Genomic DNA, 56,927 nt, shown 5'->3' with positions numbered 1-56,927 from the left:
CTGTCCCGCAGGCAGAGACCCATCGGACTCGACGACTGACGGCTTCATGGCTCCCTCCCGCCCTTCCACCGCCCAAACCTGCCGCGGTACCGGGATGGCCGTACTCTCACGATGAATGGTTAACGAATCATTACCTTCAACCAACGGTTAAGGTTGTCGCCCGACTACGCGTCGGCGCCCTGCAGGAGCCGCGCCGCGGCCGCCCGGGCCTCGTCGGTGACGGTGGCGCCCGCCAGCATCCGGGCGATCTCCTCCCGGCGCTCGGCGACCGGCAGGCTCGCCACGCGCGTGGCGACGCGGCTGGCCCCTTTCACCGGCGCCTTGGCGATCAGGAAATGCGTCTCGGCCCGCGCGGCGACCTGGGGGGCGTGGGTCACCGCCACCACCTGCACGGTGGCCGCCAGCCGCGCGAGCCGCATCCCGATGGCGTCCGCCACCGCGCCGCCCACGCCGGTATCGATCTCGTCGAAGATGAGCGTCGGGGCCGAGCCCTTGTCGGCCAGCACGACCTTCAGCGCCAGCATGAAGCGCGACAGCTCGCCGCCCGAGGCGACCTTCATCATCGGGCCGGGCTTGGTCCCGGGATTGGTCTGAGCCCAGAACTCGACCCGGTCGGTTCCCGCCGGATCGCGGGAGTCCGGGTCCGTGGCGATCTCGGTGATGAAGCGGGCCCGCTCCAGCTTGAGCGGCGGCAGCTCGGCCTTCACGGCCGCGTCGAGCTGCTTGGCCGCCCGGCGCCGGCCGGCGCTGAGCTTCTCGGCCGCCTCGGTATAGGCGGCCTCCGCCGTCGCGAGCGCCTGCTCCAGTCCGGCCAGCGCCGCCTCGCCGGCATCGATCGCCGCCACGTCGCCGGCGTAGCGCTCCGCCAGGGCCGCGAGGTCGTCGGCCGGGACATCGTACTTGCGCGACGCGGCGCGCAGGGCGAAGAGCCGCTCCTCGACGCGCTCCAGGTCGCGGGGGTCGAACTCCGTCTCGGCCACCGCCGCCTCGAGGACCGCGCGGGCCTCGTCGAGGGCGACCATGGCGGCGTCGAGGGCGTTCACGCACGGGTCGACCAGGGCCGGCAGCTGCGCGGCGCGCCGCTCCAGCTTGCGCAAAGCGGCTGAGAGGTGCGGCACGCCGGAATGGGGGCCGCCGACGGCCTCGAGCGCCTCGTTGAGTTCGCGCGCGACCTTCTCGGATTGCTGCATGATCGTGCGGCGCTCGGCGAGCTGGGCCTCCTCGCCCGCGAGCGGCGCGAGGGCGGCGAGCTCCTCCACGGCGTGGCGCAGGAAGTCGGATTCCTTGCGGGCGGCCTCCACGCGGGCGCGGTGCTCGGCGAGCTCGGTGCGGGCCGTCCGCACGGCCCGCGACGCGGCCGCGACCTTGGCGAGCTGGCTCTGAAGCCCGCCGAAGGCATCGAGGATCGCCCGGTGCGAGGCGGGGTCGGCCAGCGCCCGGTCGTCGTGCTGCCCGTGGATCTCCACCAGGGCCGCGCCGATCGCCCGCAGGACCTGCACGCCCACGGGCTGGTCGTTGACGAAGGCGCGGGTCCGGCCGTCCGCCATCTGGGTCCGGCGCAGGATCAGGTCACCCTCGGTGTCGATCTCGGCCTCGGCCGCGATCCGGCGCGCCGGATGATCGAGGGGCAGATCGAACACGGCCGTGACCGCGCCCTGCGCCTCGCCGTGGCGGACCAGACGGCCGTCGCCGCGGCCGCCGAGCGCCAGGGCGAAGGCGTCGAGCAGGATCGATTTGCCCGCGCCCGTCTCTCCGGTCAGGACGCTGAGCCCCGATCGGAAATTCAGTTCGAGCCTGTCGATCAGGACGATGTCGCGGATCGCGAGCTGCGCCAGCATGCGGCGACGGGGATTCCTCAGGATGGGACCGCAGACATAAGGCCGCCGCGGCTCGGATTCACCCCATAAATGCGTCGCACCGCGCGGATGGTGCAACGCGCCGGGGGCCGCAATGGGAAAGGCCCGGAGCGGCGGCTCCGGGCCTCGATCTCTCGCGTCCCGGCCCCGGGCGGGCCGGGCGGCCTACTCGGCCGAGGCGGTCTTGCCGGTGACGGTGCGGAAGATCTTCGAGAGGAACGAGCTCTTCTCCTCGCGGGGCTCGACCCCGTTCTGGGCCAGGAGCGCGTGCGCGTCCTTGTACCAGGGGCTCTCCGGGAAGTTGTGGCCGAGCACCGCGGCGGCGTTCTGCGCCTCCTGGGTGATGCCGAGCGCCCAGTAGGCCTCGGTCAGGCGCTCGAGAGCCTCCTCGGCGTGCCGCGTGGTCTGATACTTGGCGACCACGTCGCGGAAGCGGTTGATCGCCGCCGGGAAATTGCGCTTCTCGAGGTAGAAGCGGCCGATCTCCATCTCCTTGCCGGCGAGCTGGTCGCGGGTGATCTGGATCTTCGCCTTCGCGTCCGCGGCGTATTCCGACGTCGGGTACTTCTGGACCAGCTCCTGCAGCGCGACGAGCGCCTTCTCGGAGCGTTCCTGGTCGCGGGTGACGTCCGGGATCTGCTTGTAGTTCGACATCGCCATCAGATACTGCGCGTAGGCGGCATCTTTGCTGGCCGGGTGGCGCTGCAGGTAGCGCTTCGAGGCGCTGATCGCGTCGTCGTACTTCTGGCCCTCGTAATTGGCGTAGGCCGTCATCAGCAGCGCCTTCCGGGACCACTCGGAATACTGGTACTGCTTGTCCAGATTGTCGAATTTCTTGACTGCGCCCTCGTAGTCGCTGTCCTCGAGCTTCGCCAGACCGTCGCTGTACAGCTTGTCGGCCGGGACGTCCGGCACGACCTCGGGCTTGTACTTCTCGGCGAAGATGCTGGTCGGGTCGAAGTCGCAGCCGCCGAGGCCCAGGCCGAGGACGGCCACGAAGGGCACCGCGAAGGCCGCTGCCCGGCGATGACGAATGGTGACAGGCATCTGGCGCTCTTTCCCGGAACCGGCGCCGTTTCGCGCCGTCATGCCATCGCGTGGGTGGATCCGGCCCGCCCCGGGCCGTGCCCGCCGTTCACGGACCGTTAAACCCTGCCGTTCGATTCGGGCACGAAAGCGGCAAGGCTGCGGCGGCCAGGATCGGTGGCGGGCTGTGTCCCGCCGGTCACAGGGGCTACAGGTCGCCCGCGAAGGCGGCGATGCCGAGGCCGACGCCGAGCTCGGACAGCACCGTCTCGCGGCGCGAGCCCTGCGCCTCGACGACGGCGTAGTTCGCCCGGTCGGCGAAGAGGGCGGACAGCACCCCGACATTCATCCGGTGGCCGCCGCAATAGGAGCGGTAGGCGCCCTGGATCGGCAGGCCGGCCAGGGCGAGGTCGCCGATGGCGTCGAGGATCTTGTGGCGGACGAACTCGTCCTGGAAGCGCAGGCCCTCGGGATTGACCACCGCGGTCTCGCCGACCGCCACGGTGTTCTCCAGCGAGGCGCCGAGGGCGAAGCCGGCCTTCCAGTAGCGCTCCACGTCCCGCATCATCCCGAAGGTGCGGGCGCCGGCGATCTCGCGGCGATAGGTGGCGGGCGACAGGTCCATCGCCTTGCGGGAGCGGCCGATCACCGGGCTCTCGAAATCGATCTCGACGTCGAGGCGGAAACCGCGATCGATCGGGCGCAGCTCCGCGAAGGAGGTCCCGGCCTCGATGCGGACGTGTCGGAGGATCTTGAGCCAGCGGCGCGGCGTGTCGCAGGTGGCGATCCCGATCTGGTCGATCGCCTGGACGAAGGGGAGCGCGGATCCGTCGAGGATCGGCATCTCGGGGCCGTCGATCTCGATCAGAGCATTGTCGACGCCCAGGCCGTAGAGGGCGGACATCAGGTGCTCGACGGTGGCGACGGCGCCGGTCTCGACGTCGCCCAGGACAGTGCAGAGTTCGGTGGCGGAGACGAGGGCGTGATGCGCCTTGATCAGGCGATCGTTGCCGTGGGTGGTACCGGTGCGGAGGAAGGCGATGCCGTGATTGGCCGGAGCGGGTCGGATGGTGATCTCGGCGGGGTTGCCGGAGTGAACTCCGATCCCCGAGAGAGTCGCCGGCCCTTTGAGGGTCGTCTGTTTATGCGTTCGCATTCCTTAGCCCCCGGGCGCGACCAGATCCCGACACCCCGACTGGAGGTGAGGAGAAACTGACTGATCCGTCCGCTGCTTGATGCCCTAGCCCACGCGATCAGGTTGTGTCCTGCCGCGTGTCGTCTCGATCACATGGTTTCTATAGCTGCGCCGCACAGGGCAGCCAAATCACGGATTCTTACGGTCTGTTACAGACACGCTTAGCGGTCCGTCGCCGCAAAGCGCTGCTCCACCAATGGCTTAAAGGTTGGTTAACATGTGACTAACCCGCGGCCGTTCTGTGGCGCGGATGCACCATGCGCCCCGGCTCGGGAGGCGCGGTGCACAGCCTTGTCGAAGTCACCATACCAGTGCAACAACCATGAGTTGCTTTGCTGCAGCGCGAAGGGGCCGGCGGTTTCCCGCCAGCCCCAGGCCGTGTTGGAGACCCGGACCGGTCAGTTCGCTTGGCGGCGGAGGAAGGCCGGGATCTCGAGCTGATCGTCGTCCATCATCCGCGGCTGAGGCGCGACCCGGCCCTGCGCGTCGAGGTTGCCCTGGGCCGGGCGGTACTGCGGGACCGCGGGCGCGGCCGGAGCGCGCGGGGCCGGCGGCACGTGAGGCTGAGCCATTTGCGGCTGACCCATGTGCGGCTGAGCCATGTGCGGCTGACCCATGTGCGGCTGCGGGGCGACGGCCGAGGCCGGACGGGCCGCCGGGGCGCCGTCCATGTCCTCGCGGCGGCCGCCGAAGCCCACGGTCGCGAGCCGGCGCAGCAGCGAGGTCCGCTTGGATTCCGGGGCAGCCTCCTCGGCAGCGCGGTTCGCCATGATCTGCGTCTGGGCGATCGGCGGCAGCTCGTGGATCTGCGGCATGCGCGGGGCGCGGGCGAGCGGCGTGCCCGTCGGGGCGGCCGGACGCGGCGGCACGAACGGGCCGGCCTCGACGGCGGGCGCCGCCTCGACGCGCTGCGGTGCGGGGGCCGGGACGAACGGCGCCGCGGCGCGGGCCTGGACCGGGGCGAGCACGACGTCGTCGCGGGTCACCGGGGCGGCGGCCTCGATGCGGGTCTCCATCCGCGACTCGGGGCGCATCTCGGGGGCCGAGAGCGGCGCGGGGGCCGGGACGGAGCTCGGCGCCGGGGCGACCGACTCGGTGCGGATGCTCGGCACCGGCGAGGCGGCGCGCGAGCGGGCCTCGGCGCGCAGGCGCTCGGCAACCTCGGCGATGCGCTGCTCGGTCTCGGCGATGGCCGGGTTGTTCGGCGAGTTCGCCGAGATCAGGGCCGGCTCGATGCCGGTGGCGACCACCGACACGCGGATGATGCCGTCCAGGCTCTCGTCGAAGGTGGCGCCCAGGATGATGTTGGCGTCCTGATCGACCTCCTCGCGGATGCGGGTGGCGGCCTCGTCGAGCTCGTACAGGGTCAGGTCCGAGCCGCCGGTGATCGAGATCAGCAGGCCGCGGGCGCCCTTCATCGACACGTCGTCGAGGAGCGGGTTGGCGATGGCGGCCTCGGCGGCGCGGTTGGCGCGCTTCTCGCCGGAGGCCTCGCCGGTGCCCATCATGGCCTTGCCCATGCCGCGCATGATCGCCCGCACGTCGGCGAAGTCGAGGTTGATGAGGCCCTCCTTCACCATCAGGTCGGTGATGCAGGCGACGCCCGAGTAGAGCACCTGGTCGGCCATCGCGAAGGCGTCGGCGAAGGTGGTCTTCTCGTTGGCGACCCGGAACAGGTTCTGGTTCGGGATCACGATCAGGGTGTCGACCGCGGCCTGCAGCTCCTGGATGCCGGACTCGGCGGTGCGCATGCGGCGCATGCCCTCGAACTGGAACGGCTTCGTCACGACGCCGACCGTCAGGATGCCCATGTCGCGGGCCGCGCGGGCGATGACCGGGGCGGCGCCGGTGCCGGTGCCGCCGCCCATGCCGGCGGTGATGAAGCACATGTGGGCGCCGGAGAGCTGGTCGCGGATCTCGTCGATCACCTCGTCGGCGGCGGCCGAGCCGACCTCCGGGTGCGAGCCGGCGCCGAGGCCCTGGGTCACGCCCAGGCCCATCTGGATCACCCGCTCGGCCTTCGAGGAGGTGAGCGCCTGCGCGTCGGTGTTGGCCACGACGAACTCGCAGCCCAGCAGGCCCGACTCGATCATGTTGTTGACGGCGTTGCCGCCGGCGCCACCGACGCCGAAGACGGTGATGCGGGGCTTGAGTTCCCGGATGTCCGGCGCCTGGAGGGTGATGGCCATGGTGTCGAGCCTCTCGCTAACTGTGCTGTCCGTGCGACGCCTGGGCGCCGGATTCCCTTCGATCCCCCCGCGCGAGCGGGCGGGCGTGAAACCTAGAAGCTGTCCCGGAGCCAGCGGCCGACCCGGTTCAGGTAGTTGTCGGTCCCGGTCGCCGCGAAGGCGCCGTGCCCGCGCGGCTCGAAATGCTCGGCATGGGCCACCTGCGGGTAGACGAGCAGGCCGACCGCCGCCGAGAAGGCCGGACCCTTGGCGGCCTCCGGCAGGCCCCGGATGCCGAGGGGCCGTCCGATCCGCACCTGACCCTGGAGGACGCGGCGGGCGACCTCGGGCAGGCCGACGAGCTGGCTGGCGCCGCCGGTGAGGACCACCCGCCGCCCGGCTTGGGCGGCGAAGCCCGCGTCGCGCAGGCGGTCCCGCACCAGCTCGACCACCTCCTCGACGCGCGGCTTGATGATCCGCACGAGCTGCGAGCGCGGGATGTGGGCCGGCGCCTCGCCCTCGTCCTCGCCGACGCCGTGCACGGCGATCATGTCGCGGTCGTCGGAGGGGGTGGAGAGGGCCGAGCCGTAGAGGGTCTTCAGCCGCTCGGCCGCCGCCATGCGGGTGGAGAGGCCGCGGGCGATGTCCATGGTGACGTGGTGGCCGCCGACCGCCAGGGCGTCCACGTGCACGAGGTGGCCGCCGGAGAACACGCCGACGCTGGTGGTGCCGCCGCCCATGTCGACGACGCAGACGCCCATCTCGGCCTCGTCGTCGACCAGCGCCGAGAGGCCGGCCGCGTAGGGCGTGGCGATCACCGCCTCGACGCCGAGGTGGCAGTGCTCCACCGCCAGCATGACGTTGCGGGCGGCCGCGAGCTCGCTGGTGACGACGTGCAGGTCGACGCTGAGCGCCTCGCCGATCATGCCCGACGGGTCGATGACGGCGCCCTGCCCGTCCAGGGCGTAGCCGGTGGGCAGGGCGTGCAGCACGGCCCGGCCGGGGCTGACGCCGTGGGCGCTCGCGGTCTCGAGCACCCGCTCAACGTCGCTGCCCGTGACGGTGCCCGAGCGGACGTTCACCCGCGCCTGGAAATGCTGCGAGGCGAGCCGGCCGCCCGACATGTTGACGATGACCGACTGGACCTCGACCTTGGCCATCCGCTCGGCGGCGTGCACCGCCTGGCGGATCGCGCTCTCGGCCGCGGCGAGATCGACGATGGCGCCGCCCTTCAGGCCCAGGGAGCGCTGGTGGCCGATGCCGATGATGCGGGCGAGGTGCGTGCGGCCGCGGAGCGTCGTGAGCGCCTCGGCGGGCTGCAGCTCGGCGATGAGGCAGACCACCTTGCTCGTGCCGATGTCGAGCACCGAGAGGGTGGTCGAGCGCCGGGCGGAGAGCGGCTTCAAGCGCGGCGTGAGGCCGTGTTGGCTGTGCATTGACGCTACCGGGCGCGGGATGCGGGACGAGCGGAGATCGACAGGAAGGGCATCAGCTGGCCGCGCCCTTCTTCTTCGCCTTCTGGGCTTCCGCGCGGGCCGCGGCGGCCTCCTCGGTCAGGCGCACCACCAGGCGGTCCGGCATGCGCAGGTCCACCGCGATGATGTCCTTCTCGAGCAAGTGGGCCTCGCGCTCGAACCGCACGAGGCGGGCGAGCGCCGCGGCCGGGTCGGCCTCGGGCAGGCGCACGTCGATGCCGTCGAACTTGAGGGTCCAGCGCCGGCCGGACACGTAGGTGCCGGCCTTGATCCGCTCGGCGAGCGGCCCGGCGGCGGCGATGAGGGCGAGATATTCCGGAAGCTTGGTGTTGGCGTCCTCGCCGACCACCAGGGGCAGGCTCGCGTAACGGTCGTCGCGCATGGCGTCGATGACGGTGCCGTCGGCGGCGATCACGTTGATCTCGCCGTTCTTCTGCCAGAGGGCCGCGGGCTCGCGCTCCACCTGGGTGATGGCGATCTCGTTGGGGTAGATCTTCCGGACCGAGGCCTGCGCGATCAGCGGCACGCGGAGCAGCCGCTCGCGCACGTCGTTGACGTCGAGGAAGGGAACGGAGGAGCGCCAGTCGATCCCGGCGGCCGCCAGGACCTCGCGCTCGTACATGCGGGAGATGCCCGAGATGGTGACGCGCTCGACGCCGAAGCCGGCGACGCGCGCGGCGATGTCGAGGGGGCGGCCCTGCTCGGCCACGAACGCGTCGTAGCGGCCGCTCGCCACGAAGCCGGCGAGCGCCACGGCGGCGGCGGACACGGAGACCGCCACGATTCCGGCGCCGCGGGGCAGGCGCTCGCTCAGCCGCTGACTCGGGCGGGCCCGACGAACCGAGAGCGACCGGGACGTGGCGCGGCCGGCGAGCCGGCCCAGGATCGCGCCGGCGAGGCGCGCGGGACCGCTCCGGCCGGCGGCGTCGCCGCTCAGCGATTCAGGGAAGCGTCCTCCACCATCCATCGGACGAGCTCACCGAAACTCAGGCCCGCATGGGCCGCCATCTCCGGCACAAGGCTCGTCTGGGTCATGCCGGGTTGCGTGTTGACCTCCAGCACCACGAGCAGACCGGTTCCCCCCGGTGTGTCGTCGTAGCGAAGGTCGGCACGGCTGACGCCCCGACAGCCCAGTGCTTGATGCGCCGTTAACGACAGTTCTTGGACACGCTGGTAAACATTTGGTTTAAGTTCGGCCGGGAGCACGTGAACCGAGCCCCCCGGAGCGTACTTGGCGTCGTAATCGTACCAATCGCCCGTGGCGGCCTTCACCTCGATCACCCCGAGGGCCTTGTCGCCCATCACGCCGCAGGTGAGTTCGCGGCCAGCAATGTAAGGTTCTGCAAGGACTTGCTCGCCGAACGTCCATTCCTCGGAGGCGAGGATCTGGGGCGGGTGCGAGCGGCCGTCGCGCACGATGATCACACCCACCGATGAGCCTTCGGCGATCGGTTTCACCACGTAGGGTGGCGGCAGGGGGTGTGTCCTGGCGGCCTCACGACGGTTAACGATCCGGCCCTCCGGCACGTCGACGCCGGCGGCGCGCATGACGGTCTTGGCCCGCTCCTTGTTCATGGCCAGCGCCGAGGCGAGGACGCCGGAATGGGTGTAGGGGATCTTGAGGATCTCCAGCAGGCCCTGGATCGTGCCGTCCTCGCCGTCAGGTCCGTGGAGCGCGTTGAACGCCACGTCCGGCCGGAGCGCCGTCAGCACGGAGGCGATGTCGGGGCCGACATCGACCCGGGTGACCCGGTAGCCCTCCCCTTCGAGCGCGTCGGCGCAGGCCTTGCCGGAATTGAGGGAGACCTCGCGCTCGGCGGAGGTGCCGCCCAGGAGGACGGCGACGTGCTTGGACATCAGGGCACCTCGAAAAGGTCGGCTTCAATCAGGATCTGAACGCACCCGAACGGTCGCTGCGCCGGCCGAGCATCGTATCTCGGCCGCGTCGGCGCGTCCGGAAGACCGCTCTCACTCGGCGCCGGTGGGCCGGCCGATGCGCCGGATCTCCCAGCGCAGCTCGACCCCGCTGGTGTCGCGGACGCGGCGGCGAACCTCCTCGCCCAGCCCCTCGATGTCGGCCGCGGTCGCGTCACCGGTATTGATCAGGAAGTTGCAGTGCATCTCGCTGACCTGGGCGCCGCCCCGCCTCAGCCCGCGGCAGCCGGCGGCGTCGATCAGCTGCCACGCCTTGCCGCCGTCCGGGTTGGCGAAGGTCGAGCCGCCGGTCCGCTCGCGGATCGGCTGCGCGGCCTCCCGGGCGGCCGTGACCCGTTCCATCTCGGCCTCGATCGCCCTGCGGTCGCCGGTCCGGCCGCGGAAGACGGCGCGCGTGAAGATCACGTCCTCTGGGGCGTCCGAATGCCGGTAGGAGAAGCCCATGTCGGCGTGGCTGAAGGTGCGCAGCGCGCCCCCGCGGTCGATCCCGCGGGCTTCCACCAGCACGTCGGTGGTCTCGCCGCCATGCGCGCCCGCGTTCATGCGGAGCGCGCCGCCGATCGACCCGGGGATGCCGCGATAGAAGGCGAGCCCGTCGAGCCCGGCCTCGGCGGCCGCCTTGGCGAGGCGCATGTCCGGGACCGCGGTGCCGACGGTCAGCGCGTCGCCGTCGATCGCGATGCTGCCGAAGGCCTTGCCGCCGAGGCGGACCACGACGCCCGGCACGCCGCCGTCCCGCACGATCAGGTTCGAGCCGAGCCCGATCACCGTGACCGGCACGTCCGGATCGAGGGTCGCGAGAAGGCGGGCGAGATCCTCCTCGTCGGCCGGGGTGAACAGGACCTCGGCCGGTCCGCCGACCCTAAACCACGTGAGGTCGGCGAGCGGCTGGTCGGCGAGCAGGCGCCCGCGGAGGTCGGGCGCAGCGGCCCGGATGCGATCGTGCAGAGAGGCGGTCATCTGTGTGTCTCCCCTCGCCCCGCCCGCGGGGAGAGGGATGCGGCGATCCTGGTGTCGTCGCATCGGGGTGGCAGCGGACGCTGCGAGGCCGGGGTCCGGAGAGTCACCGCCGGGTTCATCCTCAGAGCGCAGCCCAGTGTGGACGGCCGACGGCGTGGCCGACCCGAGACGCCTCCCGGGGCGGGCTCACGCATCGCGCCTACCGTCCCCGCGCGGCGAGTTCGTCCGGCAGGGCGTAGGCCCACTGCGTGATCGTGCCGGCGCCGAGGCAGACCACGTAATCGCCGGGCTTGGCGAGGTCCGCGATGATCCCGGCCAGTTCCTCCGGCCGCTCCAGGGCCCGGGCGTCCCGATGGCCGCGGGAGCGCAGGCCGGCCACGAGGCTGTCTCGGTCGAAACCCTCGATCGGCTGCTCGCCGGCCGCGTAGACCGGCGCGACGATGACCGTGTCGGCATCGTTGAAGCAGGTGCAGAAATCGTCGAAGAGCGACTGCAGCCGGGTGTAGCGGTGCGGCTGCACCACCGCGATGACGCCGTGCTCGGTCGAGGCACGGGCGGCCTTGAGCACCGCCTTGATCTCCACCGGGTGGTGTCCGTAATCGTCGAAGATCGTCGCGCCGTTCCACTCGCCGGTGCGGGTGAAGCGCCGCTTCACGCCGCCGAAGCCCGCGAGTGCCTGGCGGATCGCGTCCGGCTTCACGCCGAGCTCGTGCGCGACGGCGAGCGCCGCGGTGGCGTTGAGCGCGTTGTGCTTGCCGGGCATCGGCAGGACGAGATCCTCCATCTCCATCCGGTAGCCGGGGCGACGGTCGCGGATCATCACCCGGAAGCGGCTCTGGCCGCCGCGCAGGTCCACGTCGATGAGGCGCACATCGGCCTGCGGGTTCTCACCGTAGGTGATGATCCGCCGGTCCTCGATATGGCCGACGAGATCCTGCACCACCGGGTGGTCGATGCACATCACCGCGAAGCCGTAGAACGGGATGTTGTCGATGAAGCGCCGGAACGCGTCCTTGATCGCGTCGAACGAGCCGAAATGGTCGAGGTGCTCGGGGTCGATGTTGGTGACGATCGCGACGTCGGCCGGCAGCTTCAGGAAGGTGCCGTCGGACTCGTCGGCCTCCACCACCATCCACTCGCCCGCGCCCATGCGGGCGTTGGTGCCGTAGGCGTTGATGATGCCGCCGTTGATCACGGTCGGGTCGAGGTTGCCGGCGTCGAGCAGGGTGGCGACGAGCGACGTGGTCGTGGTCTTCCCGTGCGTGCCGGCGATCGCCACGCAGGACTTGAAGCGCATCAGCTCGGCCAGCATCTCGGCCCGTCGCACCACGGGCAGGCGTCGCTCGCGGGCGGCCTGCAGCTCGGGGTTGTCGCGCCGGATCGCGGTCGAGACGACGACGAGGGCGGCCTCCTCGACGTTCTTGGCGTCGTGGCCCACGAAGGTGCGCATGCCCTTCTCGGCGAGACGGCGGACATTGGCGTTGTCGGACGCGTCCGAGCCCTGCACCGTGTAGCCGAGGTTGTGCATCACCTCGGCGATGCCGGACATGCCGATGCCGCCGATGCCGATGAAGTGGATGGGGCCGAGCTTGTCGGGCAGCTTCATGGGTCGAACCGTCTGGTGGCGGGACCGCCGGTGCGGAATCCCTTGAGGATCAGGTGCGGGCGGCCGTCTCGACGACGACCTCGGCCAGCCGCTCGGCGGCGTCGTGGATGCCCGCGCTTCTGGCCGCATCGGCTGCCGCGGTCAATTTTGCCGGCGTCGCGAAGCAGGCGGTCAGCTCCGCGGCGAGGCGCTCCGGCGTGAAATCCGGCTGCTTCACGGCCAGCGCCGCGCCGATCGCGTCGAGGGTCGCGGCGTTGGCGGCCTGGTCCTGGTCGAGGGAGCCGGGCAGCGGCACGAGGATCGCCGGGCGGCCGATCGCCGCCAGTTCCGAGACCGTCGAGGCGCCCGAGCGCGAGACCACGAGGTGGCTCGCGGCCATCCGTGCCGGCAGGTCCTTGAAGAACGGCGCCGCCTCGATCCCGGCGAGCCCCATGGCGAGGTAGCGGTTCTGCACCGCCGTCAGGTCCTCGGGGCGGACCTGCTGGACGAGGTGCAGCCGGGCGCGCAGTGCGTCGGGCAGGCGGGCGATCGCCTCGGGCACGACCTCGCCCATCACGCGGGCGCCCTGGCTGCCGCCGAACACCAGGAGCCGCAGGGCGTCGTCCGGTCCGAAAGCGGGATACGGGACCTTCGCCGCCTCGATCACCGCCGGGCGGAGCGGGTTGCCGGTGTGGATCCGCGGGGCTCTCGCCTTGTCGGGCACGCCGCGCACGACCTTGAAGCCGGTGGCGATGGTGCGGGCGCCCCGCGCCAGGAAAGCGTTGGCCCGGCCCATCACGGCGTTCTGCTCGTGCAGGATCGTCGGCACGCGCAGGATCTGGCCGGCCAGCACCGGCGGAACGGTCGGGTAGCCGCCGAAACCCACGATGGCGGCCGGGTTGATCCGGCGGATCTCCTTGGCGGCGACACCGAAGCCGCGACCGAGCGTGAGCACGGCGCCGGCCCGCTTGAGCGGCGAGCGGCCGGACGGCGTCGCCGACGCGATGGTCACCACCTCGGAGGCCGGGAACTCGGACGCGATGGAATCGACCCGGGCGTCGGTGGCGAGGGCCACCCGGATGCCGCGGGCCCGCAGCGCGTGGGCGAGACTCTCGGCGGGGAAGAGATGGCCGCCGGTGCCGCCGGCACAGAGCAGGATCGTGGGCGTGAAGACCGTCACCGCATCACTCCGGCGACGGTGGCGGGCGCGGTGCCGGGGGGCTTCTGGCTGAGCATCACGGTGCGGGGGCGCTTGCGGGTCAGGGCGACGAGGAAGCCGGTGCCGAGCGCCAGCGAGATCAGCGAGGAGCCGCCGTAGGAGACGAACGGCAGGGTCATGCCCTTGGCGGGCATCAGCTGGGTGTTCACCGCCATGTTGATGCAGGCCTGGAGGCCGAACAGCGTGGTCAGCCCGGTGATCGCCAGCCGCGAGAAGGTGTCGTCCGTGCGCCGCGCGAGCTTGAGGCCGCGCAGCACGATGAAGGCGAAGAGGGCCACGAGGCACAGGCAGACGATCACGCCGAACTCCTCGCCGGTGACCGAGAAGATGAAGTCGGTATGCGCGTCCGGCAGGTGGCGCTTGGCCACGCCCTCGCCCGGCCCGGTTCCGAACCAGCCGCCCGAGCGGAACGACTCGCGCGACCAGAAGTCCTGGAAGCCGCCGCCGGAATCCCGGTCGAGGAACTTGTTGAAGCGCTCGCGGACGTGGTGGAAGAACAGGTAGGCAGCGAACACACCTCCGAGGCCCAGCACGCCCAGGACGGCCACCCAGATCAGGTGGAGGCCGGCCACGAAGAACAGCGCGCACCACACCATGGTAATCAGCATGGTCTGGCCGAAATCGGGCTGGAGCAGCAGCGGCACGATGGTGATCGGCAGGAGCAGCAGCGCCAGGATGCCGCCGGGCATGTCGCGGCGCTGGGCGCCCTCCGAGAAGGCCCAGGCGGCGACGACCACGAAGGCCGGCTTCACGAACTCCGAGGGCTGCAGGCCGAAGGAGCCGAACTGGATCCAGCGGTGCGCGCCCTTGATCTCGGGCCCGAACTTGCCGGCGAGCAGGCACAGGACGACGCCCAGGATCCACGTGACGAGCGCGAGCCGCCGGATGCCGCGCAGCGACAGGAACGAGACCGCGCAGATCAGCAGGATGGTCGGCGCGAGGTACATCGCCTGTCGGTTGAGGAAGTAGAAGGTCGGCAGGCCGATCCGCTCGGCGACGGGCGGGCCGCCGCCCATCAGGAAGACGAGGCCCGCGACCATCAGCGCGAACAGCGCCGCGAGCAGGCCGCGGTCCACCGTCCACCACCAGTCCGTCAGGGGGGTGCGTTCCGCGCGTGACATCATGCCGGGCAACGACTCCAGGCCGCGCGGATGCCGATCCGCGCGGGTCGGCCCGGATCCTCGGCAGGAATGGTAAACGGAGCCTTATGGCCGACGCATCCGTGCGCGCCGGCCGCGTCACCGGCGACTGCGGGAATGCTGTATTAGGCCGGCGAGATACTAGTAAAAAGATACTCTATGTTAATCTTCCTACTGCAACTTCCGGATGTATCCCCCCGGCGGGTCCCGGTGCGCCGCGCCCGATCCGCCCAGCGGAAGCCGATGCGCCATGTTCTCTTCCCTGAACGTCCGTGAAGCGAATGCCAAGCTCGCGGCCCTCGACCGGGTTCAGGGCGTGATCGAGTTCGATCTCGCGGGGCGGATCCTGTCGGCGAACCAGAATTTCCTCGACGCGGTCGGGTACACGCTGCCGGAGATCGTCGGCCAGCACCACAGCATGTTCGTGGAGCCGGCCGAGCGGGACGCCCCGGACTACCGGGCCTTCTGGGAGCGCCTGCGCTCCGGCGCGTTCGAATCGGGCCAGTTCCAGCGGGTCGGCCGGGGTGGCCGGCAGATCTGGATCCAGGCCTCCTACAACCCGATGCTCGACGTCCGCGGGCGGCCCTACAAGGTCGTGAAATTCGCCACCGACATCACGCAGCAGCGCACCGAGGAGGCCGAGCGCGCCGGGCAGATCGCCGCGATCGACAAGGTGCAGGCGGTCATCGCCTTCGACCTCGACGGCACGGTGATCGCGGTGAACGACAATTTCCTCGCCGCGATGGGCTACAGCCGCGCCGAGGTGATCGGGCAGCATCACAGCCTGTTCGTGGAGCCCGCCTACCGGGAGAGCGAGGCCTACCGGGCCTTCTGGGCCGCCCTGCGGAACGGCACCTATCAGGCGGCCCAGTTCCGGCGGATCGGCAAGGACGGGCGCGAGGTCTGGATCCAGGCCTCCTACAACCCGATCCTCGACGCCGCCGGCCGGCCCTACAAGGTCGTGAAATTCGCCACCGACATCAGCGATCAGGTCCGGCTGTTCGCCAACCTGCGGACGCTCATCGACCGGAATTTCGGCGAGATCGAGCAGGCGGTGACGCACTCGACCAAGGCGGCCGCTCTGGCCTCCTCGGCGGCGGACTCGACCTCCGGCAACGTCCAGACCGTGGCGGCGGCGGCCGAGGAGCTGGCGGCCTCGGTGGCCGAGATGTCCCAGAGCATCGTGCGCTCCCAGAGCGCCACCGACACCGCCTATGCCTGCGTCCAGGACGCGGACGGCCACACCAAGCGGCTCGCCGAGACCGCCACCGCCATGACCGGCATCGTCGGCCTGATCCAGGACATCGCCGGCCAGATCAACCTGCTGGCGCTGAACGCCACGATCGAGGCCGCCCGCGCGGGCGCGGCGGGCCGCGGCTTCGCGGTCGTCGCCTCGGAGGTGAAGGCTCTGGCCGACCAGGCGGCGCGCGCCACCGGCCAGATCAACGGCGAGATCGCCAGCGTGCAGCGCGTCTCGCAGGAGGTCGTGCAGGCTCTCAGCTCGATCGGGTCGTCGGTCGCGGTGATGCGCGAGACCGTGGTGGCGACCGCCGCCGCCATCGAGGAGCAGAGCGCAGTGACCCGGGACCTCGCCGAGAGCATGCAGAGCGCCGCGGGCGCCGTCACGGCGATCACCGGGAATATCGGGTCGATCGTCCAGTCGGTGGCCAACGTCTCGCAGGCGGTCGACACCACCCGCGACGCCGCCAAGGTTCTGGCGCGCTGAGGCCGGCGCTGCCTCAGGGCAGCGCCTGCACCAGCTCGCGGAAGCGGTTGCCGCGGATCTCGAAGTTCCGGAACTGATCGTAGGACGCGCAGGCCGGCGACAGCAGCACCACCGGCTCCGGCGCGCCCGAGGCGGCGGCGTTCTCGGCGGCCTTCGGGACGGCGTTCTCGAGGGTCTCGCAGCGGGTATAGGGCACGGCGCCCTCCAGGGTCGCCGCGAAGGCGTCCGAGGCCGCGCCGATCAGGTAGGCGTGGGCGACCCGCTCGAAATACGGCACCAGCGGGAAGATGCCGCCCTCCTTGGCCTTGCCGCCGAGGATCCAGTGGATGTCGCGGAAGGCGGTGAGGGCCTTCTCGGTTGAGTCCGCGTTCGTCGCCTTGGAGTCGTTGACGAACAGCACGTGGCCGCGCCGTCCGACCTCCTCCATGCGGTGCGGCAGGCCCGGGAACGAGGTCAGGCCGGCCTGGATCTGCTCCGGCGACAGGCCGAGGGCCCGCGCGACGGCCACCGCTACCGCCGCGTTCTGCCAGTTGTGAGCTCCCCGGAGCGATCCGATCCCGTTGACGTCGGCGAGCGCCGTGCCGTCCGGCTCCCGGACGATCCCGTCGCGCACCGTCAGCGCGTCGGTGCGGAGCACGTCGCCGTGGGGCACGTGGACGCGCACGAGGTCGGCGCCGCGGCGGTCCGCGATGGCGCGGCTCGGGGCGTCGTCGATGCCGACCACCGCGAGGCCCGCGCCCTGGATCAGGCGCTCCTTGATGGCCGCGTACTGCTCCATCGTGCCGTGCCGGTCGAGATGGTCCGGCGTGATGTTCATCAGCACGCCGACGCTCGGGTCGAGGCTCGGCGTCAGGTCGATCTGGAACGACGACATCTCGATCACGTGGACGCGGTCGGCGGCCGGCGGCTCCAGCGACAGGATCGCCGTGCCGATGTTGCCACCCATCTGCACGTCGCGGCCCCCCTGCGCGAGCACGTGGGCGATCAGCGCCGTGGTGGTCGACTTGCCGTTCGTGCCGGTGATCGCCACGAACGGCGCCCCCGGCGCCTGCGCCCGCCGCTCCCGGCAGAACAGCTCGATGTCGCCGATGATCGCGACGCCGGCGTCCCGGGCGAGCCGGACGCTCCAGTGCGGCTCGGGATGGGTCAGCGGCACGCCCGGGCTCAGCACGAAGGCGGCGAAGCCGGACCAGTCGGCCTCCCGGAGGTCCCGCGTCTCGATGCCGGCCTCCCGCGCGCGCGCGAGGCTGTCGGCATTGTCGTCCCAGGCCTGCACGGCCGCGCCACCTGCCTTCAGCGCCAGCGCCGTGGCGAGCCCCGAGCCGCCGAGTCCGAACAGGGCGACGGTCTTGTCCTGGAAGACGGTGACGGGGGTCATGCGGAACTCTGGATGCGGCGGCCGAACCCGGCCGATCCGAACCGGACCGTCATCCCGAGGTGACCGCGTCGGCGGACCCCGAAGGCGGGCTCCAGGGATCGCGCGGCCGGCCCGGAGCCTCCTTCGAGGCCCGCGCTCCGCGGCCGCACCTCAGGGTGAGGGCGAGGGTCGGATCGACCTCTCAGGTCGCCCCTCTAGCACAGATTCTCAGCGCAGCTTCAGCGTCGCCAGACCGGCCATCGCCAGGATCACCGCGATGATCCAGAAGCGGATCACGACCTGCGGCTCCTTCCAGCCCTTCTGCTCGAAATGGTGGTGGATCGGCGCCATGCGGAAGACGCGCTTGCCCGTCAGCTTGAACGACGCGACCTGGATGATCACCGACATCATCTCCAGCACGAACAGGCCGCCGACGATCGCCAGGACGATCTCGTGCTTCGTCGCAACCGCGATGGAGCCCAGCAGGCCGCCCAGCGCCAGCGAGCCGGTGTCGCCCATGAAGATCTGGGCCGGCGGCGCGTTGAACCAGAGGAAGCCGAGCCCGGCGCCGATGACCGCGCCGCAGACCACAGCGAGCTCGCCCGTGTCGCGGACGTAGTTCACCTGCAGATAGCTGGCGGTGAACGAGTTGCCGACGAGGTAGGCGATGAAGCCGAACGTGCCGCAGGCGATCATCACCGGCACGATCGCGAGGCCGTCGAGGCCGTCGGTCATATTCACGGAATTGCCCGCCCCGACGATCACGAAGGCGCCGAACAGCGGGTAGAACCAGCCCAGATTGAGGAGCGCGTCCTTGAACACCGGGAAGGCGAGCTGGTTCTGGAGCGCGGCGGGCGAGTAGACCGCGATGGTCACGCAGGCCGCCATGGCGATCACCGCCTCGAGGGCGAGGCGGAACTTGCCCGAGAAGCCCTTGTGCGACTGCTTCGTGACCTTGAGGTAATCGTCGTAGAAGCCGATCGCGCCGAAGCCGAGGGTGACGGTCAGCGTCACCCAGACATAGTGGTTGCGCGGGTTGGCCCAGAGCAGGATCGCCACCACGGCACCGGCCAGGATCATCAGGCCGCCCATGGTCGGCGTGCCGCGCTTGGTCAGCAGATGGGTCTGCGGCCCGTCCTCGCGGATCGGCTGGCCCTTGCCCTGGCGGATCCGCAGCAGCGAGATGATCCAGGGTCCGAACCAGAACACGAACAGGCCCGCCGTGAACAGCGCGCCGCCGGTGCGGAAGGTGATGTAGCGGAACACGTTGAGCGGCGTGAAGCTGCTGCTCAGGTCCGAGAGAAGGTACAGCATCCGGGCGCTCGGCCCCCTTGTTCAGGCTCAGGTTTCGGGGGACGGCGCCGAACGCGCAGGCGTGCCGGTCACGGGGCGGCCTGGGTCCGCCGGGCCGGATCGACCGCGTAGCGGGCTTTCAGCGCCTCGACAATCCGGCCCATGCGGCTGCCGTTCGATCCCTTCACCATGACGGCGTCGCCGGACCGCAGGGTCCGGGCGAGCGGCTCGAGCAGGTCGGCCGCGGTGTCGGCCACCGCGCCGCGGCGGCTCACCGGAAGGGCCTCGAACAGGTGGCGCATGAGCGGACCGGCCGTGAAGACCAGGTCGACCCGGGCCGCCTCGATCGCCTCCGCCAGGCCGCGATGCAGGTCGGGCGCGGCGGCGCCGAGCTCCAGCATGTCGCCCAGCACCGCGATCCGGCGGCCGCGGGGCCCGGTCTCGATTCCCGCCAGGGTCGCCAGCGCCGCGCGGACCGCGACGGGATTGGCGTTGTAGCTCTCGTCCACGAGGTAGGCGGTGCCGCCGCCGATCTCGAGGGCGGTGCGCTCGCCGCGCCCCGCCGGCGGTGTCAGCCCGCCGAGCGACAGGGCCGCGCGGGCGAGGTCGGCCCCGAGGCTGTGGACCACCGCCATGACGCCCAGCGAGTTCAGCGCCGCGTGCCGGCCGGCCGTGCCGAGCTTGTAGGTGACGGGCTGGCCCATCACCGCCGCGTCGATCACCGACAGGTCGGGCCGGAGCACGATCTTCAGGGCGCGGACATCGGCATCCGGGTGCTCGCCGAAGGTCACCACCCGGCCCGCCCGGGAGGCCTGGGCGTGGGCGGCCAGCCGGTCGAAATGCGGGGCGTCGCGGTTCAGGATCGCCACCCCGCCGGGCCGGAGGCCGGAGAAGATCTCGCCCTTGGCGTCCGCGATCGCGGCGAGCGAGGCGAAGTGCTCGATATGGGCGGGCGCGATCGTGGTGATCAGCGCGATGTCCGGCCGGACCTGGGCGGTCAGCGGCACGATCTCGGCGCCGTGGTTCATGCCGATCTCGAACACGCCGTAGCGCGCGGAGCGCGGCATCCGCGTCAGGGTCAGGGGCACGCCCCAGTGGTTGTTGTAGGAGGCCGCCGAGGCGTGAGTCTCGCCCTGCTCGGACAGGACGTGGCGCAACGCTTCCTTGGTCCCGGTCTTGCCGACCGAGCCGGTGACCGCCACGACCTGCGCGGACGTCCGGGCCCGGGCGGCGGCGCCGAGCCGCACCATGGCGGTCAGGACCGGGTCGGCGCCCCCCTCGGGCACCGCCAGGACGGGGCCGTGGGCGGCGAGCGCCTCGGCGCGCGCGGCGCTCACCACCGCGGCACCGGCCCCGCGCCCCAGGGCGTCGGGGACGAAGTCGTGGCCGTCGCGGGCATCGCCGCGGATCGCGAAGAACAGGTCGCCGGGCTGGAGCGTGCGGGTGTCGATCGAGGCGCCCGAGATGGCGCGCTCGGCGCCGGTCAGGCAGCCGCCCGTCGCGGATTCCAGCTCCTCCCGCGTCCAGAGTGCGGTCATCGTCGGTCCCCCGTCGTCCTCAGGCCGCCGCGGCGATCGCGGCGCGCAGGACCGCGTGGTCCGAGAACGGCAGCGTGCGATCTCCCACGATCTGGCCGGTTTCATGACCCTTGCCGGCCACGACCAGCACGTCGCCCGGTCCGAGCCGGCCGACGGCGCTGTGAATCGCCTCCGACCGGTCGCCGATCTCCTCCGCGCCCGGCGCCGCGTCCAGGATGGCCCGGCGGATGGCGGCCGCGTCCTCTGTGCGCGGGTTGTCGTCCGTGACGATCACGACGTCGGCGAGCCGCTGCGCGATGGCGCCCATCAGGGGCCGCTTGCCCCGGTCGCGGTCGCCGCCGCAGCCGAACACCGCGACCAGCCGGCCGGTCGCGAAGGGCCGCAGGGCGGTCAGGACGCTCTCCAGGGCCTCGGGCTTGTGCGCGTAGTCGACGAGACAGAGTCCGCCCCGCGCCTCGCCGATCCGCTCCATGCGGCCGGGGACGCCCGTGAGGTGGTCGAGGGCCGCGAAGACCCCGTCGGGATCGGCCGCCCCCGCCGGGGTGGCCAGCGCGAGGCCGGCCGCCACCAGGGCGTTCTCGACCTGGAACTCGCCGACGAGCGGCAGGCGCAGGTCCCGAGCCCGGCCCGCGAACAGGACGCGGGCGGCCTGCGCGAACCCCTCCGTGCGGACCGCCTCGACGCGCAGGTCCCGGCCGCCGCGCCCGACCGTGCGGACCGGCCGGCCGGCGGCCCCGGCCGCGGCGATCACCCGCTCGGCATAGGCGCCGTCGGCGTTGACGATGGCGGGGCGTCCCGGCGGCAGCAGGTCGGTGAACAGGCGCAGCTTGGCCGCGAGGTACTCCTCGATGCTCGCGTGATAGTCGAGATGATCGCGGCCGAGATTGGTGAAGCCGGCCGCGTCCAGCCGCACGCCGTCGAGCCGGCGCTGCTCGATCCCGTGGGAGGACGCCTCCATGGCGAGGTCGGTGACGCCTTCCGCGGCGAGCCGCGCCAGCGTCCGGTGCAGCGTCACCGGGTCCGGGGTGGTGAGGGAGCCGTACTGCGCGCCGCGACCGGTGACGATGCCGACGGTGCCGAGGCTCGCGGCGTCGCGGCCGAGGCGCGCCAGGATCTGGCGGACGAAGTCCGCCACCGAGCTCTTCCCGGCGGTGCCGGTCACCGCCACGACGGTCTCGGGCTGCGGACCCGCGAGACGGGCCGCGGCCAGGGCGAGCGCCCGGCGCGCGTCGGCGACGGGGATCCAGGCGACCGCGTCCGGCAGGTCGGCGGGACGGGTCCCCTCCCCGGCCACCGCGGCGGCGCCGCGCTGGGCGGCCTGCGCGGCGAAGCGGCGGCCGTCGGCCTTCGTCCCCGGCACGGCGACGAACACCGTGCCGGTCGCGACCTGCCGGCTGTCGGCCGTGAGGTCCGAGACGGTCAGGTCCGCGGCGGGGCCGGCGGCCTCGGGGAAGAGGTCGGCGAGCCGCGCGCTCATCGATCCACCCTCATCGATCCACCCTCATCGATCCAATCTCACGGGCCGCCGAGCTGGTTGACGTGGTAGGCGTTGAGCTTGACCATCTGCGGGAACGGCCTCACCGGCGGCTCGAATTGCGGCGGCAGGCCGAGGATCGGCGCCACGCGCTCGATCACCTTGCCGGTCACCACGCCGGAATTCCAGGCCGCCGTGGCGTAGCCGCCCGATTCCGGCAGGCCCTGCGGCTCGTCCATGATCGTGACGAACAGGTACTTCGGATCGTTCATCGGCGCGGCCGCCATGAAGGTCGTGAACAGGCGGTTGTGGATGTAGCGGCCGCCGATGACCTTCTCGGCGGTGCCGGTCTTGCCGCCGACGAAGTAGTACGGGATCGCCGCCTTCTTGGCCGACCCCTCGGAGGCGTTGAGCCGCATGATGTAGCGCATCGCCTCGGAGGTCTGGCCGGAGAGCACGTGCGCGGCGCGGGCCTTCGCCGCCTCGGGCGTCGTCTTGAGGAAGGTCGGCGTCATCAGGTCGCCGCCGTTGGCGATGGCCGCCACCGCGGCCGCCGCCTGGATCGGCGCCACCGCGATGCCGTGGCCGAACGCGATGGTGATGGTGTTGATCTCGGTCCAGCGCGACGGGACGATCGGCGCCGCGCTCTCGGGCAGCTCGGTGCGCAGCCGGTCGAGCAGGCCCATCTTCTTCAGGAAGGCCTTGTGGCCGGGCACGCCCACGCCGAGCGCCATCTTGGCGGAGCCGATGTTGGAGGAGTGCGTGAAGACCTCCGGCATGGTGATGACGCGGTTGGTGCCGTGGTACTCGTGGATCTTCTGCCGGCCCCAGTTCAGCACGCCGCCCCGGGTGTCGAAGGTCGAGTTGACGTTGTACTTGCCCGAATCGAGCGCCATGGCGAGGGTCATCGCCTTGAAGGTCGAGCCCATCTCGTAGACGCCGACATTCATCCGGTTGATCCGGTCGGGCGAGAGCGCGTCCTTCGGATCGTTCGGGTCGAAATCCGGCATGGAGACGAGGGCGATGACTTCGCCGGTCTTCACGTCGAGGATCATCGAGGCGCCGGCCTTGGCCTTGAAGTGGTCGATGCCCCAGGCCAGCTCGTCGCGCACGGCGAACTGCGCCCGCAGGTCGATCGACAGCTGCACCGGCTTCAGGTCGGCCTGCTTGTTGATCAGCCCGAAGCTGTTGAGGGCCTGCAGGCCGGTGGAGTCGATGTACTTCTCCATGCCGGCGATGCCGACGCCGTCGAGGTTCGTCGCGCCCAGGATGTGGGCGGCGGCGACGCCGTTCGGGTAGACCCGCTTGTGGTCGGGCAGGAAGCCGATGCCCGGGATGCCGAGCCGGTGAACCTCGGCCTGCTGCTTCGGCGTGAGCTCGCGCTTCACCCAGACGAAGCCCGCGCCCTTCTTGTCCTTGCGTTGCGTCAGCTTCGCGCGCAGCTCGGACGCGTTGAGTTCCGGCAGGACGGCGGTGAGCAGCTCGACCGCCTCGTCCTTGTCGTAGATGTTGCCCGGCTCGGCGAAGACCGAGACCGTACGGATGTCGGTGGCCAGGATCTCGCCGTTGCGGTCGATGATGTCGGGCCGGAAGGCGGTCGAGGACGCCGCCGCGACCCGGTGCTCCTGGCTGGGCGGCTCCCCGAAGATCGCCATCATCAGGAGTTTGGCCGAGATCGTCCCGAACACGCCGACGAAGACCAACCCGACCATCGCGACGCGCATGTGCGAGCGCTCGATCGCCAGCCGGAACATGCTGCGCAGGAGCGCCTTGGCGCGCTCGGCGCGCGGCTCGGGCACGCGCGCCTCCTCTTCCAGGGGGCGTGGCGCGCCGGCGGCATGCGCCAGCGCGGCGGCTTCGAGCAGCGCCGCCTCGTGGTCCGACACGGCGGGCTCGACCGCCGGGTCTAGGGTCTGGTCGGCGTCATCGGACACGGGGATTTACCTCGAAGCCGTCGTCGGGGTGCGGGTCGTGGTGACGGTGCGGGTGATCGAACCGGTCGTGCGCGGCTCGATCGCACCCTTGTCCTTGGGCGTCGCCGTGGCGGCGAGCAGGCGGCCGATCTCGTCCCCGCGCTCCGGCCGTGCGGGCAGGTCCGAGAGGCGCGCCAAGTGGCTGGTGCCGATCGGCTCCAGGGCGAGGTGCTTGTCGACGGCCGCCTGGAGGCGATCCGGCCGCGTCAGGAGCTGCCACTCGGCGCGCAGCACGGCGATCGCCTGCCGCTCCTTGTGCAGGGCCGTCTGCAGCTTCGAGACCTGGCCGCCCTGGTAGAGCGTGTCGTACTTGATCGAGTAGGCGTAGATCGCCGAGGCGACGAGGCCGGCCACCGCCAGCAGGTTCAGGAGGCGGATCATCGGCGATGGCCTCGGGCCGCGTCGGGCAGGCTCGCCAGCGCGGTCAGCGCGGCCAGCGGTTCGGGAACGTCGGATTCGGTGCGCTCCGCGGCCCGGAGCTTGGCCGAGCGGGCGCGCGGGTTCCGGGCAGTCTCGGCCTCGCCCGGCAGGACCGGACCCTTGGTGACGGGGCGGAAGCTGCGGACGGTCTCGACGGGGCCGCCGGGCAGATGGCGCGAGCCCTGCGCTGAGCGGCCGCTGCGCGCCGCGAAGAACTGCTTGACGATCCGATCCTCGAGCGAGTGGAACGTCACGACGGCGAGCCGGCCGCCGGGCCTGAGCACGCGCTCGGCCGCGTGCAGGGCACGGACCAGCTCGCCGAGCTCGTCGTTGACGGCGATCCGCAGGCCCTGGAAGGTCCGCGTCGCCGGGTGGATGTGGCTGCCGGGCTCGGTCCGCACCACGCCGGCGACGAGCTCGGCCAGCTGCGCGGTGGTCTCGATCCGCCCCCGGCGGCGCGCCTCGAGGATCGTCCGCGCGACCGCCCGCGAGCGCCGCTCCTCGCCGAAATGGTAGATGATGTCGGCCAGAACGGTCTCGTCGGCCTCGTTCACGAGGTCGGCGGCGCTCGGCCCGTCGCAGGCCATGCGCATGTCGAGGGGGCCGTCGCTGCGGAACGAGAAGCCCCGCTCCGGCGCGTCGAGCTGCATCGACGAGACCCCGATATCGAGGACGACCCGGTCGACCTGCGCGATACCGGCCTCCGCGAGGAGGCCGTCGAGGTCGCCGAAGCGGCCGGGCAGGAGGCGCAGGCGCCCGCCGGACTCGGCGACGAGCGCCTGCCCGCCCGCGATCGCCGTGGGGTCGCGATCGATCGCGACGACCTGCAGGGCCGGATCGGCCGCGAGCAGCGCGCGGGTGTAGCCGCCGGCACCGAACGTGCCGTCGACCGCGGTCCCGCCCTCGGTGCCGAGCGCCTCGACGACCTCCGCGAGGAGGACGGGCACGTGCGGCTCGGGCGGCGCATCGGCGCCGTCGTGACGGGGCGAACTCTCGGGAGCGGGGCGGCGCCGGCTCATGACCGCCTCGGGGGCGCGGCGCGGCGCGGCGCGCGAGGACGGGCGGATTGTCGGCGCGTCCCGGAAATCCGGGCGCGGATGCGGCTCGTGCGTCTCATGGTGCCCTGTGCCGGGCCGCGCGAGCGCGGCGCGCGTGACGGGAACGGCACCGGATGCTGAGCGCGCAACACGCCGCGCACGGACGGGACCTGCGCGATGGCAGGGTGCGCCCGGCGATCCGATACACGCCGTTGACGGGAGGATGCCGGGTATCATGGGCCTCGGAGGATCGTCAACGCACAAGCTTGGCGCTGCCGCGCGGACCGATCTGAACCCGGCAAGGTTAACCGAAGGTTTTTGCCGCACCGGAATTTTCGGCGCGCGCCCGGCGGCCGCGGACGGGCGCCGGATCGATAAGGCGTTGAAGAAGCAGGTCTTATCGGGCGGTGGATCAGCCGGCCTGTAAGCCGGGTTCTGTAGGGCCGGAGCGCTCGCGCGCGCCGACGTGGCAGCCATTCCTCTGGGACGATCGTTGCCGACCGCCTCGAGCAACCAACCCGGGCGACTGGCCTGGAGAGCCGGCCTGCCCTTCTCGCGAAGGGCGCGCCGCCCCTATTCGGTCTTGCTCCCGGTGGGGTTTGCCGTGCCGTCCGCGTTGCCGCGTCCGCGGTGCGCTCTTACCGCACCCTTTCACCCTGACCCCGGACGGATCCGGGGCGGTCTGCTCTCTGTGGCACTGTCCCTGGGGTCGCCCCCGCCGGAGGTTATCCGGCACCGTCTCTCCATGGAGCCCGGACTTTCCTCCCCGAACGCTCGCGCGTCCGGAGCGGCTGCCCGGCCGGCTGATCCGCGGGCAGATGCGCCCGCGGGGCCGTCCGGGTCAAGGGTGCGGGCCCGCTACCAGGTGCCGGTGTTCTCCATCGACTTCCACGGCTCCTGCGGCTCCTTGGCGCCGCCCTTCTGGAGGATCTCGATGGAAATGCCGTCCGGCGACTTCACGAAGGCCATGTAGCCGTCGCGCGGTGGCCGGTTGATGGTGACGCCCTTCTCCTGCAGCCTGGCGCAGAAGCCGTAGATGTCGTCGACCTGATAGGCCAGATGGCCGAAATTGCGCCCGCCCGAGTAGGTCTCCGGATCCCAGTTGTACGTGAGCTCGATCAGCGGCGACTTGGTCGCCGCGGCCCGCTCGACATCACCGGGCGCGGCGAGGAACACGAGGGTGAAGCGGCCCTTCTCGTTCTCGACCCGGCGCACCTCCTTCAGGCCGAACGTGTCGACGTAGAAGGCGAGCGCCCGGTCGAGGTTGGCGACGCGGACCATGGTGTGCAGAAATTCCATCGGGACCTGTCCTGTGATCTTCGAAAACGGACCGCTGGCCCGTCCCCGGCTGACTCGTCCCGCTAGCTAGCGGCCACTCCCGCGGTGAGAAGGCCGCCCGGTGCAGACTCGGGACAAAACGGCCCGGGCGTTCGCGCGGATCGGGATCTGTCGAGCCCACGTTGCCGCTTCGGCGGCAGGCCCGGGAGGCAGCCGCCGGACGGCCGTCTGTTTCTGATCGGCCCGGCCGCACTCTCCGGATCCGTCGGTGGAGAGATCCTTAAGCCGAACGATGGTGCGCGTCTTACTCAGCAAGATGTAGCCCCGCCGCGACGGATTCGATCTATTCGGTGGGATGATGAGAGCGGTTTCGAACGTCGGAGCCCGCGATGATAACCCAGAATTCTCGGCGCGGCAGGCATGATGCACAGATGATCGGTCTCGATGCGGCGCGATTTATCGCCGCAATGCTGGTCATGACGTTTCATCTTGGCGCCTACGCTTGGCAGGCGCCGCTCTCGACGGCCGGGCGCGCCTTCGACTCCGCCGCGGCCTACCCCGGCCTGTTCGCCTGGACGTGGTTCGGATGGATCGGGGTCGAGCTGTTCTTCGTCATCTCGGGCTTCGTGATCGCCTACTCGGCCGAGCATGCGACCGCGCGCGCCTTCCTGCGCAGCCGCCTCCTGCGCCTCGTGCCCGCGGTCTGGATCTGCGCCACGCTCACCGCCGTCGTCTCGCTCGCCATCGGCCGCATGGGATCCGTCCCGCACGTGCTGCGGGCCTATCTCGACTGCGTGCTGTTCGTTCCGGTCGAGCCGTGGCTGGACGGGGTCTACTGGACCCTCGGCGTGGAGATCGCGTTCTACGCGCTCGTCTTCGCGCTGCTGCGGCTCGGGCGATTCCGGAGCGTCGGCCCGGTCTGCGCGGCGGTCGGCGGAGCCAGCACTCTCTTCTGGGTCGCGACCCTGGCTGTGCCGAGTCTCGGCACCGTCGCGGCGAGCCGCGTGGCCGAGCTGACGCTCCTGCGCCACGGCTGCTTCTTCGCGCTCGGCGTCTTCCTGTGGCTGTCGCTGGTCAAGGGCCCGACGGCTGGACGCCTCTGCGTGATCGCCGCCTGCGCGGTCGGGACACTCATCGAGATCGGCGACGCGGCCGAGTCGTTCCTGTTCCAGATGAGCCGGAGCGAGTCTCCGCTCCTCCCGCGCCTCGTCTTCGCGGCCTGCGTCCTGATGATCGTCGCCAGCGTGCGCGGCAACGCGTGGCTCCGCGCGCGGCTCGGCGAGCGGGGCTGCGCGCTGGCCCGGCGGCTCGGGCTGATGACCTACCCGCTCTACCTCCTGCACAACGTCGACGGTGCCGCCCTGATCCATCGCCTCGTCGGCGCCGGGGTTCCGCCCCACGCGGCGCTCGTGGTCGCCTGCTGCGCCATGCTTCTCACGAGCTTCGCCGTCATGCGCTGGGCCGAGCCGTTCGTCCGGGGCTGCCTGTCCGCCGCGCTCGACAGGATCGGCCTCGATCGCCCTCTCCTCGCGGAGGGCCGCCACGCCCCGGGGCTCTGAGCCGGCCGAAGACCGCCCCACCCGCGCCGCTTCGACGGCTCCGATCGTTGCGCCGCGCGCTCCGAGGGACCAGAACGGGCTCGTCCCGCACCCGGAGTGAGCCGAATGCGCACCGAGACGCCGCCGCTGATCCGCCTCGAGGAATACCGGCCCAGCGACTACCTGATCGATCGCGTCGACCTCGACATCCGTCTCGATCCGCACGCGACCCGCATCGACGCGACGCTGACGCTGCGGCCGAACCCGGCCGGTGTGCCGGCGGCGCCGCTCACTCTCGACGGCGACGATCTCCGCCTGGTCTCGGCCGAACTCGACGGCGCGCCGCTGCCGCCCGACGCCTACGCGGCGACGCCGTCCGGCCTCATCCTCCGCGATCCGCCGCGGCGGCCCTTCGCGCTGCATCTCGTCACGGAGGTGGACCCGACCGCCAACACGAAGCTGATGGGCCTCTACCGGTCGAACGGCGTCTACTGCACCCAGTGCGAGGCCGACGGTTTCCGGCGGATCACATACTTCCTCGATCGGCCGGACGTGTTGTCGGTCTACACCACGCGCATCGAGGCCGACCGGGCCGACGCGCCGGTCCTGCTCGGCAACGGCAATCCCGTCGAGACCGGCGAGGCCGGGCCGGACCGCCACTTCGCGATCTGGCACGATCCCCACCCGAAGCCCGCCTACCTGTTCGCCCTCGTGGGCGGCCGGCTCGGGAAGGTCGAGACGCGCTTCACCACGATGGAGGGCCGCCCCGTCACCTGCGCGGTCTACGTCGAGCCCGGCAAGGAAGATCGGGCGGGCTACGCCCTCGACGCCGTCATCCGCTCCATGGCCTGGGACGAGACCGCCTTCGGCCGCGCCTACGACCTCGACGTGTTCAACGTCGTCGCGGTGTCCGACTTCAACATGGGCGCCATGGAGAACAAGGGTCTCAACATCTTCAACGACAAATACGTCCTGGCGAGTCCCGAAACCGCGACAGACGGCGACTACGCCGCCATCGAGGCGATCATCGCCCACGAGTACTTCCACAACTGGTCCGGCAACCGCGTCACGTGCCGGGACTGGTTCCAGCTCTGCCTGAAGGAAGGGCTCACGGTCTTCCGCGACCAGGAATTCTCCTCCGACATGCGCTCCCGGCCGGTGCACCGCATCGCCGAGGTGCGCTCCCTGCGGGCGCGCCAGTTCCCCGAGGATGCCGGGCCGCTGCGGCACCCGGTGCGGCCGCGGGCCTATGCCGAGATCAACAACTTCTACACGGCGACCGTCTACGACAAGGGTGCCGAGATCGTCCGGATGCTGCGGACGCTGATCGGTCCCGAGGCCTTCCGGGCCGGCATGGACCGGTACTACGCCGACAATGACGGGCGCGCCGCCACCGTGGAGGACTTCCTCGCCGCCTTCGCGGCGGTGACCGGGCGCGGTCTCGACGCCTTCGCCCGCTGGTACGAGCGTCCCGGCACGCCCCGCCTCGCCGTCACGACCGCGTACGATCCGGCCGCCGCGCGCTACACGCTCCGGTTCGCCCAGAGCCTGCCCGGCGGGAGCGCGGAGCCCGACGGGCCGCCCCTGGTGATCCCCGTGGCCCTCGGTCTCGTCGGGGCGTCCGGGCCGCTGGACGGCGCGATCTGCCCGGACGTCCGGGACGGCGTCTACGTTCTCGACCGCCCGGAGGCCGAGATCGTGTTCGACGCGGTCGCCGAGGAGCCGGTCCCCTCGCTCCTGCGCGACTTCTCGGCGCCGGTGCGGCTCGACCTCGCCCTGACCGACGCGGAGCGGATGCGGCTCCTCGCGCAGGACAGCGATCCGTTCAACCGCTGGCAGGCCGCGCAGGACGTGGCATTGCGGCTGATCCTCGAGCCCGACGCCGACCGGACCGAGGCTTTCGCCGCGGCCCTCGGCCGGTTCCTCGACGCCGAGGCCCTGGCCGACCCGGCCTTCGCGGCCCTGGTCCTGGCGCTGCCGAGCGAGGGCGAGGCCGCCGACGCGGTGCCGGCCGACGTCGATCCCGACGCGATCCACCGGGCGCGGTTCGACCTGCGGGCGCGTCTGGGCCAGGCCCTGCGGCCGCGGCTCGAATCGATCGACGCGGCGCTCGCGCCGGAGGCCGGCGCGCCCTACAGCCCCGACGCCGCCTCGGCGGGACGCCGGTCGCTCCGCAACGCGGCCCTCGACCTGATCGCCGCCGGCGATCCCCGGGCGGGCGCCGACCGCGCCGCCGAGCGCCTGGCCGAGGCCACCAACATGACCGACCGGCTCGCCGCCCTCGGCACGCTGGCGCTGATCCCGGGGGAGACCCGCGAGGCCGCCTTCGCGGCGTTCGCGGCCCGCTACGCCGACGAGCCCCTCGTCCTCGACAAGTGGTTCGCCATCCAGGCCCAGATCCCGGAGCCCGGCACCCTCGACCGGATCGCGCGGCTGCAGGAACACCCGGCCTTCACCCTGACCAACCCGAACCGCGTGCGGGCGCTGATCGGGAGCTTCGCGTTCGGCAATCCGACCCAGTTCGCCCGGCGCGACGGGGCGGGGTTCGCCCGCGTGACCGACACGGTCGCGGCGCTCGATTCGACCAACCCACAGGTTGCCGCGAGGCTCCTCACGGCCTTCGGATCCTGGCGCCGGCTGGAAAAATCACGCGGCGCCAGAGCGGTCGAAATGCTGAATGGGATCAAGGCGATCCCGGGGCTTTCCCGGGACACGGCCGACATCCTCGCGCGCACCCTCGGAGACGGCTAAGCGTCTGAACCTGCGGTAGAAATCGATTCTCGGGCGGCCGGGCAACACCCGGCTTTCGTCAAGCCCTTATGGTAAAAAATCCGTGGACAAACTGCCCCCCGAAGTGATTGTATTCAGTCAGATTCGGGGGGCCTTCGGGGGCCGGGTGCCCGCACCGGATCACAGTTCCCACGGGCGAGGTTCGGCCATGCCGGAGGCGGCTTCCGCTTCCTTCTCCGCGCGTGCGGATTCGAGTCTCACGATCTCCTGGCCCATGCGGAGCCCGGACCCGCGTCTCGGCCAAGCCGAGCGCTGGCTGCGCTACGCCGTGCCGGGAACGCTCGCGGTGTTCCTGGCCTGTCTCGTCGGGCTGGCCGCGCTCCACATCCAGGGCCAGCGGGCCGAGATCCTGGCGGGCGCGAAGGCCGAGGTCGAGGGCTTCGCCCGGCTGGCCGCCCGGGCGGTGGGTCCGGCCGGCACCGTGGCCGAGGACCTGCGCGCCCTGATGCCCGAGAGCGAGCGGCATCCCGGCCGCCGCTTGCTGGTGGTCCGCCCCGATACCCGGATCGTCGCTGCCCATCCGCCGCTGCCCGCCGACCGGACGACCCTCGCGGCGGTGCTCGGCGACAGCGAGCCGCTCTCCGGCCTCGGCGAGCGCGCCGGCGCCATGGCCCTCGAACTTCCCGGCGGCGAGAGCGTGCTCGCCGCCATGCACAGCCTGCCCGGCGGCGCGGGACAGGTGGCGGTGCTCCAGCCCGTCGAGCCGCTGCTGCGCGGCTGGAGCGCGCGCACCCGCGACCAGATCGTCCTGATCGCCGCCGCCGCGATCGTCATCGTCGGCGTCGGGCTCGCCTACGGCCTCCAGACCCGCCAAGCCGCCCGCGCCGACCGCGCCCGCGAGCAGATCCGCGGTCGCCTGGAGACCGCCCTGCGCCGGGGCGCCTGCGGACTGTGGGACTGGGACATCGCGCGCGGCCGGATCTACTGGTCGGATTCGATGTACACCCTTCTCGGCTACAGGCGGCAGCACGAGTACCTCTCGTTCGGGGACGTCAACGGCCTCGTCCATCCCGACGACGGCGACCTGTACAGCCTCGCCCGGGGGCTCGCGGCCAACCAGACGCATGTCGACCACGCCTTCCGCATGCGCGGCGCCGACGGGGCCTATGTCTGGTTGCGCGCCCGCGCCGAGGTCGTGGCCGACGCCGCCGACGGCGGCCGCCACCTCGTCGGCATCGCCAACGACATCAGCGAGCAGCGGGCCCTGGAGGAGACCAACGCCGCGGCCGACATGCGTCTGCGCGACGCCGTCGAGGCGATCTCGGAGGCCTTCGTGCTCTGGGATACCGGCAACCGCCTGGTCCTGTGCAATTCGAAGTTCCGCCACCTCCACGCGCTGAGCCCCGAGGATGCGCAGGCCGGCCGGAGCTACACCGACGTCATGGGCCGCGGCGTGCTGCCCCAGGTCCGGCGGGAATCGCCCGAGGCCGGGATGGCGCTGACCGGCATGGCGGCCCGCACCTTCGAGGCCGAGCTCAGCGACGGCCGCTGGCTGCAGATCAGCGAGCGGCGCACCAAGGACGGGGGTTACGTCTCGGTCGGGACCGACATCACCAGCCTGAAGCGGAATCAGGAACAGCTCCTCGCCTCCGAGCGCGAGCTCATCGAGACCGTGAAGGACCTCAAACGGTCCCGCCGCACCCTCGAGCTCCAGACCCAGCAGCTCGCGGACCTCGCCGAGCGCTACCTCGACCAGAAGGCGGCCGCCGAGGCGGCCAACCAGGCCAAGGCCGAGTTCCTGGCCAATATGAGCCACGAGCTGCGCACGCCGCTCAACGCCATCATCGGCTTCGCCGACGTGATGGAGAACGCCGTGCTCGGCCCGCTCGGCACCCCGCGCTACACCGAGTACTGCCGCGACATCCGCGAGAGCGGTTCGCACCTGCTGTCCATGATCGACGACATCCTCGACATGGCCCGGCTCGAGGCCCGGCGCGTGCGCCTGAGCCCGCGGGCGATCTCCGCCGAGACCGCCGTCAGCGCGGCCCTCGCGCCCGTCGAGGCGGCCGCCCGCGAGAAGGCGATCACCGTCAGCGTCGACGTCGTGCCGGGGCTCGAGCTGCTGGCCGACCCGCAGGCGATCGGGCAGATCCTCGCCAATCTCGTGCAGAACGCCGTGAAGTTCACGCCGGCCGGCGGCCGCGTCGCGGTCCGCGGCCGCCGCGCCGGCGCCTGCACACACCTCTACATCGAGGACAACGGCATCGGCATCCCGCGCACCGACCTCGCCCGCCTCGGCCGGCCCTTCACGCAGGTCGAGCGACAGATGACCCGCTGCCACAAGGGTTCGGGCCTCGGCCTCGCCATCACCCGCTCGATGGTCGAGCTGCACGGCGGCTCGCTCCGGATCCGCTCCGAGGAGACGGTGGGCACCATCGTGCTCGTGCGGCTGCCGGCCACGCCGGCCGAGCGTCCGGACGTCCTCGTTCCGGCCGCGTCAGCCAATCCTGCGACGGCCGGTTCCGCGTCGCCGACGCGCGAGGCGCCGCGGGCGGGCCGGACCGCGGCGGGCCGCACCGCCGTCGCCTGAGCGGGGAACCCTGAGCAGAGCCGCTCAGGGTCGCGGATCGAGCCCGCCGCGGCGTGCGAGACGCCCCTGTTCCGCGTGCCAGCGCGCATCGGCGACAGCGCGCGCGAGGCGCCGGATGCGCCAGCGCCGGTAGAGCGACAGGATCGGGTTGCCGCCGAGACCGGCCTGATGGCGGCTGAGGCGTCGCAGCAGGTCCGGCAGCTGCGCCGAGGCCGCGTCGCCCGTGGCGATGTCGATGGCCCGCATCTCCGCCCGGAGCCCCGCCTTCCAATCGTCCATGATGCCCGCCTCCGCGATCATCGCGCGCCCCGCGCCGGCTGCCGGTATCCCGAGCAGCCCCCTCACCGTCTCTCCCGCGGCATGAGTACACGCCGGAAAACCCTCCGGTCCGGACCCGGGTTTGCTCCGCAGGTGGTCCGCTCGGCGGACCGGAGGTGGAGAATACGGCCGATGCGATCCAGAACAACGTACCGCTGCGCCCTGGCGCTCCTGCTCGGGCTCGCCGCCGGACCCGCCCTCGCGCAGAGCACGGGCTACGTCACCGGCTTCCCGGGCAAGGATCCCGCCGGCGACGAGGAGATCGGCTGGGGGCCGGCCTACCGGCCGGAGACGAGCTTCGCCCAGCCCGGCACGCCGCCGACCCCAGGCGCGATCGCGGGTCGCGCCTACCGTGCCCGGACTGGCCAAGGCGTCTACGACCAGGTGCAGGGCGACGGTCCGTACCGGGGCCGCTAGTGCCGCTTCCGCTCGGATCGCGGCGGGGGCGATGGTCGGTCCGGTGCCGAGCGGGGCGCGGGTCCCGTCTCCCGCACGGGAGAGATGGCGCGCGGCGCGTCTGCCGCGACCGGAATCGCGTCCTTCCAAACCGTCGCGATGCGGTCGGGAACGGCGCTAGCGCCGCCGCAGGGCCCGCCTCGCGGCCGCCCGCGCGTCCCGCTCGAACCGTGCGAGCCGGAGGCGCCGCTCCAGCGCGATCACCTGCCGACCGGGCGGGACGGCGATGATCTCGGCGACCGGAACCCGGTCGCGGTAGAGACCTTCCAGGGCCGATCCCTCCGACGTCGCCGAGTCGAGCCGGTCGGCGAAGGCGGTCTCGTGGCAGGCGCGCACGATCTCGGCTTCCAGCAGCAGGCCCGGGGCGTGGCTGCGCAGGTCCTCGTCGTAGGCGGTCTTCAGCAGGGTCGCGGTGCCGCCGTGGACCAGGGCGAGGCTGACGGCGACCGGCCGGCCGTCGAGGGTCAGCGCGTCGGCCCGGACGCCGACCGGACCCGGAGCCGCTGTGAACAGCGCCCGGGCCAGCGCGGCGCTCTCGGGCCGGCAGGCCATGGCGGTGCCGGCCCGCCCCTTCCACCCGGCGCGCTCCAGGTCGAGGAAGGAAGTCACGAGGCGGGCGAGGTCGGCGCCGGCCGTGGCGCACGCGTGGGCGACGATTCCGGCCTCCGCCAGGCGGCGCGCCCGGCGGCGCAGATCCTTGAAGCGCGCCCGATCGGGGTGATCGGCGAGGAACGCCGCGTGATCGGCGCGCCGGTCCATGACCGGGCGGTCGAAGCCCGCCACCGTGCCGATGGCCCAGCCGCGCGCGCGCATCGCCGCCAGCATCTCCGGTACGGCGCCCTCCCCGGTCGGCAGCAGCGGCCAGCGCCAGGCGGATCCGCCGGCGGCGGCTTCGAGGCCGGCCACCAGGGCAAGCGCGTGGGCGGCCCGGTCCGGGCCGTCGGCGATCAGGGGCGCCGTGGCGGTCACGTAGGGCGAGAGGAAGGGCCGCAGGATCCGGCCACCGAGTCCCGACAGGTCCCGGGCCGTCCGGTACGGCAGCAGCGCGACCAGCCGGCCGCCCTCGCGGACCGTGACGTAGCGGAGGGCCGCCGGCAGCAGCCCGGCGGCCCGATGGGCCTCGATGACGTGCCGCGAGAAATGCGGGTGCGGCGCGGCGCTCGCCGCGACCAGCGCGTCCCAGGCCTCCGGCTCCGGCGCGTCGCCGAGGGTGATCGCGCCTCCGGACGGCGCGCGGGGGGGGCTCGCCGGGATCATCGGACGGTCCCGGCGGCCCAGACCGGCGTCGGCAGCCCGTGGATCCGCCCCGCGGCCCGCGCCAGGAGGCCGGCCCGGCCCACGCTCGCCACCGCCACCGCCACGGCCGCGCCGAGGGTCCCGAGGGCCGGGACCAGGGCGAGGCACAGGCCGGCGGCGGCGAGGAGGCTCCCCGCCGTGATGCCGGCGCAGAGCCGCTCTCCGCCCAGCATGGTCAGGAGATCCTCGCCCGGACCGAACAGGCTCGCCCCGACGCTGCCGGCGATCAGGATGCACAGGATCGGGACGCTGTCGCCGAGCCCCGGTCCGAACATGGCCAGCAGCAGGGGGCTGACGGCCAGGATCGCGCCGCCGACCACGAGCGTCGCGGCCGCCGTCAGGCGGCCCTGGCGCCGGACCAGTTCGGCGAGGAGGAAGCGGTTGGCCCGCGCCTGGGCGGCGCTGTAGCGCTGGAGCGTCGCCGCGCTGACCGCGTAGTGGACGAACACGACGAACTGCTGGATGCGCGTCGCCGCGAAGTAGACCCCGACCTCCGCCGGACTCACCAGGGCGCCGAGCACGACCACGTCGACGAAGGTGAAGCCGGCATTGGCGAGGTCGATCGCGGCGATCGGCAGGCCCGTGCCGAGCCACGTGCGCCACCGGTAGCGGTGCGGCCCGGGCGGCAGGTCCCTCCGGAGCCGGGCGGCGAGCAGGCCGGCCTGCAGGGCGGTCGCCACGGCGGCGGCGATCAGCATGCAGGCCATCGCGACCTCGGCCCGGGGCGGCGCGCCGAGCAGGATCGCCGCGACCATGCAGGCCATCATCAGGGTCTGGCGCAGGAGGTAGGGCGGCGCGATGGCGAGCCCGACCCAGTTCTGGCTGCGCGCCACGCCCTCGAGATAATCCTGGAGCGCGAACAGCGGCATCACGCAGAGCGCGACCACGATCGGTGCCCGGTAGGCGGGGGCGAACAGGTCGGGCTCGAGCGCGAGCAGCGCCGCGCCGAGGCAGGCGACGGCGAGCGCGGCGCCGCCGGTCACCAGGGCGCCGGCCCGGATGTAGCCCCGCGCGAGGTCGAGGTCGCCCTGCGCCTGGTCGCCCGGCACGAACCGGCAGGCGCCCTGCGACAGGCCGAGGGTCAGGGTGTGGCCGAGCATCGCGGTCCAGACCCAGACCGACGCGAAGATCCCGTAGGCGTCCCAGCCCATCAGCCGCGCCGCGAGCACCTGGGCGCCGTAGGCGAAACCGGCCGAGCCGACGCGGATCGCGAAGACCGTCAGGGCAGCCCGCTGCGGACCGCCGCGCAGCGCCCGGAGGTGCCGGAACGCGAGGACAGGGAGGGCCGTGGCTGACACTACGCGCTCCGCGCCGGTCCTGAACTCGGCGGGAGGCCGATCTCTGGCCGTCCGGTCTAGCCCGGGGCGCGTTGCGGCTCGGTTAAGGGCGGCTGGGCCGGGGCCGCCTTCGGCTCCTTGGGCGCCTCCGTCCGCGTCAGCGAGGTGGCGATCGTCAGGGCCACGTGCTCGGCCATGCAGCGCAGGCCGAGGTCGTTGAGCCGGAACTGGCGGCCGAGCATGTGGCCCTCGCCCTTGTCGCTGCGGCGGGACAGGTACTGCAGCGCCTCGTAGCGGCGGACCAGCGGAACGCCCTGCTGGGTCGCGACGCTCCGCACCGCCTCGACGATCCGGTTGTAGTCGACGTCGGCCGCCATGCTGGCCGTGTAGATCGGGTCGACCAGCACCACGTCGATCCCGTGGGACCGCATCCAGCCCACGGCCTCGGTGAGCGCGCTCGCGAAGGCGTCGACGTCGACGCGGGCGATGGCGTCGTGGGTGCCGACCTGCCAGACGACGAGGTCGGGCTCGGCCTCGGCCACCATGGTGCGCAGGCGCTCGGCGGCCCCGGAGGCGATCTCGCCCGGCAGGCCGCGGTGGTCGATCACCACGTCGACCCTCGGCAGGGCGTGTTCCAGGGCGGCCTCGAGCTTGGCCGGGTAGGAGGCCGAGGCCCCGGGGGCCGCGCTGCCGCCGATCGCCAGGATCCTGAGGGGACGGTTCTCCGCCAGCGCCGCCTTGACGGCGCCGAGCTGGGCGACGGTGTAGAGCTGCGCGCCGGGGACCCGGCATTCCTGCGACAGGGCCGGATCGTCCGCCGCCGGGACGGCCGCCTGCTCGGCCGCTCCGCCGGCGGTGCCCGACAGCAGCACAGCGGCCAGCGCCGCGGCGAGCCGGGTCCGCGTCATGCGCGGGGTCGCGCCGATCTGCTGCGGCTGCGCCATTCGACGAACCATGCCGTAAACCCCAGCCCGACCAGGCCCGAGCCGGCGACCAGCATATCGATCAGCGCGCCGCCGCCCGTCTGGAAACGCACGAGCTGCCCGATCAGGCTCAGGATCGAGCCCATCGAGAAGACAGCCAGTGAATTCCGGCCCATCTGAGTCAGATAGCCGACGACGCGGCCGATTCGGGGGGCCAGCACTGCGTAAAGCGGTGCAAACGCTAACAATACCCCCAGAAAATGAAGCAGTCGCGCCGGGGTCAGGTAGGTCTTCTCGAACGTGAAGAGCAGGCGCGGCTCCGGAACGAGCATCGGATCCGGGCGGATCTCCGTCACCGCGAGCACGATCCCGAGGAGGACGATGACGACGCCCGCCGGGAACAGGCGCCGCGACCAGCGGCGCAGGGCGTCGGAGCGCAGGTTCCAGCCCTGCAGGACGAAGCCCAGCACCAGCAGGAGCTGCCAGCACAGCGGGTCGAAGAACCAGTCGCCCTCGCCCGGCCAGGACGGCACGTTCCACCCGAAGACGAGGCTCGCGAGGTAGAGGCTGACCGACAGCCCCAGGGCCGCGAGGAGGCTGAAGCGGCCGACCAGGACGAAGACCGGCGCGATGCCGATCAGCAGCACGTAGAGCGGCAGGATGTTGAAGTAGCCGAGCTGGTAGGTCAGCAGCGCCATCCCGCAGACCGACTGGATCGGGTCCGCGAAGAAACCGCCGGCGTTGTGCCACTCGAGGATCAGCGGGTTGTCGAGCAGCAGCGCCGCGCCCGCGATGATGGCGAGCGCCAGCAGCATCACGGTGAGCTGCGCCCGGTAGACCTCGACGGTGCGGGCGAGGAGCCGCACCACGCTCCGGCCCGGCGGCTCCGGGGTGCCGTCGCGCCCGCGGGTGGCGATCCCGATCGACCAGCCCGCCAGGAACACGAACAGCTCGGCCGCGTCCGAGATGCCGTACTGCGAGAAGGTGTAGCGCTCGAAGGTGTTGCCCGGGATGTGGTTGATGAAGATCGTGATCAGGGCGAAGCCGCGCCAGAAGTCGATCGCGTTGGGGTCCCGCATCGTCGCGGCGGCTCCGGGTTTCGACGCATCAGGATGGCGGCGGCGGGAACGCGGCCCCTGATACGGCGCCGCATCGGTTCTGCAAAGGCGAACAAAGGTGGGGATCGCGCGGCCCGATCGAACCGGAGGTTCACACCCGCGTTATGGCCCGGCACGGAGTTCCCGACCGATGATCCGCCCGCTCACGACCCTCGGCCTCGCGCTCGTCCTGCCGCTCCTGGCGGCCACCGCCGCTGCGGCGCAGGCCCAGACCGGCACCGGCGGCGGCCCCGCCTCGACCGCGACGGCGCCGAACACCTCGTCGGTCGGCCGCGTGATGCCGCCGAGCCGCGGGGCCGGCGCGGCGACACCGGACGACCGGCGCGTGCGCACGCCGCGCGAGGCGAAGAACGACCGGCTCATGCGCGGCATCTGCATCGGCTGCGCCCCCCACTAGAGGGGCGGCGACCGAGCGCCGCCGGCGGGACTACTTGCCCCGGCGCAGGCGCAGATCGTCCTCGCTCTCGCGGGAGAGGCGCAGCAGGTTCTGCCCGTAGGCGGTCTTGGCGAACATCTCGCCGCGGGCCACGAGCTGGTCGCGGGTGATGAACTTCTGCAGGTAGGCGATCTCCTCCAGGCAGGCCACCTGAAGGCCCTGCCGGTTCTGCAGGGTGCGGACGAACTCGCTCGCCTCGAGCAGGCTGTCGTGGGTCCCGGTGTCGAGCCACGCGTAGCCGCGCGACATGCGCTCCACGTGCAGCTGGCCGCGCTGCAGGTAGGCCTCGTTGACGCTGGTGATCTCCAGCTCGCCGCGGGCCGAGGGCTTCACGTCGGCGGCGATGTCGAGCACCTGGTTGTCGTAGAAGTACAGGCCGGTCACCGCCCAGGTCGATTCCGGGTTCTGCGGCTTCTCGACGATCTTCGTCGGCCGCCCCGACTTGTCGAGGTTGACGACGCCGTAGGCCTGCGGGTTGTCGACGTGGTAGGCGAAGACGGTCGCGCCCTGCTTGCGGCTCGACGCGCGCTCCAGGAGCTCGCCCATGCCGGCGCCGAAGAACAGGTTGTCGCCGAGGATCAGCGCCACGTCGTCGTCGCCCACGAAGTCGCGCCCGATCACGAAGGCCTGGGCGAGGCCCTCCGGCCGCGGCTGCAGGGCGTAGGAGAACTTGAGGCCGAACTGCTCGCCGGTGCCGAACAGGCGCTTGTAGTTGTCGAGGTGCTCCGGCGACGAGATGATCAGGATCTCGCGGATGCCGGCGAGCATGAGCACCGAGACCGGGTAGTAGATCATCGGCTTGTCGTAGACCGGCAGGAGCTGCTTGTTGATCGACAGCGTGGCCGGGTGCAGGCGCGTGCCGGATCCGCCGGCCAGGACGATGCCCTTCATGGCTTGGAAACTCCCTCTGAGACCGGCCCGACGAGCCGGTCCAGGATGTCGTCGAGCGCCGCCTGCCAGGGCCGCGGCGCGATGCCGTAGGCGGCCGTGAGGCTGTCGGTGGACAGGCGCGAATTGGCCGGCCGCCGGGCCGGTGTCGGGTAGGCGGAGGTCGGGATGCCCTTGACCGGCACGGCGCGGCCGCCGCGCCGGGCCGAGCCCGCCACGATCGCCTCGGCGAAGCCGCACCACGTGGTGTCGCCCCGGTTCACGCAGTGGAACGTGCCGGCGGGCGTCTCCGGATCCGCCGCCATGGCCTGCGCGATCGTCGCGAGGGCGGCGGCGAGGTCGGCGGCCGAGGTCGGGCAGCCGTGCTGGTCGTTCACCACGGTCAGGGCGTCGCGCTCGGCCGCGAGCCGCAGCATCGTCTTGACGAAGTTGCCCCGGTGCGGGCTCACCACCCAGGCGGTCCGGACGACGGCGTGGCGCGGGTTGCCGGTGCGCACCGCCAGCTCGCCGGCGGCCTTGCTGGCGCCGTAGACGCTCTGCGGGTCGATCGGAGCGTCGGGCGCGTAGGCCCCGTCGTGCTTGGTCCCGGCGAAGACGTAGTCGGTCGAGACGTGCACCAGCGGGATGGATCGGGCCGCCGTGGCGGCCGCCAGGATCGCCGGGGCGAGGGCGTTGAGGCGCCACGCCGCCACCACGTCGGACTCGGCCTTGTCGACCGCCGTGTAGGCGGCGGTGTTGATCACCGCCCGGTAGGCGCGGGCCGCGAGCGCCGCCGCGACGGCGTCCGCGTCGGTGATGTCGAGCTCCGCGCGGCCGGGCGCGTGGACGGTGACGCCGTCCGGCCAAGCCAGGGCCTGCAGCTCGGTGCCGACCTGCCCGGCGCCGCCGAGGACGAGGACGTCCATCAGCCGTTGAGCCCCAGGCGCTCGCCCTTGTAGCGGCCCTCGCGGATCGGGCGCCACCAGCCCTCGTTCCCGAGGTACCACGCCACGGTCTCCTCAAGCGCCTGCTCGAAGGTCTTCTGCGGGCGCCAGCCGAGCTCGGTCTCGGCCTTGGTGCAGTCGATCGCGTAGCGCCGGTCGTGGCCCGGGCGGTCGGCCACGAAGCTGATCAGCTGCTCGTGCGGGGCGCCCTGCGGGCGCAGCCGGTCGAAGGCCGCGCACAGCGCCTTGACCACCGCGAGGTTGTTGCGCACCGCGCGGCCGCCGAGCAGGTAGGTCTCGCCGATCCGCCCGCGCTCCAGCACGGCGACGAGGCCCTTGGCGTGGTCCTCCACGTGGATCCAGTCGCGCTCGTTCAGGCCGTCGCCGTAGACGGGCAGCTTCTTGCCCTCGAGGGCGTTGAGGATCATCAGCGGGATCAGCTTCTCGGGGAAGTGGCGCGGCCCGTAATTGTTCGAGCAGTTGGTCACCAGGACCGGCAGCCCGTAGGTCTCGTGCCAGGCGCGGGCGAGGTGGTCGGAGGCCGCCTTCGAGGCCGAGTAGGGCGAGCGCGGATCGTAGCGGCTCTCCTCCGTGAAGAACGCGTCGGGCGGCAGCGAGCCGTAGACCTCGTCGGTGGAGACGTGGAGGAAGCGGAAGGTCCTCTTCTCGGCCTCCGGCAGGGTCTCGTAATGGCCGCGGGCGCCGTCCAGCATGGTCTGCGTGCCGATCACGTTGGTGCGCACGAAGGCGCCCGGGTCGGTGATCGAGCGGTCGACGTGGCTCTCGGCGGCCAGGTGCATCACCGCCTCGGGCTTGAAGTCCGCGTAAGCCTTCTGCACGGCGGCGCGGTCGCAGATGTCGGCCTCGACCAGGCGATGGCGCGGGTTGTCGGCGAGCGGCGCCAGCGAGACCGGGTTGGCCGCGTAGGTCATCGCGTCGAGGGTGCAGACGTCGTGGCCGAGATCGTTGACGAGGTGCAGCACCAGCGCCGAGCCGATGAAGCCGCAGCCTCCGGTCACCAGGATGCGCATGGCGGATTACCTCTTCGGATCGATCGAGAACTGAGAAAGCCGGGGCAGCCTAAGACCGGCCGACGTGACAAAATTGCGGCCGGGCCGCGCTCTTCAGAAGACGCGGCCGAGATCGGCGAGCTTGGGCGCCCGGCGATCCTTGTCGGACAGGATCGCCGCCTCTCCCGAGACCGGCCACGGGATCCCGATCGCCGGATCGTTCCAGAACAGCGCGCGGTCGTGCTCGGGGCTGTAGTAGTCGTCGACCTTGTAGGTGACCATCACGTCGGGGGTCAGGGTGCAGAAGCCGTGCGCGAAGCCGTGCGGGATGTAGAGCTGCTCGCCCTTCTCGGCGTCGAGGGTGACGGCGACGTACTTCCCGTAGGTCGGCGAGCCGCTGCGGATATCGACCGCCACGTCGAGGATCGCGCCCTGCAGCACGCGGATCAGCTTGGCCTGCGCGCGGGGGGCGATCTGGAAGTGGAGGCCGCGGACCGTCCCCTGCGGGGCCGAGAAGGACTGGTTGTCCTGGATGAACGGCGTGGCGATCCCGGCCCGCGCCAGGGTGTCGGCCCGGAAGGTCTCCGAGAACCAGCCCCGCGCGTCGCCGAAGCGCTTCAGGACGATGCGCTTCACGTCGGGGATCTCGGTCTCGATGACGTCCATGCCAGCGCCCCTCTTGCGGATCCCGTCGGGAGGTCCAGCGGACGTCTCCGCGTCGGTCGTTCCGGGTCGCGCGCCCGCCTCGCCGACCACAACCTCGGTGATGCCCCGCGACTTCCGGTCATTCGCCGTCCGTGTCAAGGCGTGCCGGCTGCGGTGGCGTTCACGAGAGGGACCGATGACGGGCGGAGCCGGACCCGCTGTGGACGGCCTGCTGCGCGCCCAGCTGGCCGATCCGGCCTGCGCGTGGAGCCTCGGCGGCTACGGCGCCGGCGCCGTCTTCGCGCGGGAGCCCGACGAGCCGGCGTGGCCCCTCGGGGACGAAGCGGTCGGCCTCGTCACGGCCCGCGGCGCGCTCGCGATCCGGGCGTATCCGGATCTCAGGCCGTTCGCCTACGAGACCGGCTTCGCCGATGGCTGGAGCCAGGCGGTCGCGCTCTGCCTTCCCGAGGCCGCCTGCGCGATGGGCCGGCGCGCCGTCCTGACCGAACTGGGTCCCGACGGGGCGGCAATCCGGCCGGAGGACCGCGCCGCGCGCCTGTTCGATCTCGGACTCGGTCTGCGCGCCGCGGATGCCTGCATCCGGACCGCCGACCCCGCGCGGATCGCCCGCTTGCGGGCGCTGGCGGGCCGACCGCTCCTCGCCGCCGGCGCCGCGGCGATGCCGTCCGCTGTCATCTCGGGCCTGGACCAGATCGTCATCACCCGCATCGGTCGCGTCGAAGTGTTCGCGCCGGAGGCCGATCGGGCCGCCGCGGGGCCCGGGCCGCGGTGCCACGCGCTGCCGCAACTCCTGCGGCTCGCACGCACGCACGCGGCCACCGCGCCGATCCCGCCGGGTTGGATACCCTGCGGGACGCTGCATCCGGCCCATCCCGCGCGGGACGGGACAGGGCGACCGGTCCCGTTCGATGCCGGGCGCCACGCCGCGTTCGGACGCGTCCTCGACCGATGGGGTGATCCCGCGTTGGTGGCCCTGCGCCGCGCAGTGCTGGACGGCCAGGATCCCGATCCGCCGCGCGCGGACGGACGGTTCGCGCGCTCGGCGATCCGCGCGGCGCGCGCCCAGCTGAGGGCTGTCGTCAGGTAGTGCCGTCCCCGATCGCGTCCTGACGGTTCGGAGAGACGGCGATCCCGGTCGAGACAACCGCGCCGTAACCCCCTCTCCCGTGCGGGAGAGGGTCGGGGTGAGGGACGAGAAGCTTCAGGATCAGGCGCGCTCTCGGGTTGCCGACAGGCCGCGACTCGTCCGGATGGCCCTGATCCCTCACCCTGTCCCTCTCCCGCACGGGAGAGGGGACCGGCGCCTCGTGCGGCACCGGCTCGGCGATCACGTCGTCCGAACCCGATCCCGGGACCGAATCCGGGCCGCTCAGGGAATGCCGATCATCTTGTGGGTCTGCAGCGAGAGCCGCCAGCGGGCGTCCCGGCGGCAATAGGCGATCGCCGCCTCGGTGCTGGCGGCCCGGTCCGGGCCGTCCATGGGCTGGAGGAAGCGGTGCTGGAAGGCGAGACCCACGAAGGCCGCCGGATCGGCGTCCGCCTGCGGGTAGACGAGCTTCAGCTCGTGGCCGGAAACCTGCGCGAGGGCGTTGCTCCCCTTGGGGCTGACGCAGATCCAGTCGATCCCCGGCGGGGCCGGCAGCGTGCCGTTGGTCTCGATCGCGATCTCGAACCCGGCCGCGTGGACGGCCTCGATCAGCGGCGTGTCGAGCTGCAGCAGCGGCTCGCCGCCGGTGAAGACGACGTAGCGGTTCTCGGCGCCGCCCGCCCAGGTGGCGGCGATCGCGTCGGCGAGGGAGGCCGCGTCCGCGAACCGCCCGCCGCCCTCCCCGTCCATCCCGACGAAGTCGGTGTCGCAGAACCGGCAGGCCGCGGCGGCGCGATCGGCCTCGCGCCCGGACCAGAGGTTGCATCCGGCGAAGCGGCAGAACACGGCGGCACGGCCCGCCTGCGCGCCCTCCCCCTGGAGCGTGTGGAAGATCTCCTTGACCGCGTAAGCCACAACCGTCCCAGTCACCGCCGCGCGCGATCCGGCCCGCGCGCTCGGCCTGCACATAAGCCGTGCCGCGCCCGCGGGCCACCGACAACCGCGCCGTGCAGACCCGCGATGTGATCTCGCCTTGCTCTTGCCACGGTGGGCTCGTTCATGCCGAGATGCAGTCCGGCGACCGCTTCAGGCCGACCGGGTTGCGCCGCTCTCCGGCTGGCCGGCCGGAAATCCGACGCCCCCCGGCGTCGATCCAGGCGATCCTCTGACGAGTCGGGCTCGAATGTCCTCTTCTCTCTACCGACGCCTCACCGTCGGGCTTGCGGCGCTGACGGGTCTGCTCGGGGCGGGCCTGGTCGGGATCGGCGCAGCGAACGCCGTGACCGTGCCGATCCTCGTGGCCGACGTGGATTCCGGCAAGGTCATCTACGCGCAGGCGCCGACCGATCCCTGGTACCCGGCCTCGATCACGAAGCTGATGACGACCTACGTCGCCCTGGACCTCGTCCGGCAGGGCAAGGTCTCGCTCGATTCGATGATCACCATCTCGGCCGCCGCCGCCGCCGAGCCGCCCTCGAAGATGGGCTTCAAGCCGGGGACGCAGCTCACCCTCGACAACGCCCTGAAGATCATCATGGTCAAGTCGGCGAACGACGTCGCCTACGCGATCGGCGAGTCGCTCGGGGGATCCGTCGAGAACTTCGCCGCCCTGATGAACGAGACCGCGCAGCGGATCGGCATGCACGACAGCCGCTGGTACAATCCCAACGGCCTGCCCGACCCGCGCCAGTGGACCTCGGCCCGCGACATGGCGGTCCTCGCCCGGGCGCTGATCCGCGACTTCCCGGATTCCCACGACCTGTTCTCGATCTCGGCGATCCAGTTCGGCCGCGCCGTCATGGCGAACCACAACGGCCTGCTCGGGCGCTATCCCGGCACGGACGGGATGAAGACGGGCTTCATCTGCTCGGGCGGCTTCAACGTCGTGGCGACCGCCACGCGCAACGGCCGGCGGATCGTCACCATCGTGATGGGGCAGCCGAGCCCGCGCGAGCGCGACGTGAAGACCGCCGACCTGTTCGACTACGCCTTCGGCCAGAGCGCCGGCTGGTCGAGCCCCACCCTCGACGCGCTCCCGGCCTCCGCGATCCCGGCGCCCCCGGACATGCGTCCCTTCGTGTGCGGCGGCAAGAAGCCCCCGGCCATCGAGGACGGTCCCGGCGCGCTGAGCGCCCCCGGCTCGGCCGCGCAGCTGATCGGCGGCTCGGCGGCGAACTCGCCGGCCCTGGCGCTCGCCGCGTTCTCCAACCCGGCCCTGCGGGCGCGGTCCCTGCCGCCGCGGGCGCCGCTCCAGCCGATCGCCGTGTGGGTCGGCCGCAACCCGGCCGAGGGCCAGCAGATCCTCGAGGCGCAGGAGGCCGAGCAGAAGGCCGCCGCCGCCAACACCCGCGCCGCCAAGCTCGAGGCCGCCAAGGCCAAGCGCGCGGCGGCCCTGGAGGCGGCCAAGCAGGCGCGCGCGGCGCGCCTGGAGCGGGCCGAGGCCGCGAAGGCCGCCGCCAAGACCGCCCCGAAGGTCGCCGCGAAGCCGGCCCACGGCGTGCCCCGGAACGCCAGCGCCTACACGTCGGACGTCACGCCCGGGATGCCGGAGGCGAAGCCCGGGAAGGGCCTGACCAAGCCGGCGCCGAAGGCGGCCGCCCACAAGCCGGCGCCCGCCAAGGCCGAGACGAAGCCCGAGACGAAGTCCGACAAGGCGGCCGCGAAGGCTCCGGCCAGGAAGTCGGCCGCCAAGAAGGCGGCGGCCGACGAGTAGGCCCGCGCGGGTGTCCGGCCGCCCGCCGCGTTGCCGCGGACGCCGGCACACCCCACTTCGCCGCCTATGTCAGAGTCTTCCGCCCCCACTCCGGACCCGCGCCGCCCGGAGCCGATCCCGCTGACCGTGCTCACCGGCTTCCTCGGAGCCGGGAAGACCACCCTGCTGAACCGGCTGCTGCGCGATCCCGCCCTCGCCGACACGGTGGTGATCGTCAACGAGTTCGGCGAGATCGGCCTGGACCACCTGCTGATCGAGACCGTCGACGAGGACATGATCCTGCTCGGCGCCGGCTGCCTGTGCTGCACGGTGCGCGGCGACCTGATCGCGACCCTCGAGGATCTGCTGCGCAAGCGCGACAACGGCCGGATCCGGCCGTTCCGGCGGGTCGTCATCGAGACGACGGGCCTCGCCGATCCGGCGCCGATCCTGCACGCGCTGATCTACCACCCCTACCTCGTGCTGCGGTACCGCCTCCAGGCCGTGGTGACGGTGGTGGACGCGGCTAACGGCGCCGCGACCCTCGACGCCCATCCGGAGGCCCTGCGGCAGGCCGCGGTCGCCGACCGGATCGTGCTGACCAAGGCCGACCTCGCGGGTGACCTGTCGGGGATCCGCGCGCGCCTGACGGCGCTCAATCCGGCCGCCCCGATCGTCGCCCCGGATGCCCCCGCGGAGACGCTCCTCGGCGGCCTGTTCGGCCTCGACGGCAAGACCGCCGACGTGCGCGCGTGGCTCGGCGACGCGGCGCTGGCGCAGGCGGACCATCACCACGCCGACGTGAACCGCCACGACGCGTCGATCCGGGCGATCTGCCTGACCAGCGCGGCGCCCATCCCGCGCCCCGCCTTCGAGATGTTCATGGATCTCCTGCGCTCCGGCCACGGGCCGAAGCTGCTCCGGCTCAAGGGCCTGGTCGCCCTCGCCGACGATCCCGGGCGTCCCCTCGTCGTCCACGGCGTCCAGCACGTGTTCCACGCGCCGGTCACCCTGCCGGCATGGCCGGATCCCGACCACACGTCGCGGCTCGTCCTGATCCTGCGCGATCTCGATCCCGCCTTCGTGCGCCAGCTCTGGGACGCCTTCCTCGGCCGCCCCCGGGTCGACGCGCCGGACGCCGCCGCCCTCACCGACAACCCCCTGGCGATCCCCGGCCCCTGACGCCGGCGGTCGGCACCGTCCTTGAAGCCCTCGACGCGAAGGGCGCCCCGGAGGCGCCGGGTCGTCCCGGATCGGGACGGATCGTCGAGAGGCAGGACAGGCGGATGGTGCGACGCTTCACCGTGATACAGGGCGGGCTGTCCGAGCGGCCGGACCTCGCGGCCGCGCCGGAGCCCGATGCCGGCCCCGAGGCCGGGACCTGGCGGGTCGATCTGCGGCGACCCGGCGCGGTCGACGGGGCCTCCGTCGCCGCGTGGCGGGCCCTGCTGGTGCGGAACGCGGTCACCGACCCGCTGCGCGACCCGGACCACCTCCTCCCGCTCGCCCAGCACCGCCCGTCCGGTCGTCCCGTCGCGGTCGCCCTCGCCTGGAGCCGGGACGCGCGCGACGGCCACGAGACCCTGCGCGGCGTCGTCCCGCTGGCGATGCCGCATCCGGTCTGGGGCAGCCGCGCCCGGCCCTGGCAGCCCGCGGAGCCCGACGCGGCCGCCCTCGTGGAGCGCGCCGCCGCGGAGGCCGTCGACCGGGCGCTGCGGGAGCGGCTCGGGGCGCTGCGCCGCCCGGTCCGACTGGTCGGCGATCCCGCGCCCGCCCGGGATCCGCAGCCGCGGCGCCCCGTCCTGGCGGCCGGCCGCCCGGCGCGCGCGCGGCCGATCCCGGCCGGGAACCTGATCGGCGTGCGCCCCGACGGCTGGGAGCCGACGGAGACCGAGATGCTCGCCGTCACCGAGCCGGGAGCGGTCCGCGACGCGGTCGAGACCTTCCTCGCCCTCGACGCCCGCACCGCCGCGCGGCCGATCATCGCCGACCCGGCCGAGGCGTCGCTGGTCCGGGTGGTCACCCGGCTGTTCGCCCGCCGCGGCGCGCTGCGGGTCGAGTTCCGCCGCCGGGCCGGCGCGGTCGTCGCCGGAACGCTCCACCTCTGCGCCGGCGCCAACGCTGTGCCCTGGCGCCGCGTTCGGGCCTGAGCGGTCAACGAGCGGTCGACGAGCGGTCGACGAGCGGTCAATCCGCCGCGTCCGGAACGCCTGTCGACGGGGGCGGGCGGCCCTAGCTGGCCTCCATGACCCGCGACCTGCCCCACGGCGTTCGACCCGCTCCGCGCCGGAAGGCGGCCGCACGGACGGCACGGAGGCCGCGCGAGGCAGGCGAGGCCGACCGGGTGGCCACGATCCTCGCGCGCCTCGCCGAGAGGGACCCGGATCCGAAGGCCGGATTCGACCGCACCGACCCGTTCCGCCTGCTCGTGACCGTGCTGCTCTCGGCCCAGTCCACCGGCCCGACCGTCTCGCGGATCGCGGAGGCGCTGTTCTCCGAGGCCCGCGATCCCGCCGGCATGGCGGCGCTGGGGGAGGCCCGGATCACGGAGATCGTCCGGCCGGTCGGTCTCGGGCCATCCAAGGCGCGCAACATCGTCAAGCTGTCGGCGGTCCTGCTCGCGGAACACGGCGGCGCCGTCCCGTGCAGCGCCGCGGAGATGCGTCGCCTGCCGGGGATCGGCCGCAAGAGCGCCGAGGTCACGGCGAACTTCGCCTTCCACGAGCCGGTGATCGCGGTCGATACCCACATCTTCCGGATCTCGAACCGGATCCCGCTCGCCCCGGGCCCGACGGCCGACGCGGTGGCCGACGGTCTCGCCCGGATCGTGCCCGACGCGTTCAAGGACAACGCCCATGTCTGGCTGTTCCGGCACGGGCGCGACATCTGCACGGCGCGGAATCCCGCCTGCCCCCGATGCCCCGTCTCGGACCTGTGCGCGTGGCCGAGCAAGGCGACGGCCTAGACGCTACTCGTCCTCGCCGAAGCGGTTGGCCAGCAGGGCCTCGATGGCGTCGAGGCAGCTCTCCGCGTCCGGGCCGACGGCGGTAACGGCGACGTGCGTGCCCATGGCGGCCCCGAGCGTCAGCAGGCCCATGATCGAGCGCCCGCCGACCGTCTCGCCGGCCCGGGTGACCGTCACGGCGGCGTCGTAGCGCTCGACGGTCTGCACGAACTTCGCGGAGGCGCGGGCGTGGAGGCCGCGCCGGTTGATGATCGGGAGCTTGCGGAGAAGGCCGCCCTCCGGAACCGGCGGATCGTCATCGGTCTCGAAAAGCTCGTCCATCGCCCGTGGTGTTTCCCGCCCGAACGGCGGCCCTGGCGGCCGCCTGCGCTGAACCTAAACCATTGACCGGGCATGTCGATCCCGCAGTGCCCGGGGCGCGGGCGGCCGTGTGCCCTCGCCGGCTACCACTCGTACTCGGCGCCGACGCCGAGGCTGGTGCGGCCGTCGCTCCCGGCCTCGCCCTTCAGCTTGATCCGGCGGGTGACGTCGAAGTCGACGCCGACGGCGGTGTCGGCGGGCTTCGCCCCGGCCTTCACGCCGACGCTGACCCGATCCGAGATGTAGCGCGAGGCGCCGATCGCCGGCCCGCCGCTCGCGCCGGTGGAGACGTCGAGGCTGTCGAGGCCGAGGCTCTTGCGCGCCTGCTCGAACATGTCCGGACCGGCGGCGCCCCCGGAGAGCTGGGCGACCGCCTGGGCGAGCTGCAGCGCCTGGAACGGCGACAGGCCGGCCGACGCCTTCTTGAACAGGATCCGCGACAGGATCTCGTCCTGCGGCAGGACCGGGTCCGAAGTCAGGGAGAATTGCGGGGCGTCCGCGAAGCCCGAGACGGCGATGCGGGCGGTCACGTCGGTGGCCTTGGTCTCCGCGACGAAATCGAGTTCCGGCGTGGTCAGGCTGCCGGCGAAGGTCAGCCGGCCGCGGCTGAAATCCAGGCGCTGGCCGACGAGCTCGAACTGTCCGCGGCGCAGCGAGAAGGCGCCGTTGGCGACGGGCGACGCGGAGGTGCCGGTGACGCGCAGCGCCCCGCCGAGTTCCGCGTCGATGCCGCGCCCGCGCACGAAGATGCGGCTCGGCGCGTCGATCGTCACGTCGAGGGTGGCGTCGAACGGGACGGCCGGCTTCCCGCCCCGTCGCCCGGACCGGGCAGCGGCCTTCCGCTCCGCCCGCTGCGCCAGGCGCGCCTTCAGGGCCGGCGGCGTGTTGACGTGGCGGACGCCCGGCAGCGGCCGGATGGTGGCCGGCAGCCGGTCCGGAACCGCGACGTCGATCGACACGACGTTCACCCGGCCGCCGATCCGCGGCGTCCGCGCCAGCGGCCCCGCCAGCGTGATGTCGAGGCTCGACACGGCCGTCATCAGCGGACTCGACACGAGCTCGGCCTTGTCGGCGACGACGTGGAAATTGCCCGGGAAGTCGGGCGCGAGGGAGACGCGGCCGGTGACGGAGACCTGACCGCCGTTGCGGGCGGTCGCGGTCAGCCGCTCGACCACGACGCTGTCGCCGCGGCCGGTGACGCGACCCTCGATCCCGGTGAAGCGGAGCCCGTTCAGCGGATCGGTGAAGCTCCCGCCGCTCAGCACCGCCGAGCCCTGGGCCCGCGGTGCCGCGAGCGTGCCGGTGACGCCGCCGTCGATGGCGATCTTGCCGGTGACGCTCTGGCCGCCGACGCTCAGGAGGGAATTGGCGAGGGCGGCGTCGAGCGTCCCGCGCGCGCGCAGGTCGAGCGGCCCCCCGGCCTCCACGGGCAGCGACCCGGAGACCGTCAGGGCGACGCCGCGCCCCGCCGTCACCCGGCCGTCCAGGCTCGCCTGTCCGTCGGACAGCGTGCCCTTCGCGGCCGCGTCGATCGCCGGCAGCCCGGCCTGCCGCGTCTGCGGAGCGACCAGCTTGGCGACGCTGACCGCGTAGCGCCCCTCCGGTCGCGTCGCGGGGCCGCGGAGGTCCGCCTCGCCGTCCAGGGTCCCCGAGAGGGCCAGATCCGGCGCGGCGATCCGGGCGAGCGACAGGGGCAGGGACCGGATCGCCACTCTGAGGTCGAGATCCCGCCCGGCGCGGCCCGCGACCGTGACGCGGCCGGAGCCCGCCGCGATCGACAGGCCGTCGATCACCGCGCCGCCGTCCCGGAGGGTGATCGCCGCCGGCCCGGTGAGGGCGAAGCGGTCGTTGCCGCGGGCCGCCGAAAGGCGCTGGATCTCGATCCGCGTGTCCGCGGCCGGGACGACCCGCGCGGCACCGTCGAGGGTGAAGCCGCGCGCCCGGGCGGTGAGGCTCACGTCGCTGAAGGCGGGCGTGCCGTTCGCGAGGAGCCGGATCGTGTCGACCTGCTGGCCGGCGGCCACGAGCCGGTCGGCCTCGACGCGCCCGTCGAGGACGGGGTGGGCGCGCAGGTCCCGTCCCGAGAGGTCGGCGTCGAGCCGCGCGAGGGCCGTGTCGCCGTAGCGGAGACCGGCCCCGGTGGCGCGGACGGTCACGTCCTGGCGCCCGCCGTCGCGGGCGAGAGTCAGCGCGGCGTCGAGGCGGCCCGAGACCGGTTCCGGGACGAGGGGCGCGATGTCCGTCAGGTCGCCGGCCCGCACGGTGAGCGCGCCCGCCGACAGCCACGTGTCGGCCGCGACCGTCGCCTGGCCGGCGACGGAGACCGAGCCGAGATCGAGGCCGAGCCGGTCGAGGACCCAGTCCGGGCCGACGCGCGCGAGGTGCGCGCCGCCGGTCAGCGCCTTGCCGCCGACGTCGCCGCCGAGCCGGACCGTGCCGTCCGGCGCGAGGAGCGCGTCCCGCAGGACGGCCTCGACGCGCAGATCCCGGATCGGCTTGCCGGCCGCGGTGGCGGCGGGCGCCGTCAGGGTCGCGGTCACGTCCGGATGCTCCAGGGATCCGGTCAGGCGCGCGTCGACGCCGGCCTTGCCGGTGAGGCGCCCGTCGAGATCCGCGAGGCTCTTGAGGTCGACCCGTCCGGCGACGTCGGCACGGGTCGTCGTCGCCTCGCCCTGCAGGGTGGCGGTGACGCCGGAGCCTTCCAGGCGCAGATGGTCGAAGCCGTACCCGTCGAAGGTCTGGGACACGCGTCCCTGAAGGCTCGGCGCGCGGCCGAGGGTGCGGTCGGCCGCCCGGATCCCGGTGACGAGGCCGCTCGTCGTCACGGCGAGGTCGGCGGCGACGGCCTTGCGCGCCGGATCGCCGCTGAGCCGCGCCTTGGCGTCGAGGCTGCCCGCGAGGCCCTGGCCCGCGAGGCCCGAGAAGACGGACAGGTCCGGCAGCGCCGCGTCCACGGTGCCGGTCAGGGTGTTCTGGCCGACCCGGCCGGCATAGGCGGCCCGCGCCGTGTCGGAATCGAGCTTGAGCGCCGCGATATCGAGAACGCCGTCGGCGCCGGCCGAGGCCCGGAGCGTCACGGTGGCCCGGCTGCCGATCGCCCGGCGCAGCGCCGGGTCGGCGAGCGTCAGCCCGTCGATCCGGCCGTCCGCCGTGACGGCGAAGCGCTGCGCCGACGGCTCGCCCTGCGGGTCGATGCCGAGGCTCGCCTCGATCCGGTCCAGGCTGGAATCGCGGCTGCGCAGGGCGGCCGCGTCGAGGTGGCCCCGGACGGTGGGCGCCGCCAGAGGCCCCTTGAGGCTGCCGTCGAAGACGAGCTTGCCGATCTCGGCCTCTCCGGCCCGGGTGACGTCGCCCTCCGTCGGCAGGGCACGCGCCTGCAGGGTCAGGTCAGCGACCCGGTCGCGGGTGAGGCTGCCGCCGGCCGCCAGGCGCGCCGTGCGGGAGGTCAGCTCCAGCCGGTCGATCCGGAAGGCGCCGCTGTCCGCGAAGGACAGGCCGCCGTCGAGCTTGGTGGTGCCGGCGAAGATCGCTGCCGCCGGACCGGGCATCAGCCCCTCGATCCGCGCCGCGAGGTCGAGGGCGAGCCGCCGCTCGGCCCCGATCCGGGAGATCTTCGCCCCGCCCTTGGCGCCGATGTCGGGTCCCGCCGTGAAGTCCAGCTTGGCGCCCCAGGCGTCCAGCGTGCCCGTTCCGTCGAGCTCGAAGTCGATCGGCGGGGTGCCGGGCAGGTTGGCGGCCTTCGAGAGCAGGCCGCCGGCCGGCTCGACGAGGTTCGCCTTCAACTCCAGCCGCTCGCCGTTCGGCACGAACAGCAGCGACAGCAGGAAGCGGCCCGGCGCGTCGAGGCGCTGCGCCCGGGCCTGGAGGTCGAGCCCCTCGCTGGCGGCGCCGAGCTTCGCCCGGCCCTCGGCCGAGAGCCGCGCCGGCTGCCCGGCCACCGCCTCGCCCAGCGTCAGCTCGGCCAGCTTGAACCCCTTGATCTCGACCTTGACCGGGAGGTCCGGGAGGAGCCGCCCGTCGGGCTTGGCCTCGGGCGGCGGCGGGCCGGGGACCGGCCGGCGCAGGACGTCGAGATGCCCGATCTCGAGGCTGTCGACCTCCAGCCGGCCCGACAGGAGGGCGAGCCGCCGCCAGACGATGCGGGCCCGGTCGAGTTTCAGCCAGACGCCGTCGCGGTCGCTGATCGCCACGTCCCGGATGGTGGCGTCGGAGGACAGGGCGCCGTCGACGGCACCGATCGCCACCCGCGAGGAGGGCGTCGACAGGGCGCGGGACAGGAGGCCGCCCAGCACGGACTTGTCGCCCTCGTCGGCGCGCGTCGCCGCGAGGGTGCAGGGCAGCAGCAGGGCGAGGCCGACCAGGACGAGCACCAGGTCCCGCCGGCCGTGACGGGCGGTCGGATGCGCGGCGCGCTGCGTCGGTCCGGTTCGGAACGCCATTCAGAAAGCCTGCCCCAGGCTGAGATACAGGACGGCGGGACGCACGTGTCCGCCCTTGTAGGGGTCGAGCGGGAAGGCGACGTCCGCGCGGATCGGGCCGATGCCGGTGTAGTAGCGCAGGCCGATGCCCACGGATTTGCGGATCTTCTCGTCGAAATCCGGCGTCGCCGAGGCGAAGGCGGTGCCCGCGTCGAAGAACGGCACCACGCCGATCGTGTCGGTGACCTTGATGCGCGCCTCGAGCGAGGCCTCCAGCAGGCTGCGGCCGCCGATCGGCAGGTTGAAGGGGCCGATCGGTCCGAGGGTGCGGTACGGGTAGCCCCGCACCGAGCCGCCGCCGCCCGCGAAGAACCTGAAATTGTCGGGGATCTCCCCCAGCGGCGCGCCCGAGACCGAACCGAAGCCGATGCGGCCGGCCAGGATCATGCGGGCCTCGTCGTCGAGGGCGTAGTATGTCGATCCCTGCGCCTTGGCCACGACGATGCCGGGCGAGGAGATCGCGCCGGGATAGACCGCCAGCGACGCGATGGCCCGGACGCCCCGCGTCGGGTCGAGGAGGCTGTCGGTGGAATCGTAGGTGACCGAGGCCGGCACGCCGATCAGCCGGTAATCGACCGTGCCGAGGGCGTCCTTCGACCGGCCAACCTGGGCATCGAGCCCGATCTGCGCCGAGAACGTGTCCGAGAACCGGTGACGGATCGCCCCCGAGACACCCCCGCCATCCACGAGGTAGCTCTGCTGCACCTCGCGGGTGATGAAGGCGTTCGCCAGGAAGTCGTTGCGCGTCCCCCACAGGGCCGGCTGGACGTAGGTCGCCGAGAGACGTCCGCCGAGGCCGTTCGTACCGATGCCCGCGGCCTTGCGCTGGTTGGCGAACGGGTCGTTCCCGAGACCCAGGTAGTAGAGGTCGGCGTCCACGCGGAAGGATTCACCGCCGCCGAACAGGTTGCGGTTGGCGTAGTAGGCCCGCACGCCCGGCCCGTCGACCGTGGAGTAGCGCGCCGAGACGCCCACGAGGTTGCGCTCGCGCTCGGTGACCTCGACGAACAGCGGCAGGTTCCCGTCGGCGTCGAGGGTCGTCCCCTCGCGAACCCGGACGCCGCCGATCCCCTCGATCCGCGCCACGGACCGGCGGATCGCGGCCACCGCCTGGGGTGAGTACGGGTCGCCCGGCTCGGCGTAGATGAAGGATCGGATGGTCGCCGGGTCGATCCCCGGCGCACCGCTGACGGCGACGGGGCCTAGTCCGGCCACCGGGCCCGGCGCCACCGTGAAGGTCACGTCCATCGCGTGGGCGGAATCGTCCACCACGGGATCGCGCGCGACCACCTTGGCGAAGGGACGGCCCTGGGCGCGGAAGTGGTCGACGATCTGCGCTTCCCGCGCCAGCACCGTGGCGGAGCGCGCGGGAACATCCTCGTCGACGCGGGTGACCCGCGCGGGCAGCTCGGCTTCCGGGAACGGGTTGCCCGCCGGATCGCGCACGGTGATCCGGCGCAGATGGTAGAGGGGCCCGAGATCGACCGCGATCCGGACCGGGACGAGGCCGCGGTTGCGCCACGCCTCCGCGGCACCGACCGCGGCCGTCGCCTGGCCCGGCACCGGCGCGCCGTCGACCCGGATCGTCACCGCTCCTTGATAGTAGCCGTAGCCCGACAGGACGTCGGCGAGCTTGGCGAGATCGGTCTCGACCCGGCGCAGCAGCCCCTCGCCGTCGGGCGGGGGTTCCTGCCTCAGGCGATAGAGGGTGGAGGTGTCCTGCAGGGCCCGCAGCACGTCGGAATCGTCCGTGCCGGTGATCCGCAGCGTGTACGGGAGCGCGGTCGCGCTCGGCGGCGGCGGTTCCGGTTCGCTGCCGAACAGGCCGAACAGGTCGAACGCGCGCGCGGGTTGAGCCCCCGCGGCGACCAGCAGGGCCAGGGCCAGGGCGGCCAGCCTCGGCGGCGATGCGCGACGCATCGCCGGGCGGGCCGGACGAGGAAAGGGAGCGGAGACGCGCAAACCGCGCTCTTCAGCTCCGATCGAGGTCGGCCGTGCCGCCCGCCTGTGAGATCATTGCCGCTCCCCCCTCACGCCGTATCACGGCGTACCCCACCGCATCTTAAGGCCAGGTGCCTGCGAGGCCAACACCGCCGAGGTCGCGGCGCGGACACCCTGCCCCGGAGCCGGGATCGAGCGATTTCGGTGGCGACTCGGCGCGGGCACCGGCGCTCATCGGCCGGCGCTCGATCCCCCTCCCCTGCCGGAGCGGCGGCGACCGTCGCGGGACGCGTCGGCACAGGGACCGCGTCGGTTCGACGGGGTGCGACAAACGCAGAACCCGCCGCGCTTGCGGGCGCGGCGGGTTCTGTGTGTCGGGATTTGGTTGCGGGGACAGGATTTGAACCTGTGACCTTCAGGTTATGAGCCTGACGAGCTACCGGGCTGCTCCACCCCGCGCCAAGTCTGTGCGGCTGGTCCGGGTGCGCCGGCTCTGACAAGCGGGCGCGGTGTCCGGGAGCCGGATCGGTGATCGTGGTGAGGGAATGTTGGTGGACTGCGTTGTGCGGGTCTGGCGGCGA

44 protein-coding genes, 1 tRNA gene and 1 other RNA gene (1 of these 46 cut by a window edge) are annotated in these 56,927 nt (G+C 72.5%); 11 read left to right on the top strand and 35 right to left on the bottom strand.

The genetic code is table 11. The features are described from left to right. The 12 genes from ACTJK8_RS02625 to ACTJK8_RS02570 form a co-directional block, all read right to left on the bottom strand. Positions 1-48, bottom strand: the 5' end (the start) of a protein-coding gene (locus ACTJK8_RS02625; RefSeq protein ID WP_024830024.1) for a hypothetical protein. Its footprint begins 153 nt before the window's first position; only the first 48 of its 201 coding nucleotides appear in the window; the start codon lies at positions 46-48; its stop codon lies beyond the left edge, outside the window. Positions 49-164: 116 nt separating this feature from the next. Continuing rightward, on the bottom strand, positions 165-1,838 hold the full coding sequence (recN, locus tag ACTJK8_RS02620; protein WP_024830023.1) for a DNA repair protein RecN: 1,674 nt from the start codon (positions 1,836-1,838) through the stop codon (positions 165-167). 183 nt (positions 1,839-2,021) lie between these two features. Further along, entirely contained in the window at positions 2,022-2,903 is an 882-nt protein-coding gene (locus tag ACTJK8_RS02615; protein ID WP_012319316.1) for an outer membrane protein assembly factor BamD, read from the bottom strand. 187 nt (positions 2,904-3,090) lie between these two features. Further along, a complete protein-coding gene (gene lpxC / locus ACTJK8_RS02610) occupies positions 3,091-4,038 on the bottom strand; it encodes a UDP-3-O-acyl-N-acetylglucosamine deacetylase (protein WP_012319317.1) in 948 nt (315 codons plus the stop codon). Between the two features lie 437 nt (positions 4,039-4,475). Beyond that, positions 4,476-6,266: a cell division protein FtsZ gene (ftsZ, locus tag ACTJK8_RS02605; RefSeq protein ID WP_440761484.1), complete on the bottom strand. Its 1,791-nt coding sequence runs from the start codon at positions 6,264-6,266 to the stop codon at positions 4,476-4,478. 92 nt (positions 6,267-6,358) lie between these two features. Next, positions 6,359-7,681: a cell division protein FtsA gene (gene ftsA / locus ACTJK8_RS02600; protein WP_012319319.1), complete on the bottom strand. Its 1,323-nt coding sequence runs from the start codon at positions 7,679-7,681 to the stop codon at positions 6,359-6,361. A gap of 52 nt (positions 7,682-7,733) precedes the next feature. Next, on the bottom strand, positions 7,734-8,687 hold the full coding sequence (locus tag ACTJK8_RS02595) for a cell division protein FtsQ/DivIB (protein WP_029360262.1): 954 nt from the start codon (positions 8,685-8,687) through the stop codon (positions 7,734-7,736). Continuing rightward, entirely contained in the window at positions 8,654-9,577 is a 924-nt protein-coding gene (locus ACTJK8_RS02590; RefSeq protein ID WP_024830020.1) for a D-alanine--D-alanine ligase, read from the bottom strand. Before ACTJK8_RS02590 ends, ACTJK8_RS02595 begins: the two co-directional genes overlap by 34 nt. Before the next feature lie 111 nt (positions 9,578-9,688). After that, positions 9,689-10,615, bottom strand: coding sequence for a UDP-N-acetylmuramate dehydrogenase (gene murB, locus ACTJK8_RS02585; RefSeq protein ID WP_440761483.1), 927 nt, complete (start codon positions 10,613-10,615; stop codon positions 9,689-9,691). 199 nt (positions 10,616-10,814) lie between these two features. Continuing rightward, positions 10,815-12,221 (bottom strand): UDP-N-acetylmuramate--L-alanine ligase, encoded by a 1,407-nt coding sequence (gene murC, locus ACTJK8_RS02580; protein ID WP_024830018.1) that lies wholly within the window; start codon positions 12,219-12,221, stop codon positions 10,815-10,817. Positions 12,222-12,270: 49 nt separating this feature from the next. After that, on the bottom strand, positions 12,271-13,380 hold the full coding sequence (gene murG, locus ACTJK8_RS02575) for an undecaprenyldiphospho-muramoylpentapeptide beta-N-acetylglucosaminyltransferase (protein WP_012319324.1): 1,110 nt from the start codon (positions 13,378-13,380) through the stop codon (positions 12,271-12,273). After that, entirely contained in the window at positions 13,377-14,543 is a 1,167-nt protein-coding gene (locus tag ACTJK8_RS02570) for an FtsW/RodA/SpoVE family cell cycle protein (RefSeq protein WP_012319325.1), read from the bottom strand. The genes murG and ACTJK8_RS02570 overlap by 4 nt, the downstream gene beginning before the upstream one ends. 265 nt (positions 14,544-14,808) lie before the next feature. Here ACTJK8_RS02570 and ACTJK8_RS02565 point away from each other — a divergent pair, with 265 nt between their 5' ends. Next, positions 14,809-16,284, top strand: coding sequence for a methyl-accepting chemotaxis protein (locus ACTJK8_RS02565; protein ID WP_012319326.1), 1,476 nt, complete (start codon positions 14,809-14,811; stop codon positions 16,282-16,284). A 13-nt stretch (positions 16,285-16,297) separates the two neighbouring features. On the opposite strand, the gene murD is transcribed toward ACTJK8_RS02565, so the two are convergent. The 9 genes from murD to ACTJK8_RS02520 form a co-directional block, all read right to left on the bottom strand. Then, a complete protein-coding gene (gene murD, locus ACTJK8_RS02560; protein ID WP_440761482.1) occupies positions 16,298-17,662 on the bottom strand; it encodes a UDP-N-acetylmuramoyl-L-alanine--D-glutamate ligase in 1,365 nt (454 codons plus the stop codon). 207 nt (positions 17,663-17,869) lie between these two features. Then, positions 17,870-18,955, bottom strand: coding sequence for a phospho-N-acetylmuramoyl-pentapeptide-transferase (mraY, locus tag ACTJK8_RS02555; protein ID WP_012319328.1), 1,086 nt, complete (start codon positions 18,953-18,955; stop codon positions 17,870-17,872). Positions 18,956-19,023: 68 nt separating this feature from the next. Continuing rightward, positions 19,024-20,472 carry a UDP-N-acetylmuramoylalanyl-D-glutamyl-2,6-diaminopimelate--D-alanyl-D-alanine ligase gene (locus ACTJK8_RS02550; protein ID WP_024830015.1) on the bottom strand — a complete coding sequence of 483 codons (1,449 nt, stop codon included), beginning with the start codon at positions 20,470-20,472 and terminating at the stop codon, positions 19,024-19,026. Positions 20,473-20,491: 19 nt separating this feature from the next. Beyond that, positions 20,492-21,949 (bottom strand): UDP-N-acetylmuramoyl-L-alanyl-D-glutamate--2,6-diaminopimelate ligase, encoded by a 1,458-nt coding sequence (locus tag ACTJK8_RS02545; RefSeq protein ID WP_440761481.1) that lies wholly within the window; start codon positions 21,947-21,949, stop codon positions 20,492-20,494. 38 nt (positions 21,950-21,987) lie between these two features. Continuing rightward, a complete protein-coding gene (locus tag ACTJK8_RS02540; RefSeq protein WP_024830013.1) occupies positions 21,988-23,880 on the bottom strand; it encodes a peptidoglycan D,D-transpeptidase FtsI family protein in 1,893 nt (630 codons plus the stop codon). A gap of 6 nt (positions 23,881-23,886) precedes the next feature. Continuing rightward, entirely contained in the window at positions 23,887-24,300 is a 414-nt protein-coding gene (gene ftsL, locus ACTJK8_RS02535) for a cell division protein FtsL (protein ID WP_012319332.1), read from the bottom strand. Further along, positions 24,297-25,358 (bottom strand): 16S rRNA (cytosine(1402)-N(4))-methyltransferase RsmH, encoded by a 1,062-nt coding sequence (rsmH, locus tag ACTJK8_RS02530; protein ID WP_012319333.1) that lies wholly within the window; start codon positions 25,356-25,358, stop codon positions 24,297-24,299. The genes ftsL and rsmH overlap by 4 nt, the downstream gene beginning before the upstream one ends. Positions 25,359-25,784: 426 nt before the next feature. Beyond that, positions 25,785-26,183: RNase P RNA component class A (rnpB, locus tag ACTJK8_RS02525), an RNA gene on the bottom strand. Positions 26,184-26,234: 51 nt separating this feature from the next. After that, on the bottom strand, positions 26,235-26,675 hold the full coding sequence (locus tag ACTJK8_RS02520; protein ID WP_440761480.1) for a VOC family protein: 441 nt from the start codon (positions 26,673-26,675) through the stop codon (positions 26,235-26,237). A 368-nt stretch (positions 26,676-27,043) separates the two neighbouring features. Here ACTJK8_RS02520 and ACTJK8_RS02515 point away from each other — a divergent pair, with 368 nt between their 5' ends. The 3 genes from ACTJK8_RS02515 to ACTJK8_RS02505 all read left to right on the top strand — a co-directional run bounded on the left by ACTJK8_RS02515 (position 27,044) and on the right by ACTJK8_RS02505 (position 33,512). Continuing rightward, positions 27,044-28,213: an acyltransferase family protein gene (locus ACTJK8_RS02515; RefSeq protein WP_440761479.1), complete on the top strand. Its 1,170-nt coding sequence runs from the start codon at positions 27,044-27,046 to the stop codon at positions 28,211-28,213. A gap of 105 nt (positions 28,214-28,318) precedes the next feature. Beyond that, the gene (pepN, locus tag ACTJK8_RS02510) at positions 28,319-30,943 is read left to right on the top strand and encodes an aminopeptidase N (RefSeq protein WP_440761478.1); all 2,625 of its coding nucleotides are present in this window, start codon (positions 28,319-28,321) and stop codon (positions 30,941-30,943) included. A 187-nt stretch (positions 30,944-31,130) separates the two neighbouring features. Continuing rightward, positions 31,131-33,512, top strand: coding sequence for a sensor histidine kinase (locus tag ACTJK8_RS02505; protein ID WP_076728191.1), 2,382 nt, complete (start codon positions 31,131-31,133; stop codon positions 33,510-33,512). A 24-nt stretch (positions 33,513-33,536) separates the two neighbouring features. Here ACTJK8_RS02505 and ACTJK8_RS02500 read toward each other — a convergent pair whose 3' ends face one another. Beyond that, positions 33,537-33,791, bottom strand: a complete 255-nt coding sequence (locus ACTJK8_RS02500) for a hypothetical protein (RefSeq protein WP_012319338.1) — start codon at positions 33,789-33,791, stop codon at positions 33,537-33,539. Positions 33,792-33,962: 171 nt separating this feature from the next. Here ACTJK8_RS02500 and ACTJK8_RS02495 point away from each other — a divergent pair, with 171 nt between their 5' ends. Next, positions 33,963-34,247 carry a hypothetical protein gene (locus ACTJK8_RS02495; RefSeq protein WP_029360272.1) on the top strand — a complete coding sequence of 95 codons (285 nt, stop codon included), beginning with the start codon at positions 33,963-33,965 and terminating at the stop codon, positions 34,245-34,247. Positions 34,248-34,403: 156 nt separating this feature from the next. Here the strand turns inward: ACTJK8_RS02495 and ACTJK8_RS02490 are convergent, their stop codons facing one another. The 4 genes from ACTJK8_RS02490 to ACTJK8_RS02475 are packed head-to-tail and all read right to left on the bottom strand — an operon-like array spanning position 34,404 to position 38,861. Continuing rightward, positions 34,404-35,543: a GNAT family N-acetyltransferase gene (locus ACTJK8_RS02490; protein WP_059409207.1), complete on the bottom strand. Its 1,140-nt coding sequence runs from the start codon at positions 35,541-35,543 to the stop codon at positions 34,404-34,406. Continuing rightward, positions 35,540-36,880 (bottom strand): lipopolysaccharide biosynthesis protein, encoded by a 1,341-nt coding sequence (locus ACTJK8_RS02485; protein ID WP_012319341.1) that lies wholly within the window; start codon positions 36,878-36,880, stop codon positions 35,540-35,542. Before ACTJK8_RS02485 ends, ACTJK8_RS02490 begins: the two co-directional genes overlap by 4 nt. A 56-nt stretch (positions 36,881-36,936) precedes the next feature. Beyond that, a complete protein-coding gene (locus tag ACTJK8_RS02480) occupies positions 36,937-37,767 on the bottom strand; it encodes an SGNH/GDSL hydrolase family protein (RefSeq protein WP_012319342.1) in 831 nt (276 codons plus the stop codon). Then, positions 37,764-38,861 (bottom strand): OpgC family protein, encoded by a 1,098-nt coding sequence (locus ACTJK8_RS02475; RefSeq protein WP_024830009.1) that lies wholly within the window; start codon positions 38,859-38,861, stop codon positions 37,764-37,766. Before ACTJK8_RS02475 ends, ACTJK8_RS02480 begins: the two co-directional genes overlap by 4 nt. A gap of 169 nt (positions 38,862-39,030) precedes the next feature. Between ACTJK8_RS02475 and ACTJK8_RS02470 the strand changes: the two genes are divergently transcribed. Next, positions 39,031-39,297 carry a hypothetical protein gene (locus ACTJK8_RS02470; protein ID WP_440761477.1) on the top strand — a complete coding sequence of 89 codons (267 nt, stop codon included), beginning with the start codon at positions 39,031-39,033 and terminating at the stop codon, positions 39,295-39,297. A gap of 30 nt (positions 39,298-39,327) precedes the next feature. Here the strand turns inward: ACTJK8_RS02470 and rfbA are convergent, their stop codons facing one another. From rfbA to rfbC, 4 genes are all read right to left on the bottom strand, one after another. Next, positions 39,328-40,227 carry a glucose-1-phosphate thymidylyltransferase RfbA gene (rfbA, locus tag ACTJK8_RS02465; RefSeq protein WP_056534087.1) on the bottom strand — a complete coding sequence of 300 codons (900 nt, stop codon included), beginning with the start codon at positions 40,225-40,227 and terminating at the stop codon, positions 39,328-39,330. Continuing rightward, the gene (gene rfbD / locus ACTJK8_RS02460; RefSeq protein WP_182178752.1) at positions 40,224-41,129 is read right to left on the bottom strand and encodes a dTDP-4-dehydrorhamnose reductase; all 906 of its coding nucleotides are present in this window, start codon (positions 41,127-41,129) and stop codon (positions 40,224-40,226) included. Before rfbD ends, rfbA begins: the two co-directional genes overlap by 4 nt. Further along, positions 41,129-42,178: a dTDP-glucose 4,6-dehydratase gene (gene rfbB, locus ACTJK8_RS02455; RefSeq protein WP_012319347.1), complete on the bottom strand. Its 1,050-nt coding sequence runs from the start codon at positions 42,176-42,178 to the stop codon at positions 41,129-41,131. Before rfbB ends, rfbD begins: the two co-directional genes overlap by 1 nt. 93 nt (positions 42,179-42,271) lie before the next feature. Next, complete coding sequence (rfbC, locus tag ACTJK8_RS02450) at positions 42,272-42,823, bottom strand: dTDP-4-dehydrorhamnose 3,5-epimerase (RefSeq protein ID WP_440761476.1); 552 nt, start codon at positions 42,821-42,823, stop codon at positions 42,272-42,274. A gap of 175 nt (positions 42,824-42,998) precedes the next feature. Here rfbC and ACTJK8_RS02445 point away from each other — a divergent pair, with 175 nt between their 5' ends. Beyond that, positions 42,999-43,910, top strand: a complete 912-nt coding sequence (locus ACTJK8_RS02445; protein ID WP_012319349.1) for a DUF6925 family protein — start codon at positions 42,999-43,001, stop codon at positions 43,908-43,910. 282 nt (positions 43,911-44,192) lie between these two features. On the opposite strand, the gene queE is transcribed toward ACTJK8_RS02445, so the two are convergent. After that, positions 44,193-44,825 carry a 7-carboxy-7-deazaguanine synthase gene (queE, locus tag ACTJK8_RS02440; RefSeq protein WP_012319350.1) on the bottom strand — a complete coding sequence of 211 codons (633 nt, stop codon included), beginning with the start codon at positions 44,823-44,825 and terminating at the stop codon, positions 44,193-44,195. 268 nt (positions 44,826-45,093) lie between these two features. On the opposite strand from queE, the gene ACTJK8_RS02435 reads away from it, so the two are divergent. From ACTJK8_RS02435 to ACTJK8_RS02420, 4 genes are all read left to right on the top strand, one after another. Further along, positions 45,094-46,623, top strand: a complete 1,530-nt coding sequence (locus tag ACTJK8_RS02435; protein ID WP_440761475.1) for a D-alanyl-D-alanine carboxypeptidase family protein — start codon at positions 45,094-45,096, stop codon at positions 46,621-46,623. Between the two features lie 66 nt (positions 46,624-46,689). Then, on the top strand, positions 46,690-47,784 hold the full coding sequence (locus ACTJK8_RS02430; RefSeq protein WP_012319352.1) for a CobW family GTP-binding protein: 1,095 nt from the start codon (positions 46,690-46,692) through the stop codon (positions 47,782-47,784). Between the two features lie 104 nt (positions 47,785-47,888). Further along, positions 47,889-48,752 carry a hypothetical protein gene (locus tag ACTJK8_RS02425; RefSeq protein ID WP_089231260.1) on the top strand — a complete coding sequence of 288 codons (864 nt, stop codon included), beginning with the start codon at positions 47,889-47,891 and terminating at the stop codon, positions 48,750-48,752. A gap of 95 nt (positions 48,753-48,847) precedes the next feature. Then, on the top strand, positions 48,848-49,567 hold the full coding sequence (locus ACTJK8_RS02420; RefSeq protein ID WP_127991055.1) for an endonuclease III domain-containing protein: 720 nt from the start codon (positions 48,848-48,850) through the stop codon (positions 49,565-49,567). A 3-nt stretch (positions 49,568-49,570) separates the two neighbouring features. Here the strand turns inward: ACTJK8_RS02420 and ACTJK8_RS02415 are convergent, their stop codons facing one another. The 4 genes from ACTJK8_RS02415 to ACTJK8_RS02400 form a co-directional block, all read right to left on the bottom strand. Next, positions 49,571-49,888 carry an HPr family phosphocarrier protein gene (locus ACTJK8_RS02415; protein ID WP_012319355.1) on the bottom strand — a complete coding sequence of 106 codons (318 nt, stop codon included), beginning with the start codon at positions 49,886-49,888 and terminating at the stop codon, positions 49,571-49,573. A 122-nt stretch (positions 49,889-50,010) separates the two neighbouring features. After that, positions 50,011-54,366: a translocation/assembly module TamB domain-containing protein gene (locus tag ACTJK8_RS02410; RefSeq protein WP_440761474.1), complete on the bottom strand. Its 4,356-nt coding sequence runs from the start codon at positions 54,364-54,366 to the stop codon at positions 50,011-50,013. Then, on the bottom strand, positions 54,367-56,325 hold the full coding sequence (locus ACTJK8_RS02405) for an autotransporter assembly complex protein TamA (RefSeq protein WP_440761473.1): 1,959 nt from the start codon (positions 56,323-56,325) through the stop codon (positions 54,367-54,369). 403 nt (positions 56,326-56,728) lie between these two features. Then, positions 56,729-56,805: transfer RNA gene (locus tag ACTJK8_RS02400), tRNA-Met, on the bottom strand. Positions 56,806-56,927: the final 122 nt, after the last annotated feature.

Source organism: Methylobacterium sp. 22177 (genome assembly GCF_052045615.1).
Taxonomy (GTDB): Bacteria; Pseudomonadota; Alphaproteobacteria; order Rhizobiales; family Beijerinckiaceae; genus Methylobacterium; species Methylobacterium radiotolerans.
The sequence above is the reverse complement of the archived record's forward strand: the minus strand, read 5'-3'. Positions and strand labels throughout refer to the sequence as shown.

Bases quoted from the DNA above. Each gene is read 5' to 3' on its own strand.
- ftsL (WP_012319332.1), bottom strand. From the start codon at position 24,300: ATGATCCGCCTCCTGAACCTGCTGGCGGTGGCCGGCCTCGTCGCCTCG.
- ACTJK8_RS02415 (WP_012319355.1), bottom strand. From the start codon at position 49,888: ATGGACGAGCTTTTCGAGACCGATGACGATCCGCCGGTTCCGGAGGGC.
- pepN (WP_440761478.1), top strand. From the start codon at position 28,319: ATGCGCACCGAGACGCCGCCGCTGATCCGCCTCGAGGAATACCGGCCC.
- ACTJK8_RS02430 (WP_012319352.1), top strand. From the start codon at position 46,690: ATGTCAGAGTCTTCCGCCCCCACTCCGGACCCGCGCCGCCCGGAGCCG.
- ACTJK8_RS02570 (WP_012319325.1), bottom strand. From the start codon at position 14,543: ATGATGTCACGCGCGGAACGCACCCCCCTGACGGACTGGTGGTGGACG.
- ACTJK8_RS02475 (WP_024830009.1), bottom strand. From the start codon at position 38,861: ATGCGGGACCCCAACGCGATCGACTTCTGGCGCGGCTTCGCCCTGATC.
- ftsZ (WP_440761484.1), bottom strand. From the start codon at position 6,266: ATGGCCATCACCCTCCAGGCGCCGGACATCCGGGAACTCAAGCCCCGC.
- ACTJK8_RS02495 (WP_029360272.1), top strand. From the start codon at position 33,963: ATGCGATCCAGAACAACGTACCGCTGCGCCCTGGCGCTCCTGCTCGGG.
- rfbC (WP_440761476.1), bottom strand. From the start codon at position 42,823: ATGGACGTCATCGAGACCGAGATCCCCGACGTGAAGCGCATCGTCCTG.
- rfbD (WP_182178752.1), bottom strand. From the start codon at position 41,129: ATGGACGTCCTCGTCCTCGGCGGCGCCGGGCAGGTCGGCACCGAGCTG.
- ACTJK8_RS02550 (WP_024830015.1), bottom strand. From the start codon at position 20,472: ATGACCGCACTCTGGACGCGGGAGGAGCTGGAATCCGCGACGGGCGGC.
- ACTJK8_RS02490 (WP_059409207.1), bottom strand. From the start codon at position 35,543: ATGATCCCGGCGAGCCCCCCCCGCGCGCCGTCCGGAGGCGCGATCACC.
- ACTJK8_RS02515 (WP_440761479.1), top strand. From the start codon at position 27,044: ATGATAACCCAGAATTCTCGGCGCGGCAGGCATGATGCACAGATGATC.
- ACTJK8_RS02470 (WP_440761477.1), top strand. From the start codon at position 39,031: ATGATCCGCCCGCTCACGACCCTCGGCCTCGCGCTCGTCCTGCCGCTC.
- murD (WP_440761482.1), bottom strand. From the start codon at position 17,662: ATGACCCCCGTCACCGTCTTCCAGGACAAGACCGTCGCCCTGTTCGGA.
- ACTJK8_RS02500 (WP_012319338.1), bottom strand. From the start codon at position 33,791: ATGGACGATTGGAAGGCGGGGCTCCGGGCGGAGATGCGGGCCATCGAC.
- ACTJK8_RS02520 (WP_440761480.1), bottom strand. From the start codon at position 26,675: ATGGAATTTCTGCACACCATGGTCCGCGTCGCCAACCTCGACCGGGCG.
- ACTJK8_RS02420 (WP_127991055.1), top strand. From the start codon at position 48,848: ATGACCCGCGACCTGCCCCACGGCGTTCGACCCGCTCCGCGCCGGAAG.
- rfbA (WP_056534087.1), bottom strand. From the start codon at position 40,227: ATGAAGGGCATCGTCCTGGCCGGCGGATCCGGCACGCGCCTGCACCCG.
- ACTJK8_RS02590 (WP_024830020.1), bottom strand. From the start codon at position 9,577: ATGTCCAAGCACGTCGCCGTCCTCCTGGGCGGCACCTCCGCCGAGCGC.
- lpxC (WP_012319317.1), bottom strand. From the start codon at position 4,038: ATGCGAACGCATAAACAGACGACCCTCAAAGGGCCGGCGACTCTCTCG.
- mraY (WP_012319328.1), bottom strand. From the start codon at position 18,955: ATGCTGTACCTTCTCTCGGACCTGAGCAGCAGCTTCACGCCGCTCAAC.
- ACTJK8_RS02445 (WP_012319349.1), top strand. From the start codon at position 42,999: ATGACGGGCGGAGCCGGACCCGCTGTGGACGGCCTGCTGCGCGCCCAG.
- ACTJK8_RS02425 (WP_089231260.1), top strand. From the start codon at position 47,889: ATGGTGCGACGCTTCACCGTGATACAGGGCGGGCTGTCCGAGCGGCCG.
- ACTJK8_RS02405 (WP_440761473.1), bottom strand. From the start codon at position 56,325: ATGCGTCGCGCATCGCCGCCGAGGCTGGCCGCCCTGGCCCTGGCCCTG.
- ACTJK8_RS02565 (WP_012319326.1), top strand. From the start codon at position 14,809: ATGTTCTCTTCCCTGAACGTCCGTGAAGCGAATGCCAAGCTCGCGGCC.
- murB (WP_440761483.1), bottom strand. From the start codon at position 10,615: ATGACCGCCTCTCTGCACGATCGCATCCGGGCCGCTGCGCCCGACCTC.
- ACTJK8_RS02435 (WP_440761475.1), top strand. From the start codon at position 45,094: ATGTCCTCTTCTCTCTACCGACGCCTCACCGTCGGGCTTGCGGCGCTG.
- ACTJK8_RS02595 (WP_029360262.1), bottom strand. From the start codon at position 8,687: ATGGATGGTGGAGGACGCTTCCCTGAATCGCTGAGCGGCGACGCCGCC.
- recN (WP_024830023.1), bottom strand. From the start codon at position 1,838: ATGCTGGCGCAGCTCGCGATCCGCGACATCGTCCTGATCGACAGGCTC.
- ACTJK8_RS02545 (WP_440761481.1), bottom strand. From the start codon at position 21,949: ATGAGCGCGCGGCTCGCCGACCTCTTCCCCGAGGCCGCCGGCCCCGCC.
- ACTJK8_RS02480 (WP_012319342.1), bottom strand. From the start codon at position 37,767: ATGACGCGGACCCGGCTCGCCGCGGCGCTGGCCGCTGTGCTGCTGTCG.
- ACTJK8_RS02615 (WP_012319316.1), bottom strand. From the start codon at position 2,903: ATGCCTGTCACCATTCGTCATCGCCGGGCAGCGGCCTTCGCGGTGCCC.
- ftsA (WP_012319319.1), bottom strand. From the start codon at position 7,681: ATGCACAGCCAACACGGCCTCACGCCGCGCTTGAAGCCGCTCTCCGCC.
- murC (WP_024830018.1), bottom strand. From the start codon at position 12,221: ATGAAGCTGCCCGACAAGCTCGGCCCCATCCACTTCATCGGCATCGGC.
- ACTJK8_RS02410 (WP_440761474.1), bottom strand. From the start codon at position 54,366: ATGGCGTTCCGAACCGGACCGACGCAGCGCGCCGCGCATCCGACCGCC.
- rfbB (WP_012319347.1), bottom strand. From the start codon at position 42,178: ATGCGCATCCTGGTGACCGGAGGCTGCGGCTTCATCGGCTCGGCGCTG.
- ACTJK8_RS02505 (WP_076728191.1), top strand. From the start codon at position 31,131: ATGCCGGAGGCGGCTTCCGCTTCCTTCTCCGCGCGTGCGGATTCGAGT.
- rsmH (WP_012319333.1), bottom strand. From the start codon at position 25,358: ATGAGCCGGCGCCGCCCCGCTCCCGAGAGTTCGCCCCGTCACGACGGC.